Raw genomic sequence first — 57,017 nt, 5'->3', positions numbered from 1 at the left:
TTGCGAAACATCGCGAATTTGCCAAAGGCCCGACACTCGACGAATTGTCGAAGGCGCTTTTTTACGATCGCAGCTTTCACACGGCCCTTGTTTCGGCCGCGCGCATTCCGGTCATCTCCGGTTCGCATGAGCGCATTCTCGACCAGACCCACACGGTTTTCGTGTCGATTCTGGGCGATTACGCCCGCTCGGTTGAGGAACACCAGAATATTGCCGATGCCATTGCCGCCGGCAGCAAGGCACAGATCGTGGATGCGCTCTGGCGGCATCTCGAGCGCAGCCGGCAGAATACGCTGCGTCAGGTGCGGCTGTTCAAAGAGGCCCGGGCCTGATCTATTCAGACTATAATGGGAGGGGATGACATGATGGGCGAAAACCCGGACGCCGCAATTCCAGTGGCGTGTGCCACGGATTTTTCTTTTCGGACAGGAAAGTCGCATCGATGACAGACCGGCTTTCCGCTGCCACCCTGCCTCGCCTGCCGCAATCCGTCGCAACGTCTGCCTATGACCGCCAGAAGGTCACGCCGGGCATCGTGCATCTTGGCGTCGGCGCCTTTCACCGCGCGCATCAGGCGGTTTTTATCGACGATTGCCTCAACCGCGGCGAGACGCAATGGGGCATTGTCGCCGCATCGCTCAGAAGCCCGGACACCCGCGACGCCATAGAGCCGCAGGACAATCTCTACACCTTCTGCCTGCGCGATGGAGAAAGCGAGCGCCTGCGCGTCATCGGCTCCATCCTCGAAACCATCGTCGCACCTGAGGACCCCGAACGGCTGGTGGAACGGCTCTCCGATCCGCGTGTCCTTGTCGTGACGCTGACGGTGACGGAGAAGGGTTATCTGACCAATCTCGCATCCCGAAGCCTGCTGCGCGATCATCCCGATATTCTCCATGATCTCGACCATCCGGACCGGCCGCGTTCCATCTTCGGTTTCATTCTTGCCGCCACACGGCGCAGGCGCGCTGAAGGCTCCCTCCCGCTGACGCTTCTGTCCTGCGACAACCTGCCGGCCAACGGGCATGTGCTGCGAAAGCTGCTGCTGGAATTTGCGAGCCTTGCGGACAAGGAACTGGCAGCATTCATCGAGACCAATATTGCTTTCCCCTGCTCGATGGTGGACCGGATCGTTCCCGCGACGACGGATGAGGATCGGCATTCGATATCCGCAGCACTTGGTGCGCGCGATGCCTGGCCAGTGGTGGCCGAACCCTATTTCCGCTTCGTCATCGAGGACAATTTTCCGCATGGAAGGCCGGCGCTCGAAAAATCGGGCGTGGAATTCGTCGGCAATGTCGAGCCATATGAACATATGAAGCTCAGAATGCTGAACGGTTCCCATAGCGCCATCGCCGCCATCGGCCAGATCGCCGGCCTTGCGACGGTGGCCGATGCCTGGGGCGAAAAGCCCGTGCGCGATTTCATCGATGCCTATTGGCGCGAGATCAACCGAACACTCGACCCCGCCGTCGACGGCGCGGAATTCGCGGACGGCCTGCGGGAGCGTTTCGCCAATCCTTCGCTGCAACACAAGACCATGCAGATTGCCTCCGATGCCTCGCAGAAGGTGCCGTTGCGCATTCTCGCCCCCTTGCGCGAATTGCTGGAAGAGAAGGCCGAAAGCAGGACCGTCATTTTCGCGGTCGCCCTGTGGATCAGGTCCTGCGCGGACAGGGATGAAAAGGGTCAACTGATCACCATTCTCGATCCTGCTTTCAAGGAATGGGATGCCCCGGACCAACTGACAATGTCGCCCGATGCCGTCGTCGACCGTTTTCTCACCTTCGGGCGCACATTTGGCGAGGACCTTCCTGAAAACGAGACCTTCGTCTCAACCCTGAAGGCCGCTTATCGCAATATTCGGGAAAATGGCGCGCTCGGCGCCATCGCTGATTTTTGAAGTCCTGAAAAAAGAACAGGCCGGAAATCCGGCCTGCTCAACTTTACTCACCGGTAAAAATCACTCAAGCCGTCGCAGCCTGCCGTGCCGCCTTGCGGCGTTCCACGCGGGCGCGGATGGCGTCGACATCCGTGATCGGCGTGGCTGCAAAAAGCTGGCGCGTATAGGCGTGTTTGGGATCGGCAAACAGTTCCTCGCGCGTTCCCTGCTCCACGGCCTCGCCCTTCGAGATGACCATCACGTCATCGGCGATATAACGGACCACGGAAAGATCGTGGCTGACGAAGACGTAGGTGAGTTCGAACTCTTCCTGCAGATCCCTGAGCAGGTTCAGCACCTGCGCCTGTACCGACAGATCGAGCGCCGAGACCGGTTCGTCCAGCACCAGAAGTGCCGGATTGAGCATCAACGCCCGTGCAATGGCGATGCGCTGGCGCTGGCCGCCCGAGAACATATGCGGATAGCGGTTGAAGTGTTCCGGCCCAAGGCCCACCTTCACCAGCATGGCTTCAGCCCGCTCGCGACGCTCGGAAGCCGGCATCTTTGTATTGATGACAAGCGGTTCCATCAGCACGTCGCCCACCTTCTGGCGCGGATTGAGGCTGCCATAGGGGTTCTGGAACACCATCTGCACCTTGGAGCGCATGTCGGTGCCGGGACGACGCTTGGCGATATCGACCGGCTGGCCGTCGATCTTCAGCTCGCCGCCGGATGCCGGATCGATCAGCGCGATGATGCGCGCAAGCGTTGACTTGCCCGAACCGGATTCCCCGACGATGGCGAGCGTCTTGCCGCGCTCGACAGCGAAATCGATGCCCTTCAGCGCCTGAACCGTCTTGGCGCCGCCGAACAGGCCGCCCGGAACGTGATAATGGCGGGTAACGCCCTTGCCTTCGACAACGATGCTCATTGAACGCCCTCCTTGCCGAAGAAATCGGAAACCGTGGGCAGGCGGTCACCGGTCGCATTTTCCGGCAGGGCCGAAAGCAATGCCTTGGTATAGGGATGCTGCGGGGCTTCGAAGAGGCTTAAGACATCCGCCTCCTCCATCTTGCGGCCCTTATATTGCACCACGACGCGGTCTGCGGTTTCCGCCACAACACCCATGTCATGGGTGATGAGGATGAGCGCCATGCCGTATTCTTCCTGCAGGGTCATCAACAGATCGAGGATCTGCTTCTGGATCGTCACGTCGAGCGCGGTCGTCGGCTCGTCGGCGATCAGCAGACGCGGTTTGGAGGCGATTGCGATCGCGATCATAACACGCTGGCATTGACCGCCGGACATCTGGTGCGGATAGGCGTTAAGCTTGGTCTCCGGATCGGGAATACCGACGGCCCGGAACAGTTCGAGCGCCCGCGCACGCGCGGCGGACCGGCCCATGCCGAGATTGAGGCGCAGCACCTCCTCGATCTGGAAACCGACCGTAAACGACGGGTTGAGCGACGCGACCGGCTCTTGAAAGATCATGGTGATCTCGCGGCCGATCAGCTTGCGACGCTCCTGCGGCGTCATCGCCAGCAGGTTCGTGCCGTCGAAGGTCATCTCGTCGGCGGTGATTGTCGCCGTATCGGGCAGAAGCCCCATCACGGCGAGCATGGATACCGACTTGCCCGAACCGGACTCCCCGACGATGGCCAGCACTTCGTGCTTGTCCACGGAGACATCGATGCCGTTAACGGCGGTGAAGGCCCCGGTGGCGGTGGCGAACTTGACGGTGAGGTTCTTGATTTTCAGCAGGCTCATCGGTCAGCTCCGCTTCAGTTTGGGATCGAGCGCATCACGCAGCCCGTCGCCCATCAGGTTGATGGCGAGCACGGATACGAGGATCGTGAGACCCGGAAGGGTAACGACCCACCAGGCGCGCAGGATGAACTCGCGGGCCTCGGCCAGCATCGTGCCCCATTCGGAGGCGGGCGGCTGCGCGCCCATGCCGAGGAAGCCGAGAGCCGCCGCATCAAGAACGGCGGACGAGAAGGAAAGCGTCGCCTGCACGATCAAGGGCGCAAGGCAGTTCGGCAGGATGGTCTTGAACATCAGCCGGAAATTGCCGGCACCCGCCACACGGGCGGCCGTGACATATTCACGGCGCAACTCGCTCATGACAGCCGCACGCGTCAGACGCGCGAAATGCGGCTGGTAGACGATGGCGATTGCTATCATGGCATTCGTGAGCCCAGGCCCCAGGATTGCAACCAGCACAAGCGCCAGAAGCAGCGAGGGAAACGCCAGGATGACGTCCATCACGCGCATGATGACGGTATCGACCCAGCCGCCGAAGAAGCCGGCGACGAGACCGATGACGATACCGCCGACAAGCGCGATGGAGACGACCACGACACCGATGAACAGCGAATATTGGGCGCCATAGATCAGGCGGGACAGCATGTCGCGGCCGACCGCATCGGTGCCGAAGAAGAAGCCGGCACGGCCCCCGTCCTGCCACACCGGCGGAACGAGCAGCGCATCGCGATATTGCTGGGTCGGATCATGCGGCGCGATCAGGGGCGCAAAAACCGCGATGAGGACCAGGAGAATGAAGACGGCAAGGCCGATGACGGCGCCACGGTTCTGGCGGAAATAGAACCAGAAATCGGCGATCATCCGGCGGCGGATGGCGGCGTCAGAAAGCCTGACGACGGGAGCTGTGGTCACATCGCTCATTTGTGACGGATCCTCGGATTGATGAGGCCATAGGTCAGATCGACAAGCAGGTTGACGACCATTACCAGACCCGCGATCAGAAGCAGGCCGCTCTGCACGACCGGATAGTCGCGGCGAGAGATGGAATCGATCATCCACTTGCCGATGCCCGGCCAGGAAAAGATGGTTTCGGTCAGGATTGCGCCCGCCATCAGCACGCCGATCTGCAGGCCGATGGTGGTGATGACCGGGATCATGGCGTTGCGAAGCGCATGGATGCCGACGACGCGGGAGGGCGACATGCCCTTGGCGCGCGCTGTGCGCACATAATCTTCACTCAGGACCTCCAGCATTGCCGAGCGCGTCTGGCGCGCGATGACGGCAAGGGGAATGGTGGCAAGCACCACCGAAGGCAGAATGAGATGGGACAAAGCCGAGGCGAAGGCCCCCTTCTGCCCGGAGATCAGGCTGTCAATCAGCATGAAACCGGTGACGGACGGGAAGAAATACATCAGCGAGATGCGGCCCGACACCGGCGTCCACTGCAGGATGCCGGAGAACATGATGATGAGCAGCAGGCCCCACCAGAAGATCGGCATGGAGAAGCCCACCAGCGCGGTCGTCATGGAAATCTGGTCGAACCACGAGCCGCGACGGATGGCGGCAATGACGCCCACCGGCACACCGATCACGGTGGCGATGATGATGGCGACGAGGCCAAGCTCGACCGTCGCGGGGAAGAGCGACAGGAACTCAGTCAGAACGGGTTTCTTGGTGACCAGCGAATTGCCGAGATCACCCTGAAGCAGCCGCCCAAGAAAATGGAGATATTGCTGCCAGATAGGCTGGCTGAAGCCGAGCTGTTCGGCAAGCTGCGCATGCCGTTCGGGTGAAATGCCGCGCTCACCCGCCATCAACAGCACGGGATCTCCCGGCAGGACGCGAACGAAGGCAAAGGCGACAATGGTAATCCCGAGAAATGTCGGAACGAGATAGAGAAGTTTGCCGAAAATGAACCGGATCATGGTTTTTTCCTGAAAAGACGCGCGGAAGAACCGGGTTCTTCCGCGCGTCCTGTTACTTGGGATTACTCCGCGATATCGACGGATTCGAAGGTGAAGTCGCCAAGCGGGCTCATGGTGAAGCCGGAAACCTTGGCAGACATCGGAACGAACTGCGTGGAATGCGCAAGCGTCGCCCACGGAGCCTGTTCCTTGAAGATCACCTGCGCCTGCTCATAAAGCTTGGTGCGCTCAGCGACGTCGGTGGTCTGCTTCGCCTTGGAAAGCAGTTCGGAGAACTCCTTGTTGCACCATTGCGCACGGTTTGCACCGCCTTCGCCGGTTGCGGCGCAGGAGAGCAGAACGCCCATGAAGTTATCCGGGTCACCGTTGTCGCCGGTCCAGCCGAGGATGACGGAGCCGTCGCGGTTCACTTCGGTCGACTTCTTGAGGTATTCACCCCATTCGAAGGAGACGATCTCGGCCTTGACGCCGACCTTCGCGAAATCCGACTGGATCAGCTCGGCCGTGCGGCGGGCGTTCGGCATGTAGGGACGCTGAACCGGCATCGCCCAGATCTTCATCGTCAGATCCTTGACGCCAGCGGCTTCGAGAGCCTTCTTGGCGGCTTCCGGATCGTACGGATCGTCCTTGATGCTGTCGTTGTAGGACCACATCGTCGGCGGGATCGGGTTCTTGGCAACAGTGCCGGCACCCTGGAAGACGGCGTCGATGATCGCCTGCTTGTTCATCGCCATGTTCAGCGCCTTGCGCACTTCCGGCTTGTCGAAAGGTGCAACGGTGGTGTTGTAGGCGAAGTAGGCAACGTTCAGACCGGGCTGCTCGTCAAGCTTGAGGTTCTTGTCGGCGCGGATGGTGGCCAGGTCAGCCGGAGCCGGATAAGGCATCAGGTGGCATTCGCCGGCCTTCAGCTTCTGCAGACGAACGGCGGCGTCAGGCGTGATCGCGAAGATCAGATCGTCGATCTTCGGCGCGTCACCCCAGTAGTCGGCATTCTTCTGGTAGCGGATGACCGCGTCCTTTTGATAGGCGACGAACTTGAACGGACCGGTGCCGATCGGCAGGTTGTTGAAGTCTTCCTTGGTGCCGGCCTTGTCGAGCGTATCGGCATATTCCTTCGATACGATCGAAGCGAAAGGCATGGCGATGTTGGCGAGGAACGGCGCTTCCGGGCGCGTCAGAACGAACTTGACGGTGTAATCGTCAACCTTGACGATTTCCTTTATCAGCGACGGCATTTCCATGGAGTTGTAATATTCGTAGGTGATGCCTGCGATATACTGGTTCCACGGGTTCTTTGCGTCGCCCTGGCGGTTGTAGCTGAAGATCACGTCATCGGCGTTGAAATCGCGGCTCGGCGTGAACTTGTCGTTGGAGTGGAACTTGACACCCTTGCGCAGGTGGAAGGTGTATTCCAGACCGTCGCTCGAAACATCCCATTTTTCGGCGAGACCAGGCTCGACTTCGGTCGTGCCCTTCTTGAACTCGGTCAGACGGTTGTAGACCGGATGCGCGGAGGCATCGAAGGTGCCGCCGGCGGTGTAAGGCGACGGATCGAAGCCTTCCGGCGATGCCTCGGAGCAATAAACGAAGGTCTTCGCCATGGCAGGCACGGCGGAAGTGATCGCAATCGCAGAGGCGATAAGCAAACTGCGGGTCAGCGTTTTCATCTGGTGGTCCTTTCCCTCTTTTTCTGAGTTCCTGCGGCCCCGTCCGGGGGCCTACCTCTTCTGGTCAGCAGCGACGCGGGGAGCCCCGTGCCGCTGTTCGGTCCTTTGCCTCCCGACCAATTACCCGGCGACCGGCTGGAACAGCCGGTCGAGGTTCTTTTCCGGAGGGCAGAACCAGCGCGGTCCCGCCTCCGTCATATATACAATGTCCTCGAGACGGACGCCGCATTCCCCATAAACGCACAGCATCGGCTCGATGGAAAAGCACATGCCCGGCTCAAGCGCCGTGGCATTTCCTGCAACGATATAGGGTTCTTCGTGAATATCCAGCCCAAGCCCGTGGCCGGTGCGGTGCGGCAGGCCGGGAAGCTGATAATCCGGTCCGAAACCAGCCGCTTTCAGGCTGTCGCGCGCAGCCTTGTCCACGTCCGAGCAGGCAGCGCCGACCTTAGCCGCGTCAAAGGCCGCAGCCTGAGCGTCGCGTTCGGCATTCCAGAGAAAACGCTGCCGTTCCGTCGGCTGACCGAAAACATAGGTGCGGGTGATATCCGAACGATAGCCGTGAAGAATGGCGCCGAGATCGACCAGCACCATATCGCCATCGTTCAGCGTCTGCGCATAGGGCACGCCATGCGGATAGGCCGTCGCCTCGCCGAACTGCACGGCCACAAAAAGCGGCTTCATGCCAAGCGCGATATGCGCGGCGTTGACGAAATCAGCCACTTCTGTTGTGGAAACGCCCGGACGAAGCCCCTCGAACACAGCCTTCTGCACGCCGTAGCTCGCATCCATCGCTGTCTGGATGATGGCGATCTCGGCTGCGGATTTGACCTGCCGCTGGGCAACGATCATCGGCTGGGCGGAAATGATCCGGCCTTCCAGACGCTGCATCAGGGCCGAGGCAAAGACAAAGGGAGTGGCGGGATCGATGGCGACAAGATGGCCGGGGCACGCCAGAGCATCGATGCGCTTCACCATCAGGTCGAATGGATTTTCATCCTCTTCCCAGACGGCAACCTCACCCGGAATGCGGATCAGGGTCTGAAGCTTCGGCTCCTCGAAAGTCGGGCTGACATAGACCGGATTACCCTCGGCGGGCACGAGGGCACCATGAATGCGCTCCGAAAGCCCAAGCGAAAGGCCGGTATAATAAGTCAGCGACGATGATGCATCGAGCCAGACCGCCTTCACATTTTGCTGGATCATTCGCGCTTGCAGGCCGCGCAACCGCGCCCTCAGTTCGTCTTCAGCGATCGATGAAACCGCGATCGGCTGAAACCGCTTCAGCGCCTCTTTAAAGTCTGCCATTCTCTCCCCGCCGCTTTCGGGCGCACAGACACAAGCGTGTCGGCAACCTCCCAAGCGTTCTTTTGCCCATGCTTAACCACAGGCCGATGGCTAAGCAATGGGCCTGCACCATGCGCCGCCACAAAACTGTGCATATTCATCTAGACATAACGAAATTGTGATCAACGCGCGTCCGATTCCGGCAAGCATCGCCTTGACGGCGAAACCGGAAACACCCCCGCGAATTCAGGGGGAACATCATCATCGCCGCAGCAAGAGCGCCAGGCGACAAAGATCAAAAGAAAGCCCAAAAAAGGAAAAAGCCTGCCGCGGGAGGAGGTGCGGCAGGCTTCAAACTTGATCGGCGACTGGGAGGAGGAGTGCCACCGATCCACATCTAGCGACGCTGGGAGGAGGAGTGCGTCGCTTCGATGATTTGAATATAGCGACTTCCGCGCTTTTTAACAGAGCAAGTCTCGCAATGCAGCATTGCATTTCTGCATAGCTCTGAAAATCCTGCTTGGTTTTTCAGCACTCCCGCAAAAACCCTGAGAAATCAGCTTTCCCGGTATACCTGGAAACCGGCAAAGGACTGGTTGACCGGCATGAGTTCGAGGCTGTTGATGTTGATATGCTTGGGCTGCGAGGCCACCCAATAGATCGTGTTGGCGATATCGTCCGCCGTGATCGGATTAACGCCCTTGTAGAGATTATCCGATGCATCCTGGTTGCCACCGGTGCGCACGAGCGTGAATTCCGTCTCGCACATACCGGGTTCGATGGAGGTGACACGCACGCCCTTTCCATGCAGGTCGGAGCGAAGACCGAGCGAGAATTGCCGCAGGAAGGCTTTGGTGCCGGCATAGACGTTGCCGCCGGCATAGGGCCAGTGCGCAGCCACCGACGAGAGGTTGACGACAATGCCCTTGCGGTCGATCAGGGTCGGCAAGAGCTGGTGGGTGATGTTCAGGAGACCGGTGATATTGGTGTTCACCATGGTCTGCCAGTCCTTCAGCGGCACCTGCGGCGCAGGCGCTGTGCCAAGTGCCAGGCCGGCATTGTTGACGAGGATGTCAATGTCCCGGAAACCCTCCGGCAGAACCGCAAGCGCCTTTTGCGTCGCATCTTCGTCGGTGATGTCGAAGGCGACGCCGTGAAAGGCGGTGCCGAGTTCCTGCGCCAGCGCCTCCAACCGTTCCGCCCGCCGGCCGGTGCCGATGACCTTCCAGCCCTCCTGGATGAAGCGCCGTGCCGTTGCCTGTCCGAAACCGGATGTGGCGCCGGTGATGAGGATGGTACCGCTCATGATGATGTCTCCGCTAGATTTTTTCTGTCAGGGTCAGGCTGTATCAATAATTTTTCAGCGGCCGCCGCCAGGCAGCGCTTGTATGCGTCCAGATCCGTATAAAGCGCCTCTTCGGATGCGTTGCCGACAATGATGACGCCGCCGCGACGCACGATCCCGCCATGCAGCATGAGATTGTCGACCATGTCGAAATTCTCGATCGACAACCCGTCCGGGCCGCGATACCGGCCAGTGTCGTCAATCGCGGCAACGCCGCCGTAATGCGCCTTGATGCGGGTGAAGTGATTGGCCGCGACGTTGGTATAGGCGAAAACCGGCTTGCCCAGCGCGCACATGAAACCCAACTCGTAACTCGTTCCCGTATCGGCGGCGACACCGCGGAACGGCGTGAGATTGGCGATCACCGCATCGGCTTCCAGCATCATCTGCTCGTCGATGGCATTGATGTTGCAACCGTGGCCGATCTTCGTATCCGCCGGAGGGATTTGCAGATCACCCGGCGATAGCGGCACAAAGCCTGCTTCCCGCGCAAGGGCAGCCTTGAGGTCGAGCATTTCACGGGCGTTCGGAAGGAAAACCTCCGGTCCGGCGAGATAGATTTTCTTTGTCATCGGGAATGTCATGCGATCTGTAAGATAGAGGATATTCCTGAAACTAACCCGGGGGCTTTCGCAAAGGCAAGTGCCAAGGGCGCTTGGGATGACGCGCCGGAACGGCCCATAAAACGGTATCGTCCAGCCTTTCTTTCCGTTATAGCCGGAGCGACAAACTGGAAATTTCTGGAGCAAGACATGGCAGCACCCATCCGTTACCACGAAGGCGATATTTCCGCCGAAGATGCCGCGCGTTATACCGGCGCCATCGCAATCGATACGGAAACACTGGGACTGGTGCCGCGCCGCGACCGTCTCTGCGTTGTCCAGCTTTCGCCCGGCGACGGCACGGCGGACGTCATCCGCATTGCAGCCGGCCAGAAGGAGGCTCCTAACCTCGTCCGGATGCTTGCCGATCCCGCCCGCCAGAAGATTTTTCATTATGGCCGTTTCGACATTGCCGTTCTGTTCCACACCTTCGGCGTGACGACCACGCCGGTTTTCTGCACCAAGATCGCCTCGCGCCTGACCCGCACCTATACGGACCGGCATGGGCTGAAGGACAATCTGAAGGAAATGCTGGAAATCGATATTTCCAAGGCGCAGCAATCATCGGACTGGGCAGCGGAAACCCTGTCGCCCGCGCAGCTCGAATATGCCGCCTCCGACGTGCTTCACCTGCATGCGTTGCGCGACAAGCTGACCGCCCGCCTCATACGCGATGGCCGCCTCGACCACGCCGATGCCTGTTTCGCGTTTTTGCCGACCCGTGCGAAGCTCGATCTTCTCGGTTGGGAAGAAACGGATATTTTCGCCCATAGCTGAGCGTTTCTCCGCTTCGTTTAAGCACTGATTTACCAGAACTGCCTATTCTCGGCCGCAACTTTGGGCGGCCGGGGACTTTCCAGATGATTACTCCGCTACAGCAGACGGCGGGCATTGCAGTCAGCGATCTCATGCGGTCGATGGTCGAAACCATCGAGGAGCGCCAGCGCGAAGAGCAGGAAAAGGCAAACGGCACCAAAAAGGACGAGGCGGTCAAGACACAGCCGCAGCCGGACGAAAGCCAGCGTGTCGCCAATGAAAAGATAAGCGCCTATCTGTTTGGCTTCATGAAACCGGACGCGGATCCCTTCGCCTCGCTTGTCTCCCGTTTCTCCTCTGCCCTCGGCATCACCCAGGAAGCCGACGAATCGAGCTTCTCTTTCGCACAGCGGCTCCAGGACGCATTGACCCTGACCGCAAATTTCGAAAAAGCCGATCCGCTGGGAAAAGCCACGAAGATTTCCCTGACGTCCTTCGGCGTTTCGGAAGGACAGGTTGTGGACGTGCTGAACAACGGCGTCAACGCCAAGACGGACCCCATGGCGGCACTCGCCGCCCGCATCGCCAAAAGCGCCGGCCTGACAGGCAAGGAAGAGGATTTCGGCGAGCAGATGTCGAAGGCCATCATGGCGGCGCGCGCCAACTTGCCCAAGAGCGTCGATGATCTGGAAAAATCCACGGGCCTCAAGGAACTCGGCGTTTCGGCGCAGCAGATGATCGCTGCCATCTCCAACCCGTATGGAGATGCAGCGCGTGCTGTCAAGGATGCACTGAACGAGCAGGCGAAAGGCACCCGCTTCATGACGCAGGAGACCCTGAAGGTCATCCAGCGTCTGGAAGATGTCGCCGATCCGAAAACCAAGGAAGAACTGCAGGCGGAGCGCGGTGAAAACCGCATTGGCGAAGTCAATGATGCCGAAGTTGCGGCCGAGCGGGAAAAGGACATCCAGACACGCGATGCGCAGGGCAAGCTCGAAGATGTGCAGAAACTTCAGGACGTCGTGAAAGAGCACCTGGATGCTTCCGCCAATGAAAAAACGGAAGGCGCCGAGGGACAGGGCCCGGTCGACATTTCATCGGAAATCGCCCTGATCTCCGTGCTTGCGGCAACGCCTGCGACGGAAACGGCCCTGGCGGAAGACGATGACGAAACTGCAAAGACAGATGCGGCCGCCACGCAGGCGGATGCGAAAGACGACGCCGAAAAACTGCTTGATGCACAGGCGGTTGTCGAGAATGCCCGAAACACCATTCTGCCGATCTCGATCGACGACAATGGCCTTTATGAACTGCTGAAGAAAAAGGCGGCATGATTGCCGTTTCCAGCAGTCACTTGAGCGAAACATGATGTGAGTTCAGACATGTCCGATATATCAGGCGTATTCGGTAGCGCCAGTCACGATACCGAACCGAACGCGGCCCAGGCGCTGCTCTCCATGTCAGCCCCGCCGCTCGTCCCGGATGACGCCGATTTTATTATGCCGGCCGAAGAAGAACCTGCCATCGCTCCTGAAGAAACCCGCCCGGAAAGAAGCTTCCCCAAGGCGAGCTGGCTTGACGCGATGCCGCCGGAAGCCGTCGAGATGACGACCAGTGAACCCGACCACATTTCATCGGTCAATTCAGATGATAACGGGCTTTACCGCATGTTCATCGGCATCTCCCCCTGACGAACCCGCCGGGGCGCAATGCTCATGGTTAGCCAAATCTTAATATCTGCAGGTCAAGCTTCGGCTTGATGATTCTGTGTGCTCCGACAAGAGCTGGCATTCGGGCCAGCGGCGCGCACGGCGCTCCCGCATGAGCGGGCGAGATGACACCTGTACATCACCGGCGCGGCAATCTTTCAACATACGGGCCAAATGCGGATCAGAGAGCCAGGGATTGGCCCTTTCGCAGCCAGCGGCGGTCATCGATAGGAACGGAGCGCAGCATGTTACCGCCTGTACCGAAAATTCCGGCAGCCGATGCCGCCTATGGAGCCGCAGCCACGCCGACACCGCGCGGGCAGCTGAAAGAGGTCGTGCAGCCACAGCCGAGCAATCCTGCTCCCGACAATGGCGGCGATGTTTTTGCCAGAGCCGCAATTGCCACCCTCACCAGCGAATTTCAGCTTTCCCGCAGTACCGCAGTTCTGGCGGAAACGCTCGGCAAGCTGATGAACCTGCCGAGGCGTGACGGCGAAGCCATTCAAAACTATGTGGTGCGCCTGACCGATGCCCTTCGCGCCCTGCCCGCGCCGCAGCGTCTGGCGCTGGAACAACAGGTTGCCAAGGTGCTGCAGGGGTTGAGCCTTTCAATGCTTGCCGAAATCCTGAAACAGCCGACGGGCCCCGATGCCGCCCGCCTTGCGCTTCTGATCGAGCTTTCCCGCTACAAGGGAATGGATCTTGCCGCAAAGGCAGTCGTCTCTTCCTATCAGCAAAATAATTCGGCCAATCCGACGCCCGCACAGCGGCCCCAGCCGGGGTCGCAAAACGTCCAAAACCAGAGTGCGGAAAGCCGCCCGAATGCGACAGCGACAGCGCAGCCGGTAAATGCAGCAACCGGCCGGCTCCTGTCTCAATTCATTGGCCCGCTTGCCCTCAACAGCGCAGCCGTCAAAGCCATTGTGGCTGCGCAGACGGCACCGCCGGACCTCCGCGTCAATCTTCCCATCCCGCCCGCCAATGCGCCCGATGCTTCGCCCGAAACCGTAAAGCCGGATGGAAAGTCCGAAAACACGATGCGTCCGCTTCAATTGCAAACGAGTGGCGCGACAAAGGAAGGGCAGGTGCCGGCAGATGCGCGTGCCGCAAACCCGGCACGGGTGGAAAACGCCGAAATACGTCCTGCCCTGCCCCATCGGGACATTGCTAAGGCGGAGCAGAAAGAAGCACGGACGGCATTACCCCAGTCGTCCGGCCAGCCTGCAGGCGATGTCAAAAATATTGAAAACCTGTTGCTTGCAGCTCTCGCCGGCAAGCTTCCTGCCAAAACAACAGCTGCAGCGCAGCCTGCCGCCACGCAGCCGGGCGTCCCACCGCGACAGCTGGAAGAACAGCCTGCCGAAAAAGCCGTTTCGGCAACACCCGCCGCCCGCCCATCCGGCGAGGAAACGGAGACAGCAGCACATCGGCCTGAAGCCCAGCCACTGCCCCGCGCCGCATTTGATCCTGAAGCCAGAATGGCGATGCTCGAACAATCGGCGTCACAATCGCTGATCGCTGCGGCTCTCGCAAAAGAAGGCACGCCGCTACCGCTCATCGCCTATCCCCCGGCGGAAGATGACCACGAATCGGAAAGCCCGCATCGCGGACGCGGCCCGTTTTCCGAGGAGGAGGCAGAAGGCGACCCAGAGGGTGAAAATTCCGGCAGTCAGGATGAAGCCGAAGAACGGGTGGCGGCCAATGACGAGACCGGCGAACCGGGAGCGCCTCAGGAGGGGGCTTCCGACGATAGCGCGGAAAATTATTACCTCAGGATGAGCGGCATGCTCTGAGCCCCGCGCCACTCATTCGGCCATAACGCGGACATTCCACCCAATAAAAAACCCGCCGGAAATTCCGGCGGGTTCTTCATTTCAAAGGATCGAAGCGATTATTCGCCGCGGTTCTTCAGAGCCGCGCCGAGAATGTCGCCGAGCGAAGCGCCCGAGTCGGACGAACCGAACTGTGCGACTGCTTCCTTCTCTTCAGCGATTTCCAGCGCCTTGATCGAAAGCATGACCTTGCGGTCCTTCTTGGAGAAGTTGACGACGCGGGCGTCGAAAACCTGACCGACCGAGAAACGCTCCGGACGCTGATCGTCACGATCGCGTGCGAGGTCGTTGCGGCGGATGAAGGAGGTGATGTCCTCGTGGTTGACGAGCTTCACTTCCACGCCACCGTCGTTAACGGCGATGACTTCGCACGAAACGACTGCGTTCTTGCGCAGGTCGCCGGACGTTGCGGCTTCACCGACAGCATCCTTGCCGAGCTGCTTGATGCCGAGCGAGATGCGTTCCTTCTCGACGTCAACATCGAGAACGACGGCCTTGACCACGTCACCCTTGTTGAACTCTTCGATGACCTGCTCGCCCGGACGGTTCCAGTCGAGATCCGACAGGTGAACCATGCCGTCAACATCGCCTTCAAGGCCAATGAACAGGCCGAATTCGGTCTTGTTCTTGACTTCGCCTTCAACTTCAGTGCCGGCCGGATGGCTGAAGGCAAATGCCTGCCACGGGTTTTCCAGCGTCTGCTTGAGGCCGAGCGAGATACGGCGCTTGGACGGATCGACTTCGAGAACGACAACGTCGACTTCCTGGCTCGTGGACAGGATCTTGCCGGGATGTACGTTCTTCTTGGTCCAGGACATTTCGGAAATGTGGATCAGGCCTTCGATGCCCGGCTCCAGCTCGACGAATGCACCGTAGTCGGTGATGTTCGTGACCGTGCCGGAGATCTTCTTGCCAACCGGGTACTTGGCGGAGATGCCATCCCACGGATCCGACTCAAGCTGCTTCATGCCGAGCGAGATACGGTGGGTTTCCTGGTTGATGCGGATGATCTGAACCTTGACCTGCTGGCCAATGTTGAGGATTTCCGAAGGATGGTTGACGCGACGCCATGCCATGTCGGTAACGTGCAGCAGGCCGTCGATGCCGCCGAGGTCAACGAACGCACCGTAATCGGTGATGTTCTTGACGACGCCGTCAACAACCTGGCCTTCTTCGAGGTTCTGAACGATTTCAGAACGCTGCTCGGCACGGGACTCTTCGAGAACCGTGCGGCGCGAAACAACGATGTTGCCACGGCGCTTGTCCATCTTGAGGATTTCGAAGGGCTGCGGGTTGTGCATCAGCGGGGTAACGTCGCGGATCGGACGGATGTCGACCTGCGAACGCGGAAGGAAGGCAACAGCGCCGTCCAGATCGACGGTGAAACCACCCTTGACCTGGTTGAAGATAACGCCTTCGACGCGCTCGCCGGCTTCGAACTTGGCTTCGAGCTTGACCCAGCTTTCTTCGCGGCGAGCCTTCTCGCGCGACAGAACGGCTTCGCCGAGTGCGTTTTCGATGCGCTCGACGTAAACTTCGACTTCGTCGCCGACCTTCAGCGTGCCGTCCTTGGACTTCGCGCCGAATTCCTTCAACGGTACGCGGCCTTCAACCTTGAGGCCGACGTCGACGATGGCAACGTCCTTCTCGATTGCCGTTACGATACCCTTGGCAACATAGCCTTCGGCAAGATCGTTAGAGGCAAAGGATTCTTCGAGAAGCGCTGCGAAATCTTCGCGCGTGGGGGTAGATACTGACATGAAATCTCCTGATTGCATCCGCTTGAAAGCGAATACAAAAGCGCCGGTGGGCTAGCGTTGTTGATACCCGAACCCATGCCCGCCTTTTAAAAGGCTTTCCGGCGCAAGGACATGTCTTCGGGCAATTCCGGACTAAACGCGGGCCGAAATCAGCGGTTCCGCGAAAAACCTATTTCTCCAGAGCGGCGTCGATAATCGCCCGCGCGGCCTGAAACGCCGCCTCTATACTCATTTCCGACGTATCTAGCAAGTGCGCGTCTTCAGCCGGTTTCAACGGGCTGTCGGCGCGGCCCATGTCGCGCTCGTCGCGTTTCCTCACTTCAGCGAAAATGGCATCGTAATCCGCCACCCCGCCATTGGCGAGGATTTCGTCATGACGCCGCCGCGCCCGCACGTCCGGCGACGCCGTGACATAAAGCTTCACCGGCGCATCCGGGCACACCACCGTGCCGATGTCGCGGCCGTCCAGAACCGTGCCCGGCTCCTTTGCGGCAAAACGCTGCTGCGCTTTCACGAGCGCGCGCCGCACCGGCGTCATCACGGCAATCCTGGACGCAGCCTCGCCAATATCGTGCCGGGAAAGGACCGAACGGTCGAGGCCGGCAAGGTCGAGTTCCATCGCCACTTTTTCAGCGACACTTTCATCATCGAGCGGCAGGCCGGCATCAAGAAGGGCCTTGGCCGTCGCTCTGTAGGTCAGCCCGGTATCGAGATGATGGAAACCATAGGTCTCCGCAATCTTTCGTGACAAGGTGCCTTTGCCAGCGGCAGCCGGCCCGTCTATGGCGATCGTGAAGGTCATGAAGCTTTCTGCCTGTGCGTCCGTCATTAATACAATAGAATGCAGGATGTCTCCCGATCTTTATGAGCATCCCCGCATACAGGTTGCGCCAAGGGAGGGCGACATCCGAAGTTTGTCTTTGACACGAAAGACCGCAACGATTAAGGGGACCGGCTAGAAATTTTACCGTCTATGCCGGTTTTACGGCGTACACACCGAAACTCATTCGACAATTTGAGGCTTAGACAGTGGCAAAAGCGGAACTTGGTACCAAGCGCACCGACCCCGATACCGGCAAGAAGTTCTACGATCTGAACCGCGACCCGGTCGTTTCTCCCTATACCGGCAAGTCATGGCCGCTCTCCTTCTTCGAGGAAAGCACGGCTCAGGCAAAGCTCGAGCAGGCTGAAGAAGAAGAAGTCGCGGAAGTCGATGCCGAAAACACGGAAGTCGAACTCGTATCGCTGGAAGACGCCGATGGCGACAACAGCGGCGACGAAATCCCGGATATGGGCGACGACGACGACGTGGAAATCGACGACGATGACGATACCTTCCTCGAAGCCGACGAAGACGACGACGATGACGATATGTCCGGCATCATCGGCGTAACGGGCGACGACGAAGAAGCTTGATCTTATTGAATAAACCAGCCCGGCGACAAAAAAATGAAGCCGGGCTGTTTTTTGTGCTTGCACTCTTCGATTAGCCGAAGTAGTAAGCCGCCACCGAACGGAACAACAGCCGCTTCGGTTCCCGGAACCGGAAGAAATGCCGGAACCCTTATGGGGCTATAGCTCAGCTGGGAGAGCGCTTGCATGGCATGCAAGAGGTCAGCGGTTCGATCCCGCTTAGCTCCACCAAATCCTCCCAAACAAGATACGAGACCTTCAGGCGAAGATTTTCACCCGTCTCGCCGTCTGTCCAACACGTTGGCTATTGCAACAGCGCCCGCACATCCTGCCCGTTGATCCGGCATTCGACTGAACGGCTAACCCCGCCCTCTTCCACCACCCGGCATTCCAGATATTTACCGCGCAGCCGGTTCTCCAGTGCCTTGAAAGCGTTCAGACCACAGGCATAACGGCGGCCTTCAGAATCCGCGCAGACCCGGTTGCGCTCGACATCCTCCACACCAGCGAGGCTAAATTCCTGGCCTTTGAAGGTGAAGCGGCTGCTGGAAAGGACACGCAGTCGCTGATCCGCATGCATTTTCAAGGGGTAAAGATCGGGTGGCGTCGGGATGCGTTCGTAGTTCTGGCGGCTGGGATCGACCCGCACCGGCGATGTCGTCCACAACATTTCCGTATTGGCGGCAAGGCCTGCCGTCGCAGAGCCGGCCTCACCGTTCACCAGCGAGGCGATGCGGATGCCGGCAACACCGAGGCCCACGGCCAGCGCGATCTGAAACAGCAAAGTTGCGACCTGACGGACCATGCCACCGAAACATCAAAAACAATAAAATATGAGTCCGTCCCACCGAGAGCGGCACTACATCAGCAAGGCTTTGCGGGCGACAACCTCACGCACCGTGCCCATTGCCATCATTGGAACGCCGTCACAGTCGTGGATCACCCTGCCTGTCGTCCGCAACCAGCGAAAGCCGCCGGACTTCAGACCAATCCGGTATTCCTGATCATAAAACTCACCACGCGTCAGTGAATTATGGACCGCTCTTGCCACCCTCGCCCGGGCGTTAATCTCTACCTGGGCAATGAACGCCTCCACCGGAAGGCCGCGAGACGCCTCATCGAAGGAAAAATCGCGGACACGAGCAGCCACAGCATCCAGATAAACCAGATTCTGCCCAATATTCCACGTATAATAGCCAATAAGCGTCTCTTCTAGAGATATATCTTCCAACATCGGCTTTCTACATTATATGGATGCTTATAACGTTTTTATAACATAACGAAATATACGCGACTAACCACAAGAAATCATCCTTTCGTCTGACAGACCTTTATTTTAGGATTTACGCGAATACCGGCGGTACTTTTGGCCCGCTTGTTGGCGAACCGCACTTCCTGTGTCAAAGAAGGTTGAAATCACAACCTGTTACAGGAGCCGCCGTGACCATCGGGCTTGCCCATGCCGAACTCATTGCCGTCGTCACCGCCATTACCGGAGATGAACCGCGGGTCATGACCGTTCGGGCGGGCCTTGCCCTTCCTTCAGGCCCATTCGAATTCGGGCACAGAACGCTTCAGAGCGGATTGCGGGAATGGATCCACGAACAGACACACCACCCCGTCGGTTATCTCGAGCAGCTTTATACCTTCGCCGACCGCGACCGTAACAACGACATTCCGGGCGGCAGAACCATTTCGATTGGTTATCTCGGGCTGGTTCGCGAGCAGGAATCATCCGGCAACGGGCGCCCCCTTTGGCATGGCTGGTACGAATATTTCCCCTGGGAAGACCATCGTCAGGGCCGCCCGCTGGTTCTGGACACCATTATCGACAGGCTGCGCGCATGGGCGGACTCCAATCCCGCCTGCAAAAGCCGGCGCCATTTGCGGGCCGATTTCACCTTCGGTCTCGACGGTGGGGGCTGGAACGAGGAACTAACCCTGCAGCGCTATGAGTTGCTGTATGAGGCAGGCTTGGTCGAGGAAGCGCAGAGCGAGCCCCGGATCAACTTCGGCAGGCCGATGTTTGCCGATCACCGCCGCATCCTTGCCACCGGCATTGCCCGGCTGCGAGCCAAAATCAAATACCGGCCGGTGGTTTTCGAGCTGATGGCTGATGCCTTCACGCTGTTGCAATTGCAGCGGGCGATCGAAGCGCTCGCAGGGCTGACCCTGCACAAGCAGAATTTCCGCCGGCTGATCGAACAGCAACAACTGGTGGAAGAGACCGGCGACATGGCGACCGAAACCGGCGGACGCCCGGCAAAGCTTTTCCGCTTTCGCCAGACCGTTCTTGATGAACGCGCCCTCTCAGGAACCAAACTGCCCCTCTCCCGCAATTGACATATGCTCACAATGAGAATATCTCTTTGCCATATATATACTCAAATAGAGTATAAATGGGAGAATGCCGTGAACGAACAGATTTCTGCCGCAAGCCTTTACGACCGCGTCAGCCGCGTCATCCCCAAGGCCGAATGGATGGGTTTTCAGGACGATGTGGAGGCTATCCTCGAGCTGAAGCGCAAGCGCAACGCCGTCATCCTCGCCCATAACTACCAGACGCCGGAAATCTTCCACGGCGTTGCCGATATCGTCGGCGACAGCCTCGCCCTTGCCCGCAAGGCGATGGAAGTGGAGGCGGATGTGATCGTTCTCGCCGGCGTGCATTTCATGGCCGAGACGGCAAAGCTGCTCAATCCGGAAAAAACCGTGCTCATTCCGGATATGGCCGCCGGCTGTTCGCTCGCCGATTCCATCACGCCCGAGGACATCGCACTTCTGCGCAAGGCCTATCCGGGCGTTCCGGTCGTCACTTATGTGAACACTTCGGCGGCGGTGAAAGCGGCTTCCGACATATGCTGCACGTCCGGCAATGCCCGCCAGGTGGTGGAATCGCTCGGCGTGCCGCGTGTGCTGATGCTGCCGGACGAATATCTGGCGAAGAACGTGGCGCGGGAGACCAATGTCGAACTGATTGCCTGGCGCGGACATTGCGAGGTGCACGAGCTTTTCACCGCCGATGACATCAGGGAATTGCGGGAAAGCCATCCCGGCGTCACCGTTCTCGCGCATCCGGAATGTCCGCCCGATGTTGTGGAAGCTGCGGATTTTTCCGGCTCCACCGCCGTCATGTCGGATTATGTCAGCCGCGAGCGCCCGGCCCGGGTTGTGCTTTTGACGGAATGCTCGATGAGCGACAATGTCGCCGTGCATCATCCGGATGTCGAATTTATCCGCCCCTGCAATCTCTGCCCGCACATGAAGCGCATCACGCTCGGCAATATCCGCGCAGCGCTTGAGGAAAACCGCCACGAGGTGACGGTCGATCCGGCGATCGCAGTCGCCGCCCGCCGTGCGGTGGAAAGGATGCTGGCGGTATGAGCGAAGCGCTGTCGCAATATGCGGGCAGGACGGTCATCGTCGGCAGCGGCATTGCGGGCCTGATGGCGGCGCTGACGCTTGCACCACAGCCTGTGCTGCTTCTGACGCGGAGCGCCCTCGGCGGAGAGACATCCAGCGCCTGGGCGCAGGGCGGCATCGCCGCGAGCCTCGGCCCCAACGACAGTGCAGCGTTTCATCTTGCCGATACGCTTGCCGCCGGCGACGGCCTCTGCGACGCGGATATGGCAGCGGACATCGTCTCGTCCGCCCCTGCCACTATCGAGGCCCTGGAGCGGGCCGGAGTGCGTTTCGACCGCGATGCTGAGGGAAGGCTCGTCTTCGGACTGGAAGCGGCCCATAGCCGCCGGCGGATATTGCATGCCGAGGGTGACGGTTCGGGCGCGGCCATTGTGAGGGCTCTCGCAGCAGCCGTTCTAAACACGCCGTCCATCGCAGTTCTGGAAGGCACGGAAGTACGCCGGCTGCTGACCGAAAACGGGGCCATAACGGGCCTTGCCTGCGCCGGGAGAAAGGGCAGCTTTGCTCTGCCGGCCACGAACATTATTCTTGCGACGGGCGGGCTCGGCGGGCTTTACGAGGCGACGACCAATCCCTCCGGCAATTACGGGCAGGGCATCATGCTTGCCGCACGCGCCGGCGCAGTCCTTGCCGATATGGAGTTCGTCCAGTTTCACCCGACGGCGCTTTCCTCTCCCCGTCGGCCGCTGGCGCTGGTCAGCGAGGCGGTGCGTGGTGAAGGCGCCCTTCTTCTCAATGAAAATGGCGAGCGTTTCATGGCGGCCGTGCCCGGTGCGGAACTCGCCTCCCGCGATATTGTCGCCCGCGCCATCGAGCGGGAAATCCTGCGTGGCGGCAAGGTCTTTCTCGACGCACGCCAGGCGCTCGGCAGCAGTTTTTCGGCGCGTTTCCCTTCGATAGACCTGCTCTGCCGGGAGGCCGGGATAGACCCCGCCCGCGAGCTTGTTCCCGTCCGCCCCGCCGTGCATTACCACATGGGCGGCGTTGCCACGGATGGAAGCGGCCGCAGTTCCGTGCCAGGCCTCTGGGTCGCGGGCGAAACCGCCTGCACGGGTCTTCACGGGGCCAACCGACTTGCCAGCAACTCCCTGTTGGAAGCGGCGGCGATGGGCATGCGCGCCGCGAAAGATATTGCCGACCGGCCGGCATCAAAACTCGGGACGGCTGTGACGCCATTCGGGACACCTGTTCTTTCGGCAGCGGACCCCGCCATCGTTCGACCCATTGTCTCCCGCCATCTCGGCATCGCCAGACATGAGATCGGCTTGACCGGCGCGATCCGTGATCTGCTGCCTCTCGCCGAACAGAACGGCCCGGCATCCGATTCCGCCATTGTCGGGCTCGCCATCGCCGTCTTCGCAGCCCTGCGCACGGAATCGCGCGGCGGCCATTTCCGTAACGATTTCCCGGAAAAGGACGTGACCCCCACAAGGCGCAGGCTGCGCCTGTCCGAGGTCATTTCCATTGCCCATGACCTTTCCTCCAGCAACCTTTCCTCACCCAGCATTGCGCGGAGCGCCTGACATGATCCTCTCCCCCTTGCCACGCCTCATCGTTGAACCGCTCGTTCGCAACGCCCTTCTGGAAGATCTCGGGCTTGCGGGCGACATAACCTCCGCCTCAGTCATTCCCGCCGATCATCGCTCGGTCGTCGTCATGGCCGCACGGGAACCGGGCGTCATCGCCGGTCTCGATGCCGCAGAGCTCGCTTTCCAGCTCATCGATCCGGCAATCCTGATGAGGCGGCATGTTGAGGACGGGGCAATTGTGGCTCCCGGCGATATTATCGCGACGATCGAAGGTCCCTCACGCGGTCTTTTGACAGGGGAGCGCACTGCTCTCAATTTCCTTGGCCATCTGTCGGGCATAGCCTCCGTTACCGCGAAAATCGCTGCCGCCATTTCAGGGACCAGGGCCTCGGTTGCCTGCACCCGCAAGACGACGCCCGGCCTCAGGGCGCTGGAAAAATATGCCGTGCGCGCCGGTGGCGGCATGAACCACCGTTTCGCGCTTTATGACGCAGTCCTCATCAAGGATAATCACATCGCCGTGGCCGGCGGCGTGCGCGAGGCCATCCGCCGCGCCCGGCAAGGTGTAGGGCACCTCGTCAAGGTCGAGGTGGAGGTCGATACGCTGGCGCAATTGCGCGAGGCGATGGGCGAAGGTATCGACGCGGTTCTCCTGGACAATATGACGCCGGACCAGCTGCGCGAGGCCGTGGAGATCGTCGCCGGCCGCGCCATTACCGAGGCTTCCGGCCGCATCAACCCTGAAACCGCCGCCGCCATTGCCGCAACCGGCGTTGATCTCATCTCCGTTGGCTGGCTGACCCATAGCGCGCCGGTTCTGGATATCGGGCTGGATTTTAAGAGCCAAAGCTGAATGAAAGCGACGCGACGGGCTCGCCCACGCGGAACAAAGTGTCAGCACCTTCGTTATTACCCCGCCTGGGGTCTATTCAAGGCGGGGGGATCAGTGCGCGCAAAAGCCTGTCCATATGCCTGCGGACCTCTCTCACAAAGGAAAGGCCTGTTATGGAAGACGCACAAATCGGCTGGATTGCAGCAATCATCATCGGCGGCGTGGCCGGTTGGCTCGCCGAACAGTTCATGAAAAGCAATATGGGTGTTTTCATGAACATCATCCTCGGCATTGTCGGCGCCATCGTCGCCAATTTTCTTCTGGGGCTCGTGGGCATCTCGCTCGGAGGCTGGATTGGATACCTCATCACCGGTTTCATCGGTGCATGCATTCTCATCGCCATCGGGCGCGCATTTCGCCGATAAAGGGAGGACACAATGAGCTTTTTCGACAAGATCAAGAATGCGATTTTCGGCAAGGCCGAAGCCGCACCGCAGACTTCCGCTCCAGCTGGAGCGCCGACAACCGCTGCAAGCCCGGCCGCACCGGCTCAGCCTGCAGCACCTGCCCCGACAGCAGCGGCACCGGCATCAACCGGCAGTGTCGACGTGGCTTCCATTCTGGATGCTGCGGTCAAGCAGAACGGCCAGAAACTCGACTGGAAACACTCGATCGTCGATCTTCTGAAGGCGCTTGATCTGGACAGCAGCCTCAGTGCCCGCAAGGAACTGGCTGGCGAACTCGGCTATACCGGTGACACGTCGGACTCAGCCACCATGAACATCTGGCTGCACAAGGCTGTCATCAAGAAGCTGTCTGAAAACGGCGGCAAGGTTCCCGCAGAACTTCTGCATTAACCAGTGACCGGGAGAACCGCGATGGACGACTATTCAAGCTTGCGAGAGCAGATCGGTCAGGACCTCGACACCCTGCACAGGACCGAGAACCCGAAATCGATCTTCGAGATTGCCGACGACTATCTTCTGGGAAATCCTAATCTCAAGAGAGTGCTGGTCGAAGACATCATCAAGGAAGAGGCGGACAAGCGCGGCATCGCGATCCACTGAAGCCGTTCGTATCAAACACGGCTGTTTTACCAGAAGGGCGGCATCCCAACCGGAGGCCGCCCTTCTATATTTTGCAAAGTAGCATCCGCACTCCGTCACCCCGGATCAAGTCCGGCATGACGGAAGAGAGCTTTCCACCAAAGCTCTATCTATCCTGTTTCGCTTCCGCCTTTCTGGCGTTTTCTTCCATCAGCTCATACCACATGGCGTTCATGACGGCGAAGATGGCGGCGAGAGGCAGGCCGAGCAGCCAGGCGAAATACCACATGTTCGATCTCCTTCTGTTTGTTTGATATTAATAGGCGTGGCCGCTGTCGTCGCGGATCGCCTTTTCATCCACCTTGCCCCACAGCACGCGATAGACCCAGGAGGTGTAAGCGACGATGATGGGGATGAAGATGAGGGCGACGACCAGCATGATGAACAGCGTCATATGGCTCGAGGATGCGTCCCAGACCGTCAGGCTCGATTTCGGATCGATTGAGGACGGCAGGATGAAGGGAAACATCGCCAGCCCGACCGTCGAGATGATGCCGAAAATGGCAACCGAACTGGAAAGCAGCGCCAGCACCTCACGCCCGACCCTGAACAACAGGAAGGCGACGAGCGGGAAAGCAAGACCGAGTACCGGCGCCAGCATCATCCACGGATGGGCCGCATAATTCGCAAACCAGACGCCGCTTGCGACCTCGACCGTCTTCGATAGCGGATTGGACGGACCGTCGGTCACGACTTCCGAGGTGAAGCGATACCCGTCGACACCAAGCCACAACAGGACGCCGCCAAGAGCAAAAAGAACGGTGGTGGCAAGTGCGGCAATGCTGCCGAAACTGCGGGCGCGGGCCGCAACCGGACCTTCAGTCTTCAGCACCAGCCAGGCCGCGCCATGCATCACCAGCATGGCAACGGAAACGAGGCCGCAGAGGATGGCGTAAGGGTTAAGAAGTTCGAACAGCGTCGTGCCGTCATAGAAAATCCTCAAGTCATCGTTGAAGCGGAAGGGTACGCCCTGCAGCACATTGCCAATCGCCACACCGAAGATCAGCGCGGGAACGAAGCCGCCGATAAACAGCGCCCAATCCCAGGTGCTGCGCCATGTCGTGCTCTCGCGCTTGGAGCGGTATTTAAAACCGACCGGCCGCAGGATCAGCGCAAACAGGGTGGCGAACATCGCCAGGTAAAAACCTGAAAACGACACCGCATAGAGCGGCGGCCAGGCGGCGAAGATGGCGCCGCCGCCAAGGATGAGCCAGACCTGATTGCCTTCCCAGACCGGGCCGATGGAATTGATGACGACACGCCGCTCGAGATCCGTTTTCGCGACGAAAGGCAGCAGCGCGCCCGTACCCAGATCGAAACCGCCGGTGACGGCAAAACCAATCAGCACCACGCCAAGCAGCAGCCACCAGATGACGCGGAGGACTTCGTAGTCGATGAGTTGATGCAATATCATGATCGTTTACTCCGCAGCGACGAGTTTTTCGGGAACGAGCGGCGCTTCCGGCTCGTGATCCGGATCGGGCCCCTTGCGGATCGCCTTCAGCATCAGCCCCATTTCGACGATGAAAAGCACCGTGTAGATGGCGATGAAACACAGAAGCGTAATCAGAACCGTCGAGGCGCTGAGGCTGGAGACGGCGGCGGCAGTCGGCAACACGCCCTCGATGATCCATGGCTGGCGACCGAATTCCGCGACCACCCAGCCCATTTCAGCCGCGATCCACGGCAGCGGAATGGCGAAGACGGCCACCTTCAGCAAGAACGGATAGTGATCCAGCCGGCGCCGGGCCGAGAGATAAAAGAAGGTCGCCGTCAGCACGATGAAGAACATGCCGAGACCGACCATGATGCGGAACGCCCAGAACAGCGTCGGCACATGCGGGACCGTATCGGCGGCCGCCTTGGCGATCTGCTCCTCGGTCGCCTGACGCGGATCATCGACATAACGTTTCAGCAGCAGGGCGTAACCAAGCTCGTGGCCGAGTTCCGCAAAGGTGCCGCGCACCTCTTCCGGCAGTTCCGCGCCCTTGCCGGTGGCGCGTATCTGCATCAGCGCATCATAGGCCTTGATGCCATCGCGGATGCGGGTCTTTGCCAGTTCCACCAGATCGTTGATGCCGGGGATTTCCGTGTCGAGCGAGCGGGTGCCGATAAGGCCCATCACCCACGGGATTTTCACGGCAAAATGCGTCTCGCGCGCCTCCTGATCGGGGAAACCTATTGCCGTAAAGGGGGCCGGAGCCGGTTCCGTTTCCCACATGGCCTCGATCGAGGCGAGCTTCATTTTCTGGTGTTCGGTCGAAAGATAACCGCTTTCATCACCAAGCACGACGACCGACAGCGCCGAGGCCAGACCGAAGGAGGCGGCAACTGTCATCGACCGCTTGGCGAGGTCGAGATGGCGTCCCTTGAGGACATACCATGCCGAAACGCCAAGTACGAAAATGGAAGCGGTGACATAACCCGCTGAAACCGTGTGGACGAATTTCGCCTGTGCGACGGGGTTGAACAGGACCTCGAAGAAGTCGGTCACTTCCATGCGCATGGTCTGCGGGTTGAAAGCCGATCCCGCCGGGTTCTGCATCCACCCATTGGCGATCAATATCCAAAGGGCCGAAAAGTTCGAGCCGATCGCCACACACCATGTTGCGATGAGATGGCCGAGTTTCGACAGCTTGTCCCAGCCGAAAAAGAACAACCCGACAAAGGTGGCTTCCAGAAAGAAGGCCATCATTCCTTCGATCGCCAGCGGCGCACCGAAGATATCGCCGACATAGTGGCTGTAATAACTCCAGTTCATGCCGAACTGGAATTCCATGACGATGCCGGTGGAAACGCCCAGCACGAAATTGATGCCGAACAATGTGCCCCAGAATTTCGTCATCTGCCGCCAGACCACGCGGCCGGTCATGACATAGACCGTTTCCATGATGGCGATCACAACCGATAGTCCGATCGTCAGGGGAACGAATAGAAAGTGATATAAAGCGGTAACCGCGAATTGCAGGCGCGATAGCGCCACGATGTCGAGTTCCATGTTTTTACCCCACCTTTCAGGAAAGGCCGGCCTTCTGTTACGAGACGGCGCCGGCCCTGAAAAAATCACTCAGTCCGGACGCAATGTTTGCAGCATTACGTCGTATTCCGGGGTGCCGCTTTGACATTGATCAAGTTGGCGCCCCTCTTTCAGCACGATGATGCGATCGGCAAATTCCGCCTCGCGGCGATTATGGGTGATCATCACGACAGTCTTTCCTTTTGCCCTGGCAAACAGCCGGCCCAGCACGTCGCGGGCGGTCTCGCCGTCCAGCCCTTCCGTCACCTCGTCGAGAAGCCAGAGCGGTTTGTCGCGCAGCAGGAAACGGGCAAGTGCAAGCCGCCGCGACTGGCCGCCGGAGAGGCCCTGCCCAGCCTCGCCGAGCCGCGTATCCAGCCCTGCCGCCAAGGTTTTGACGTGCTCGCCAAGGCCTGCCGATTGCAGGGCATCCCAAAGCTCACGCTCGGTCGCGGCCGGTTTCGCCAGCCTCAGATTGTCGGCGATGCTGTCTCGGAAAAGCTGGCTTCTCTGCGTCATGAGTGAACATGGCAAAGCGCTGACCATACCCGCCGCCGGCTGCAATTCGCCCGCCAGAAGCTGGATGAGGCTGGTCTTGCCCGCACCGCTCGGCCCGATAATCGCCACCGTCTCTCCGGCGGCGATTGCAAGGTTGATATTCGTCAGAACCGGATTTTCGTTCCCGTCGCGCTCCAGCCGCACGCCATGAAGCTCGGCCGCCATGCCCTCTGCAGGCAAGCACGGACAGTTGGCGACTGCCTCGGCGGAAAGACGCGGCGCGATGCGTCTTGCCGAAAAGAGCGTGCGCCCGAGTTCCATTGCACCGCGGCGCAGCGCCGTGAAAGGCTCCAGCGCAGCGAAGCAGACGAGCAGGCCGAGGGCCGCAGCCGGCGCAGTCACCGTTCCCTGTTCCGCAAGCCAGGCCATGCCGAGGAGAGCCGCACTCAAAAGAACCGCCGCTGACATGCCGAAGGAAAAACCGGCATTCGTTTCGATCCGGTTCAGGCGGTCATCGCAGGCGAGCAGATAGTCGTCGGCGCGCTCCACTGCCGCAACCTGCGCCGAAAGCCGGGACGTCGTCAGCAACTCCGCCTGTCCATTGACGAGATCCGCCGTGCGGGCGCGAAGCGCTTCAAGCCCGATTGCCCGGCGGCGCGAGAATTTTTCCGCCCGCAAGGCCGAGCGCACTGCAATGCCGAGCCCCGCCGCAATGAGGAAGAGGGCCGCCAGAACGCCCGCAAGCGGATTGAGGAAGGCGAGCCCGATGCCTGTTGCGATTGCGGCAAGGACTGCGACGGCAGCGGGAACCAGCACGCGCAGATAAAGCGAATCCAGCGCATCGATATCCGCCGTCAGCCGGTTCAGCAGGCGGGCAGGCCGCGCCTCCAGATGTTTCGCCGCCTGCGGTGCGGCAAAGCCGCGAAACAGCTTTTCGCGAAGCGCTGCCAGCACGGAGAGCGTTGCCTCATGGGTGGTCATGCGTTCGCCATATCGGGCGGCGGTGCGCGACAGCGCCAAGAGGCGGATGGCCGCGGACGGGGCAAAGACATCAAATGCATAGGCAGCTGCCGGAACCAGACCGGCAATCGCCGTTGCGGTGATGAACCAGCCGGAGACACCGAGAAGGCCGATGCCCGCCAATACCGTGGTCGCCGCCAGAACCGCACCGGCCAGCAGCATGCCGCGACGCGCCGACCAGAAGAGGGCAATGACAGGTTTCAATATGGCAAAACGCGCGATCATGACTGCCCCCTCGAATGGATCGCCGTCATATCCACGATCCTGTCCATGCGTGCGGCGAGTACGGGATCATGCGTCGCGACGATCAATGTCCTGCCTTTTGCGAGTTGCAGCAGGTTTTCGGTGACAAGCGCAGCCGTCTCCCGGTCGAGATGCGCCGTCGGCTCGTCGACCAGAACAAGCTGTGTTGCCGGATCGGCGAAGGCGCGCGCAATGGCGAGCCGCACCGCCTCCCCGCCCGAAACGCCATAACCGCCGTCTCCTATCGGCAGGTGTCGGCGTGCTTCTGATAATGCATCCAGCCCGGTGCGACGCAGCGTCTCTTCCACCATGCCCTCGCTGACACCGGCACGACCAAAGCGAATATTCGCCTTCAGTGAACCGGCAAAAAAGAACGGCTTCTGGCTGACCCAGCCGATTGTGTTGCGTAGTCCATCGGCAGTCGTGTGATCGAGCGTCACACCGCCGATCCTTATTGTGCCGCTGCCAGCCTCGGCCAACCCGGCAATCAAGGAGAGTACAGTGGATTTACCACAACCGGAAGACCCGAGAATCGCAACTCTCTCGCCCTGCTGAACCGTAAGGTTGAGATTTCGAATGACAGGCGGAGAATTCGGATAGGCGAAGGAGAGATCGTCCAGCTCCACCAAGCCGGGCAGCGGGCATGGGGCGGATGCGACGTCCTTGCCCTCACCCACGATGGTTGTGTCACGCTGCATCAATGTGCCAAGCGCGCCAAGTGCCGCCTCTCCGGCTGCACGGTCGTGCCAGACGGCGGACAATTCCCGCAGCGGCTCGAAAAAGGCCGGGGCCAGAAGCAGGATGAACAGTCCTTCGGCAAGCGTCAGCTTCTCGCCCCACGCGCCGAAATTCAGAAAACCGAGCAGATGGAAACCGATATAGACGGCGGTCATGGCAACGCCGAGGGCGGCGAAGAGCTCCAGCACGGCCGAGGAGAGAAAGGCGATCCGCAGCACCGCCATCGTCCGCTTCTTGAGGTTTTCCGCATCTGTGCGCAGGCGTCCAGCGGTCAGATCGACGGCTTCCAGTGCGCGGATCGTTTCGAGGCCGCGCAGGCGATCGAGCAGGAAAGCATTCATGTTGCCGGTCTCGGCCAGCTGCTTTTCACTGGCAGCCTTCGCCTGCCAGCCGATCAGCGCCACGAAAAGCGGGATGGTCGGCATGGAGAGCAGCAGCACCAGCGCCGCAATCCAGGTGAATGGCAGGATTGCCAGCACGAAAACCAGGGGAACGATGGTGGCTTTCATCCGCGCCGGCTGGAAACGGGAAAGATAAGGCACCAGCGCTTCTGCCGTCTCGGCGACAACACCTGCCGCCTCCCCGGATGCCGTGCGCGACAGATCGAGTGGCGACACCTGCGCTACGGCATGAAGTGCTTCCAGCCGCTGCCGAGAAAGGGCGGCACGCGCGGCGCGAAACGAAAGTCTCGCCGCAAGTCTTTCCAGAAATGCCTTGATCAGACCGAGAATGAGAACAGCGACAGCCGCCGGCAGGATCGCCGTCATCGGTGCGCCTTCGGCGATTTTTCCGACCGAAAAGGCAAGCAAACCCGCCTGCGGCAACCAGAGCAGGGCCGGCACCACATGCAGCAGGGCGATGGATCTTCCCACCGCCGGCGCTTTTGCCTTTTTCACCGCTCCGCCGTCAGAGGATTTCCCGGCGGCAGCACCGAAGAAGCGCCGGCGCACCACATCGGGCGAAACGGTTTCAGGCGCAGGACAGTCAACGCCGTCACCACTTGCCGATTGTCGCGTTTGTACGGACATCTCCAAGGCCGATCTCCTCACTTGCCCTTTGTGCCACGGGGTCTTGCAAGAGAGACGATCTTGTCTTTGGCCTCCAACAGTTTCGTGACTTTCGAGCCGAGCGCCAATAACGAAGCCAGTCGCTCCGTTTCCAGCCGCTTCACATCGTCATACCAGCCGGTGAGCTGCTCGATCAGCGTTTTCATCTCATCGATGCGCTTTTGCGCGTGCCGCTCGTCTTCATTCTCGGGCGTCTCCATCAGAATTTCACGGAGCATGCTGAGCGTCGGATCGATCTCACGTTTCTTGCGCTCCTCGGCGAGGGTGCGCAGAATTTGCCAGACATCCTCCGGTGTCGTGAAGAAATCGCGCCGGTCGCCGGGGAAATGCTTGAGAATTGCAAGGTTCCACGCCTGAAGCTCTTTCAGGCTCATCGACACATTGGAGCGGGAAATGCCGAGCGCCTCGACAATGTCGTCCGCGCAGAGCGGCTGCGGCGAAATGTAAAGCAAAGCATAGACTTGCCCGACTGTGCGGTTGATGCCCCAGCGGCTGCCCATCTCGCCGAAATGCAGCACGAAGGACTGAACAAGCGGAGAAAGATTAGCCGGCATTTCCTCACTTCCTGTATTTTCAGTAATTTCTGAAATTTCGATAACGCAAAAAATACCGGACGGCAAATCACCTTTTTGACCTGCGTCAAAATGTGCAAACCGGCGGAGATGGCGTCAGCGAGGGAAGATCGAGCGACCCGTCTGGTCCTTGAACTGGGTGATGATACCGATAACATCGCCGACAGGTTGTCGTGGTCAAGAAGCCCGCATAAAAAACCGGCGGCGGAATAATCCGCCACCGATCAGAACGTCGGAACGCTTGCGTGCGAGACAGCGCTTATGAAAAGGCAATCTGGACCTTCATGGCACGGCTGCGGTCGGAGGCAAATTCAAAGGCCGAGATGGCGTCATCGAGATCCACCGTCTGGGTGATGAACGGCTTGACGTCGATCAGGCCCTTGCGCATCAGTTCCACGCCGGTCGCGAATTCCTCATGGAAACGGAAGGAACCGCGCAGATCGAGTTCCTTGGCAGTAATCGCCATCATCGGCAGGTTCATATCGCCACCAAGACCTAGCTGGACGATGATGCCGCGAGGCCGGAGCGCCGCAATGCCGCCCGCAAGCGCAACAGCGGCACCCGAGCATTCATAAAGAACGTCGAAGGTGCCCTTGTTCGCGCCATAAGCGGCGAGCGCATCCGGCTCATCCTTGCTGTTGATGACGCGGTCCGCGCCCGCTTCCCGCGCCTTGGCGAGCGTGAAATCCGAAAGATCGGTCGCAACGATTTCAGCCGCACCCGCGCGGCGCGCGGCCAGAATCGACAGAATGCCGATGGGACCGCAGCCGGTCACCAGCACACGTTTCCCAAGCAGATCCCCGGCGCGGCGCGTGGCGTGCAGCGTTACCGCCAGCGGTTCGGCCATGGCCGCCTCACCCGCGCTCAGCCCGTCGGCCGGAACGCATTGCAGGGCATCCGCGACGAGAACCTCCCGAAAAGCGCCCTGAATATGCGGGAACGGCATGGCGCTGCCATAAAAACGCATGTTGAGGCACTGGTTGTGCAGGCCTTCCTGGCAAAAACGGCAGGTCCTGCACGGGCGTGATGGCGAAACCGCGACCAGACCGCCGACCTTCAGGCCTTCGACACCTTCACCCAACTCCTCGACGATGGCGGAGACCTCGTGCCCCAGCACCATGGGCTCGCGAAGCCGCACCGCGCCGAAACCGCCATGATTGTAGTAGTGAAGATCGCTGCCGCAAATTCCGCCCCGGACCAGACGAAGCCGCACTTCTCCCGCTCCCGGCGCCTCCTCCGGCCGCTGCTCGATGCGTACATCCTTTGCCCCATGGGCGACGATCGCTCTCATAAATATCTCCTTTTCGACATCGCGCCTTGAGCGGCGTGACAAAATAGTCCGCATCCCGATCCTGCCGCCAGCCGCAGTTTTATGCGCCGCGCGACCTGTCCGCCCGCCCGATCCGTACCGAAACCGGGCGTTTAAGCCTTGACATCCACGTCTTAAAGGGATGAATGTTATCGATAACATAAACCTGCATGAATGCAATGTCGAGAGACTGGAGGAAACAGTGGGCCTTAATTTGTTCGATCTTTCCGGCCGCCGCGCCCTGATCACGGGTTCGTCCCAGGGCATCGGTTTCGCGCTGGCGCAAGGGCTGGCGGAAGCAGGGGCTGAAGTGGTTCTGAACGGCCGCGACGAGGCGAAGCTGAAAGCGGCTGCAGCAGGCATCAAGGGCGCCAGGACGCTCGCCTTCGACGCCACCGATCATGAAGCGGTGCGCAAGGCCATCGACGGTTTCGAGGCGGATGTCGGCCCCATCGATATTCTCGTCAACAATGCCGGCATGCAACACCGCACACCGCTTGAGGATTTTCCGGCGGATGCCTTCGAGCGCCTGTTGCAGACCAACATCGCCTCGGTTTTCCATGCCGGTCAGGCTGCCGCACGTCATATGATCAGCCGCGGCCGCGGCAAGATCATCAACATCGCCAGCGTCCAGACCGCTCTTGCCCGCCCCGGCATCGCGCCCTACACCGCCACCAAGGGCGCTGTCGGCAATCTGACGAAGGGCATGGCGACCGACTGGGCCAAATACGGCCTGCAATGCAACGCCATTGCGCCGGGTTACTTCGACACGCCGCTCAACGCAGCCCTCGTCGCCGACGAAACCTTTTCGGCATGGCTTGAGAAGCGCACGCCGGCCGGCCGCTGGGGCAAGGTCGAAGAGCTTGTCGGCGCCTGCATTTTCCTGTCGTCCGATGCCTCGTCCTTCGTGAACGGACATATTCTCTACGTCGATGGCGGCATCACCGCCTCGCTTTAAAACCTCCTGTCCGGCTGGCGCACTGAAACCGCCAGCCGGATCGGGCCGACAATACCACGACGCTTTGGGAGGAGACCGTGAGCACCATGACCGACAAGAACAAAGTCGCCCTCATCGGCGCCGGCGCCATGGGCGGGGCGATCGGCACGCGGTTGATCGAGACCGGCCATCACCTGACGGTTTTCGATCTGGATGCGGAGAAGGTGGCGGCGCTGACCAGCCTCGGCGCACACAGCGCCGGAACGGCGGCGCAGGCGGCTTCGGTTTCCGATGTCGTGATCCTCAGCCTCAACTCGCCGAAAATCGTCCGCGCCGCCGTGTTCGGCAAGGATGGCGTGGCGGCCGGAGCAAGGCCCGGCACACTGATCATCGACATGTCCTCCATCGATCCGGAGGCGACGAAGGAACTGGCGACCGATGCTGCTGAAAAGGGCCTGCGCTGGGTGGACAGCCCACTTTCGGGTGGCGCGCCCAAGGCGCTTGTTGGCCAATTGACGCTGATGGCAGGCGGCACTGAGGCGGATGTGGCAGACGCCCACCGCGTGCTGCAACATGTCGCCAGCAACTATACCCATATGGGCCCCAGCGGCGCCGGGCAGACGACGAAACTCATCAATCAGGTTCTCTGCGGGCTGAACTTCCTGGCCGTAGCGGAAGCGACGCAGCTTGCGCTGGATGCGGGGGTCGATGCCGCCAAAATTCCGCAGGCGCTGAAAGGCGGCAGGGCGGATAGCGCGATCCTCCAGGAATACATGCCGCGTTACGTCGCGAAGGATTACCGCCGCACCGGCCGCATCGACAACATGGTCAAAGACCTGAACGGTGCGCAGGATCTCGCCAGGCGCACCAACACGGCCATGCCCCTGACGGCGGTTTGCGCCGAGGTGCACCGCATGCTCACGGCGGCGGGACTGGGCGGTGAGGACCAGGCCGCGCTGATGGAATTTTTCAGCGGCGCGAAACGCACCTTCACGGACTGACTTCCGCGACGGGAACTGTCGAACTGCGTGCGGAGGTCATGTATCTGCGCGGTCCGGCCATTGCGAAATGTCTCCGCAGCGAAGATGATCGGGCGAATCGGCGGGGCAACAGCCCCGGTGGCCGCAGAAAGCATGCATGCAAAGGACAATTTCCCGATGACCACCTCCGAGACAGGCACGGGGATTGCCGGTGTTACCATTTCCGGAAATGGCTTCACCGCCGAGATCGCTTACGAGGGTGCAACTCTTCTGAGCTGGCAGCCGCGGCTTGCCGATGGCAGCGAATCTGAAAACCTTATCGACGGCTATTTGACACCTGCGGAGTTGCAATCGCAAAGTGGCGTGAGAAACGGCATTCTCGCCCCTTTCACCAATCGTATTCCGGACGGCAAGTTCAGTTTCGGTGGAGAGATGCACCGTATAGAGCCGGTGCTTGCCCACGAAAACCTTGTCTTCCACGGTTTCGCCAGAGCCCTGCCCTTCATCCTCAACCGATCTTTCGAGGAGAACGGCACGCATGTGCTGGTGTTCCGCGCGGAAATATCGCCCGGCGATTTCAAGGGTTATCCCTATCATCTCGCCCTCGAGGTGGAATACCGGTTTGCCGGCCATGACGTCACCGTCGACATACGCGGCATCAATGGCGACGACCGGCCGCTGCCCTTCGCCGCCGGCTGGCACCCTTATTTCCGTCTGCCCGGCACAGCGTCCATCGACGATCTCGAACTGACACTCCCCTCGCAGACCGCAATCGAAACCGACGAACATTTGATACCGCTGCTGGACCAGCAAAGCGGGCTTCTCAAGCGCGACGATGCGACGTTTCTTTCCCCCGCACCGCTTGCGGGCTACGTGCTCGATGCCTGCTTTACCGATCTCATCGCATCCGAAAACGGGCTTTATGAAACGCGGCTGGGGAATCGGCAGGACGGATCGAGCCTGACAATCTGGCAGGAGCGTGGCCACATGCATGTCTTCACCGGCGATACGCTTGCCCGCGACCGACGAAGATCGATCGCCCTGGAACCCGTTGAAACACCGACCAACGCCTTCAACCAGCCTGGACTTGCCGCTGCGCTCACCCTTCAGCCGGGTGAGACGCGGAATTTCCGCTTCGGTTTCCGCTTCGAGGCGGCGCGCTGAAACGCTAACGCCCCATCAGATATGTGTCGTCGGCAGGGAAGACGACAGCTTCACCGTTTCCATGGAGATATAGGCGGACATGTCGTAAAGCTCGACGCGGCGCAGGATCTGTTTGTAGATCGTGTCGTAATATTCGACATTCGGCAGCACGAGCTTCAGAATATAATCGAAATTCCCGGTCAACCGGTGAACTTCGACGATCTCCGGTATGGTGCTGACGGCGGCATGGAACCGGTCCAGCCAATCCTCCGCATGCAGCCCGGTTCTCACGAGCAGGAAAACCGTCGTCGGCAGATTGATTTTCCGCCTGTCGAGCAATGCCATCGTGCCCGTCACATATCCTTCCGCACGTAGCCGCGTGATGCGGCGCGAGCAGGCGGAAAGCGACAGCGACACCTCGTCGGCTATATCGGCGAGCGGCGTTTCTGCATTTTCCTGAAGAATCGCAAGGATTCGGCGGTCACGATCATCAATCATCCGTCAAGGATGCACACATTCCCAACATGACGCAAGTTTTTTGCGATTAATTGGAATATGGCGCGCTTTGTTTGCGTTTCCATCTCGAATTCCGTGCAAAAACGCATGCCATTTTCGCGACAGAGGTGGCATTCTTGTTTCCAATCAACTTGATAAGGGAACTCTGATGAAACGGATCGGCCTGATCGGCGGCATGAGCTGGGAATCCACCGCAACCTATTACCGCATGATCAACGAAGCCGTGCGCGACAGCCGCGGTGGACTGGTTTCGGCCGATATCGTCATGCATTCGCTCGATTTCTCCGAGGTTGTCGCCCTTCAAAAAGCTGATCGCTGGGATGAAGCCGGTGCGCTTCTGGGTGCCGCCGGCGCGCGCCTTGCCAATGCCGGCGCTGATTGTGTTCTGATCTGCACCAACACCATGCATCTTGTTGCAGAAACCGTCGCGAAGATGTCGGGCGTCGCGCTGATCGACATCATCGACGAAACCGCAGCCGCACTGAAGGCCGATGGACGCCGCAAACCGCTTCTGCTCGCCACCCGCTACACCATGGAACACGGCTTCTACACCGACCGCATGCGCCGCCATGGCGTCGACGTGGTCGTGCCCGATGTGGAAGACAGAGCCGCCATCCACGACATCATTTTCGGCGAACTGTGCCAGGGCGAGATCAAGTCCTGCTCGCGCGAGCGCTATCTGTCGGTCATCGAGAAAGCCCGTGCGCTCGGCGTCGATTCCGTCATTCTCGGCTGCACCGAAATTTCCCTGCTGATCGATCCGGACGCGCTGCCTTTGCCGGGTTACGATTCGACCGCCATTCACGCGAAGGCCGCTGTCGGCTTCGCGCTCGGAAACAAGGCCCTGAACAGGGCCGCATGAATGTGCCGCCTCTTTGCCTATTCCGGTAAACCTGTCTGGCTCGACAGTCTTCTGATCGAGCCGGAAGCATCGCTGGTCAGCCAGTCCATGGCCGCGCGGGAAGCAAAGACCGTCGTCAATGGCGATGGTTGCGGCCTTGGATGGTATGGCGAGCGCGGAATCCCTGGTGTTTTTCGCGACACCAGACCCGCTTGGTCCGACGCCAATCTGGCCGCGCTCTGCCACCAGCTTCGCTCGGGCATGTTCATGGCCCATGTTCGCTCAGCCACCTCAGGCGAAGTATCCCGCGCCAATTGCCATCCCTTCTCACATGGGCGGTATCTGTTCATGCACAACGGCCAGATCGGCGGTTATGAGCAGATAAGGCGGGACGTCGATTCCCTCATTCCCGATGATATCTATGCATCCCGGCGCGGCACCGGTGACAGCGAAGCCATCTTCCTCATCGCCGCCGGCCACGGCCTCGATGTGGACCCGGTCCGCGCCATTTCCACCGCTCTGCGCCTCTGCCATGAAAAGATGATAATGGCGGGCGTTTCCTCGGCGCTGAGATTCAGCGCCGTGCTGATGGATGGCGATTGCCTGCACGCCTTCCGCTGGTCCAGCGATGACAAGCCGCCGACGCTTTATTGGCGCGGGCTCGATGAAGGCATTGCGCTGAGTTCGGAGCCCTTTTCCTTCGATTGCACCCCCTGGTGCGCCGTTCCGCCAAATACCAGGGTGACGATCCGCGCAAGCGAGATGACGACGGAACCATTTTTTCCGGCGTAAAAATCGCATTTCACGGCGATGAAGGCCGGTTTTTACACCGCAACCGCCCTTTGCTGGCGCTGCGGTGGCGCCACCCCGTTTATTTTCATTGAATTTTCTCAGCCGCGAAGGCTAGTGTGTGATCCGATAGACCGAAACAGATTTCAGGACCGGTGAACCATTTCGATAGTGTTGCAGCTTCTCTCCCTTTCTTGAACGATGCCCGGCATCGCAACGACCACGCAAACCCGTTCATGAACGGCGCAAAAAGAGCGCGCAATGCCTTCGGCGACCTTTTGGGCGCTGAGGGAAAAGTCTTAATTTTCATTACATTAAGCTGTTCAACTTTCCGGAAAAATTGCTGTTGCCACGCCTCCATATCGATGCATAAACTGGCATCAGCAAAGGCAAACCGGATCGACCTCATCAGACCCTCTCCTCCCACCAAGGTGCTGACCGACCAATGATCAATAATCTCAACGCCGCCGATCTTCCCCGCCCCGCCCCGCGCAGTTCCAATCCGGAAATCATGGCGGCGGAAATCATCGAGCGACTGACCTACCGTATCGGCAAGGACGTCAAGGTCGCCAAGCCGCATGACTGGCTGACCGCAACCATTCTCGTCGTCCGCGACCGCATCATCGACAAATGGATGGAATCCACCCGCAAGGCCTATCAGAACAATTCCAAGCGCGTTTATTACCTGTCGCTCGAATTCCTGATCGGCCGTCTCATGCGCGACGCCATCTCCAATATCGGGCTGATGCACGAAATCCGGGATGCGCTTTCCTCGCTCGGCGTCGATCTGGATGTCATTGCCGGGCTGGAGCCGGATGCCGCACTCGGAAATGGCGGTCTTGGCCGTCTCGCGGCCTGCTTCATGGAATCGATGGCGACCGTCGATATTCCCGCCTATGGCTATGGTATCCGTTACGTGCACGGCCTTTTCCGCCAGCAGATGGCGGATGGATGGCAGGTGGAACTGCCCGAGACCTGGCTGGCGCACGGCAATCCCTGGGAGTTCGAACGCCGGGAAAGCTCCTATGAAATCGGCTTCGGCGGATCGGTGGAGACCATCGGCGGCTATGAAGATCCGCAGCGTTTCGTCTGGAAACCGGCCGAGCGCGTGATCGCCATGGCATATGACACGCCGGTCGTCGGCTGGCGCGGCACGCGTGTCAACACATTGCGCCTGTGGTCGGCCCAGCCAATCGACCCCATTCTGCTTGCCGCCTTCAACGCCGGCGACCATATCGGCGCATTGCGTGAGAGCAACAAGGCGGAAAGTCTGACGCGGGTTCTCTATCCCGCCGATGCGACGCCGGCAGGCCAGGAACTGCGCCTGCGGCAGGAGTTTTTCTTCTCATCCGCGTCATTGCAGGACATTCTGCGCCGCCACCTGCAGCAATATCCTGATTTCACATCGCTGCCCGAGAAGGTTTCGATCCAGCTCAATGATACGCACCCGGCCATTTCCATTGCCGAAATGATGCGTCTTCTGTGCGATGTGCATGGTCTGGAATTCGACGAGGCCTGGACGATCACCCGGGGGACCTTCTCCTATACCAACCACACGCTTCTGCCGGAGGCTCTGGAAAGCTGGCCGGTGCCTCTGCTGGAACGGCTGCTGCCGCGGCACATGCAGATCGTCTATGCGATCAACGCCAACACCCTGGTCTATGCCCGCAAGGAAAAGAAGATGCCGGATCAGCAGATCCGCTCCATCTCGCTGATCGACGAGGGTGGTGAGCGCCGCGTGCGCATGGGCAATCTCGCCTTCATCGGTTCGCATTCCATCAACGGTGTTTCAGCGCTTCATACCGAGCTGATGAAGGAAACGGTCTTCGCCGACCTGCACAGCCTCTATCCCGACCGCATCAACAACAAGACCAACGGCATCACGCCACGCCGCTGGCTGATGCAGTGCAATCCCGGCCTGACGGGGTTGATCAGGGAAGCGATCGGCGACGATTTCCTCGATGATGCAGAAAAGCTGACAGCGCTCGACCGTTTCGCCGACGATGCCGGTTTCCGTGCGAAATTCGCCGAAGTGAAGCGTCTGAACAAGGTGCGGCTTGCCAATACGGTGGCGCAGCGCATGGGCATTCGTGTCGATCCTTCGGCCATGTTCGACATCCAGATCAAGCGTATTCACGAATATAAACGCCAGCTTCTGAACCTTGTGGAAACGGTGGCCCTTTACGACCAGATCCGTTCCCACCCGGAACTGGATTGGGTGCCGCGCGTTAAGTTCTTCGCAGGCAAGGCGGCGCCGAGTTATCACAACGCGAAGCTGATCATTAAGCTTGCCAACGATATTGCCCGGGTCATCAACAATGATCCGGCCGTGCGCGGGCTCCTGAAAGTGGTGTTTATTCCGAACTATAACGTCTCGCTTGCGGAAATCATGGTTCCGGCGGCCGATCTTTCCGAACAGATCTCGACGGCGGGCATGGAAGCCTCGGGCACCGGCAACATGAAGTTCGCCCTGAACGGCGCTCTCACCATCGGCACGCTCGATGGCGCCAATGTTGAAATGCTCGAACATGTGGGTGACGATAATATCGTCATCTTCGGCATGACGGCGGAAGAAGTGGCCAAGGCACGCGCCGAAGGCCACAATCCCCGCGCGATCATCGAACAATCGGCGGAACTGTCGCAGGCGCTGTCATCCATCGCGTCCGGCGTGTTCTCTCCCGATGACCGCTCGCGCTTTTCCGCTCTGATCGACGGTATTTACAATAGCGACTGGTTCATGGTCGCCGGCGACTTCGACGCCTATGCCAATGCACAGCGCGAGGTGGATGCCATCTGGAGCAATCCGGATAGCTGGTATGCCAAAACAGTCCGCAACACGGCACGCATGGGCTGGTTCTCGTCCGACAGGACGATCCGGCAATATGCCGCCGACATCTGGAGAGCCTGATGAAAAAACCGCTCAATTCGGCCGAAGAGAAAAAGACTGGCGCTGTCACAAAGGCTGAAATCGAGGCGATCAAGAGCGGTTTGCATTCCAATCCCTTTGCCCTTCTCGGCGTTCACGAAACGCCGGAAGGGTTTTCCGCGCGCTGTTTCATCCCCGGCGCCGAAGAAGTGTCCGTCCTCACGCTCGACGGCAATTTCATCGGCGAGCTGAAGCAACTCGATCCGGAAGGCTTTTTCGAAGGCCCTGTCGATCTCACGTCACGCCAGCCGGTGCGTTATCGGGCCGGCCGTGACGATGCGGAATGGGCGGTGACGGACCCTTACAGCTTCGGTCCGGTTCTCGGGCCGATGGATGATTATTTCGTCCGCGAGGGTTCGCATCTGAGGCTCTTCGACAAGATGGGCGCGCATCCCCTCAAGCTCGAGGGCGTGGAAGGTTTCCACTTCGCCGTCTGGGCGCCCAATGCCCGGCGCGTTTCCGTCGTCGGCGACTTCAACAATTGGGATGGGCGCCGGCATGTGATGCGCTTCCGCAAGGATACCGGCATCTGGGAAATCTTCGCGCCCGACGTCTATGCCGGCTGTGCCTATAAGTTTGAAATCCTTGGCGCGAATGGCGAGCTTCTACCGCTGAAGGCCGACCCCTATGCGCGGCGTGGCGAATTGCGGCCGAAAAACGCCTCCGTCACCGCGCCGGAACTGACGCAGAAATGGGAAGACCAGGCTCACCGCGAACATTGGGCGCAGGTGGACCAGCGTCGCCAGCCGATCAGCATCTACGAGGTTCATGCCGGCTCCTGGCAGCGCCGCGAGGATGGCACCTTCCTCAGCTGGGACGAGCTGGCCGCGCAGCTCATCCCCTATTGCACCGATATGGGCTTCACCCATATCGAGTTTCTGCCGATCACCGAGCATCCCTACGACCCCTCTTGGGGATACCAGACGACCGGCCTTTATGCCCCGACCGCCCGCTTCGGCGATCCGGAAGGTTTCGCGCGTTTCGTCAACGGCGCGCACAAGGTCGGTATCGGCGTGATTCTCGACTGGGTTCCGGCACATTTTCCGACCGACGAGCATGGCCTGCGCTGGTTCGACGGCACGGCGCTTTACGAGCACGCCGATCCGCGCCAGGGTTTTCATCCGGACTGGAACACGGCCATCTATAATTTCGGCCGCGTCGAGGTCATGTCCTACCTCATCAACAATGCGCTTTATTGGGCCGAGAAATTCCATCTCGACGGCCTGCGCGTCGATGCGGTCGCCTCGATGCTCTATCTCGATTATTCCCGCAAGGAAGGCGAGTGGATCCCCAACGAATATGGCGGTCGCGAGAACCTGGAATCCGTCCGTTTCCTGCAAAAAATGAATTCGCTCGTTTATGGCACCCATCCAGGCGTCATGACGATCGCCGAGGAATCCACCTCCTGGCCGAAAGTGTCCCAGCCCGTCCACGAGGGCGGTCTTGGTTTCGGCTTCAAGTGGAACATGGGCTTCATGCACGACACGCTGAGTTATTTCTCACGCGAGCCGGTGCATCGCAAGTTCCACCATCAGGAACTGACCTTCGGCCTGCTTTACGCTTTCACAGAAAATTTCGTGCTGCCGCTTTCCCATGACGAGGTGGTGCACGGCAAGGGATCGCTGATCGCCAAGATGTCCGGCGACGACTGGCAGAAATTCGCCAATCTGCGATCCTATTACGCTTTCATGTGGGGTTATCCCGGCAAGAAGCTGCTGTTCATGGGGCAGGAATTCGCGCAATGGAGCGAGTGGAGCGAAAAGGGATCGCTCGACTGGAACCTGCGCCAATATCCGATGCATGAGGGCATGCGCCGCCTCGTGCGCGATCTCAACCTCACCTACCGTTCGAAAGCCGCCCTGCACGCCCGCGACTGCGAGCCGGAAGGTTTCCGCTGGCTGGTGGTCGATGACCACGACAATTCCGTCTTCGCCTGGCTGCGCATGGCGCCGGGCGAAAAGCCGGTGGCGGTCATCTGCAATCTCACGCCGGTTTACCGGGAAAACTATTATGTGCCGCTGCCCCAGGCCGGGCGGTGGCGGGAGATTCTCAACACCGATGCCGAAATCTATGGCGGCAGCGGCAAGGGAAATGGCGGACGCGTTCAGGCGGTCGATGCCGGCGGAGATATCGGGGCGATGCTGGTCCTGCCGCCTTTGGCGACGATCATGCTCGAGCCGGAAAACTGACAGACAGAGAGGGAGGACACCATGTCGGAAAAAAGAGTTCAGCCACTGGCGCGTGATGCAATGGCCTATGTCCTCGCGGGCGGCAGAGGAAGCCGCCTGAAGGAATTGACGGACCGCCGGGCCAAACCCGCCGTCTATTTCGGCGGCAAGGCGCGTATCATCGATTTTGCGCTCTCCAATGCCCTCAATTCCGGCATTCGCCGCATCGGCGTCGCCACGCAATACAAGGCGCACTCGCTTATCCGCCACCTGCAGCGCGGCTGGGACTTCTTCCGTCCCGAGCGTAACGAAAGCTTCGATATTCTGCCGGCCTCCCAGCGCGTTTCCGAAACGCAATGGTATGAAGGCACGGCCGACGCCGTCTACCAGAACATCGACATCATCGAGCCCTATGCGCCGGAATATATGGTCATCCTCGCCGGCGACCATATCTACAAAATGGACTACGAATACATGCTGCAGCAGCATGTGGATTCCGGCGCTGACGTGACAATCGGCTGCCTGGAAGTGCCGCGCATGGAAGCGACCGGTTTCGGCGTGATGCATGTGAACGAAAAAGACGAGATCATCGATTTCATCGAGAAGCCGGCCGATCCGCCGGGCATTCCCGGCAATGAGGGCTTCGCGCTCGCCTCGATGGGCATCTACGTCTTCCACACCAAATTCCTGATGGAAGCTCTGCGCCGCGACGCCGCCGACCCGACCTCCAGCCGCGATTTCGGCAAGGACATCATTCCCTATATCGTCAAGCACGGCAAAGCAGTCGCCCACCGCTTCGCGGATTCCTGCGTGCGTTCGGATTTCGAACACGGACCCTACTGGCGCGATGTCGGCACCATCGATGCCTATTGGCAGGCCAATATCGACCTGACCGATGTGGTGCCGGACCTAGACATCTACGACAAGTCCTGGCCGATCTGGACCTATGCGGAAATCACCCCGCCGGCGAAATTCGTGCATGACGATGAGAACCGACGCGGTTCGGCCGTGTCTTCGGTCGTCTCCGGCGACTGCATCATTTCCGGTGCCGCTCTCAACCGCAGCCTTCTGTTCACGGGCGTGCGCGCCAATTCATACTCCCGCCTTGAGAATGCCGTAGTACTGCCGAGTGTGAAGATCGGACGTCATGCCCAGCTGAGCAATGTCGTCATCGATCATGGCGTGGTCATTCCGGAAGGACTGATTGTAGGAGAAGACCCAGAACTGGATGCCAAACGTTTCCGCCGCACTGAAAACGGCATTTGCCTTATCACCCAATCGATGATCGACAAGCTGGACCTGTAGAGCCCATGAATGTCCTTTCGGTTTCATCCGAAATTTATCCCCTGATCAAGACCGGAGGGCTCGCCGACGTTGCCGGCGCGCTCCCCATTGCGCTCGAAGCCTATGGCGTCAAAACGCGAACCTTGATACCCGGCTATCCGGCGGTGAAAGCCGCCGTGACCGACCCCGTCAAATGTCTGGAATTTTCCGATCTGCTCGGCGAAAAGGCCGACGTGCTCGAAGTGCGGCATGAGGGGCTCGACCTCCTCATTCTCGATGCGCCCGCCTATTACGAGCGTTCCGGCGGCCCCTATCTCGGCCAGACGGGCAAGGACTATCCTGATAACTGGAAGCGTTTTGCGGCGTTGTCGCTGGCGGCGGCGCGCATCGGCGCCGGAGCCCTTCCCGGCTGGCGGCCGGATATGGTGCATGCCCATGACTGGCAGGCGGCGATGACACCGGTCTATATGCGTTATGCCGAGACACCGGAAATTCCAAGCCTCCTTACCATTCACAATATCGCCTTTCAGGGTCAGTTCGGCGCCAATATCTTCAGCAAGCTCGAATTGCCCGCCCATGCTTTCGGCATGGAAGGTATCGAATATTACAACGATGTGAGTTTCCTCAAAGGCGGCCTGCAGACGGCGACGGCGCTCAGCACCGTCAGCCCCTCTTATGCGGAGGAAATTCTGACCCCGGAATTCGGCATGGGGCTGGAAGGGGTGATCGGCAGTCGTTCCCATGTGCTGCACGGCATCGTCAACGGCATCGATGCCGATGTCTGGAACCCGGCCACCGACCATCTGATCCATGACAATTATTCCGCCGCCAACCTGAAGAACCGCGCATTGAACAAGAAGGCGGTCGCCGAGCATTTCCGTATCGATGAGGATGACAGCCCGCTTTTCTGTGTCATTTCCCGCCTGACCTGGCAAAAAGGCATCGACCTCATGGCGGAAGCCGTGGACGAGATCGTTTCCCTCGGTGGGCGTCTCGTGGTTCTGGGAGCTGGCGATGTGGCGCTGGAGGGCGCGCTTCTGGCGGCGGCATCCCGCCACCATGGCCGTGTCGGCGTGGCTGTGGGTTATAACGAACCCCTGTCGCATCTCATGCAGGCGGGCTGCGATGCGATCATCATTCCCTCGCGCTTCGAGCCCTGCGGGCTTACCCAGCTTTACGCGCTGCGTTACGGCTGCATTCCGGTCGTCGCCCGCACCGGTGGCCTCAACGACACCGTAATCGACGCCAACCATGCCGCGGTCGCCAGCAAGGCGGCGACCGGCGTGCAGTTTTCCCCTGTCACGCTGGACGGTCTCAAACAGGCGATCCGTCGGACCGTCCGTTATTACCACGACCCGAAACTATGGACACAAATGCAGAAGCTCGGAATGAAATCCGATGTTTCCTGGGAAAAAAGCGCCGGTCTCTACGCCGCGCTTTACAGCCAGCTTATTTCGAGAGGCCATTGAAACAATGATCAAGACTGTTCAGACGAAGCCCTATCAGGACCAGAAGCCGGGCACATCCGGCCTGCGCAAGAAGGTGCCAGTCTTCGCCCAGGAAAATTACGCCGAGAACTTCATCCAGTCGATCTTCGACGCGCTTGAAGGCTTCGAAGGCCAGACGCTGGTGATCGGCGGCGACGGCCGTTATTACAACCGCGAAGTGATCCAGAAGGCGATCAAGATGGCCGCCGCTGCCGGTTTCGGCAAGGTGCTCGTCGGTCAGGGCGGCATTCTCTCCACGCCTGCCGCCTCCAACATCATCCGCAAATACAAGGCTTTCGGCGGCATCGTGCTTTCGGCAAGCCACAATCCCGGCGGCCCGAACGAAGATTTCGGCATCAAATACAATATCGGCAATGGCGGTCCCGCGCCGGAAAAGATCACCGATGCGATCTATGCCCGCTCGAAGGTCATCGACAGCTACAAGATTTCCGACGCCGCCGATGTCGATCTCGACAAGGTGGGCAGCTTCAAGGTTGATGAGCTGACGGTCGATGTGATCGACCCGGTCGCCGACTACGCCGCCTTGATGGAAGAACTGTTCGATTTTGCCGCCATTCGCGCCCTGATCGCCGGTGGCTTCAAGGTCGTGATCGATTCCATGAGTGCCGTCACCGGCCCCTATGCCGTGGAAATCATCGAAAAGCGTCTCGGCGCGCCGAAGGGCTCGGTTCGCAACGCCACGCCCCTGCCCGATTTCGGCGGCCACCATCCCGACCCGAACCTTGTGCACGCCAAGGAGCTCTATGACGACGTCATGAGCCCTGAAGGTCCTGATTTCGGCGCAGCGTCGGATGGCGACGGCGACCGCAACATGGTCGTCGGCAAGGGCATGTTCGTCACCCCCTCCGACAGTCTGGCGATCATTGCCGCCAACGCAAAACTCGCACCCGGTTATGCCGCCGGCATTTCCGGCATCGCCCGCTCCATGCCCACAAGTGCGGCAGCGGACCGCGTTGCCGAAAAGCTGGGGCTTGGCATGTTCGAGACGCCGACCGGCTGGAAATTCTTCGGCAACCTCATGGATGCCGGCAAGGTGACGATCTGCGGCGAGGAAAGCTTCGGCACAGGCTCCAACCATGTGCGTGAAAAGGATGGCCTGTGGGCCGTGCTGTTCTGGCTGAACATCGTCGCCGCCCGCAAGGAAAGCGTGAAGGACATCGTCACCAGGCACTGGGCCGAATATGGCCGCAACTATTATTCCCGCCACGACTATGAGGAAGTGGATTCCGACGCCGCCAACACGCTGGTGGCCACCCTGCGCGAAAAACTCGCCACGCTTCCCGGCACCAGCTACGGCAATCTGAAGGTCGCGGCGGCGGATGATTTCGCCTATCTCGATCCGGTCGATCAGTCCGTCAGCAAGAACCAGGGCATCCGCATCCTGTTCGAGGGCGGTTCACGCATCGTGCTGCGCCTTTCCGGCACCGGCACGGCGGGCGCAACGCTCAGGCTTTACGTCGAGCGTTATGAGGCTGATGCGGGCCGTCACGGCATCGAGACGCAGGAGGCACTCGCCGACCTGATTTCCGTTGCCGATACGATCGCCGGTATCAAAGCCCATACCGGCCGGAATGCGCCGAGCGTCATTACCTAAAGGCTTGGCGCCGCGCACCTGACCGCTGGATACGGCACAGGATACAAAAAGCGAGGGGTGGCCGCGAGGCCACCTGATGGGGTAGAGAACCTCTCACCACACTCAACGTCATCCTCGGGCTTGACCCGAGGATCCACGATTTCAGCGGGTTATGGATCCTCGGGTCAAGCCCGAGGATGACGGAAGAGAGGTTTTAACACCTCTAAAACTCTGAGATGGCCGGAAGGCCATCTCGTGATACCCGCGGACCGCCTTCTTCCTTTGCGGAGGAGAAAAACCATCCCCCGGAGAGACAGACCATGCAGACACCATCCGTTTTCCCCAAAGGCGCAACCCAGACGGAAAACGGCACGGAATTCACGGTCTATTCCCGGCACGCCTCCGCAATCGATCTCTGCCTTTTCGATACGACGGGCGAAAAAGAGATCGCCCGCTTGCCAATGTCGCGCGGTGAGGATGATGTTCACCGGCTGATGGTCACAGAGGCTGGCCCCGGCACACGATACGGATACCGCGCCCACGGGATTTACGCTCCCGAACATGGTCTGTGGTTCGATCCCTCAAAACTGCTGCTCGACCCCTATGCGACACAGATAGACCGGCCGTTCCAGCATGATCCGGCGCTCTATGCCTTTGGCGAGGACACGGGCGCTGTCATGCCGAAGGCGATCCTTTCGGAGTACGAGCCGCTCAAGCGCCAGCCGCCGCTTTTTGCCGAAGGCGGGCTGATTTACGAACTTTCGGTCAAATCCTTCACCAGATTACATCCGCAAGTGCCGGAAGAGTTGCGCGGCACCGTGGCGGCGCTCGCCCATCCCGCCATTCTCGCGCACCTGAAAAAAATCGGCGTCGATGCGGTGGAGCTGATGCCGATTACCGCATGGATCGACGAACGCCACCTGCCGCCGCTCGGCCTTTCCAATGCATGGGGCTACAATCCGGTCGGCTTCATGGCGCTTGATCCGCGCCTCTGCCCCGGTGGGGTGCGGGAGTTGCGCGACACGGTTGCCGCGCTGCATGCGCAGGGCATCGGCGTCATTCTTGATCTGGTGTTCAACCATACCGGAGAAAGCGACATTGACGGCTCCATCCTGTCGCTACGCGGGCTGGATAATCTGACCGCCTTCCGTCACCCACCGGGAGAGCCGGGTGTGCTGATCAACGACACCGGCACTGGGAACACAGTCGCCTGCGATCATCCCTATGTGCGCCAGCTCATCATCGATTCGCTCAAGCATTTCGTTCTGAATGCCGGTATCGATGGCTTCCGCTTCGATCTCGCGCCGGTGCTCGGAAGAACGGCCGATGGCTTCGACATGGCGAGCGCGACGCTCGAGGCCATGCATTCAGACCCCGTGCTTCATGACCGCGTGCTGATCGCCGAGCCGTGGGACATCGGTCCCGGCGGTTATCAGCTCGGCAATTTTCCCGAGAGCTTTCTGGAGTGGAACGACCGCACCCGTGACGACATGCGCCGGTTCTGGCGCGGCGATGCGGGAACGACCGGCGCGCTGGCCAATGCGCTCTCCGGCTCCTCGCCGATCTTTTCCCGCCATGGCCGCTTAAACAGCCGCAGCGTCAATTTCCTTGCCGCCCATGATGGTTTCACGCTGTTCGATCTCGTCAGCCACGAACACAAGCACAATGAAAAAAACGGCGAGAACAATCGCGACGGCCATAATGAAAATCATTCCTGGAACAATGGCTTCGAGGGCCTGACCGATGATCCCGCCATTGTTGCTGCCCGTATCGCGGATGTGAAAGCAATGCTGTCCACGCTCTTCGTCAGCCGCGGCGCATTGATGCTGACCGCCGGCGACGAGGGCGGCCGCAGCCAGCAAGGCAACAACAATGCCTATTGCCAGGACAATGACATTACCTGGGTCGACTGGTCATCGCTCCTGCCCGAACTGATCGATCACACCGCGTTTCTTGCAGCACTTCGCAAACGCTTCGGCGTCTTTTCTCAAACCAGCTTTTTCTCCGGCAATGGCGACGTGACCTGGCTTGCCCCCGGCGGCAAACCGGTGACCGTGGAAGAATGGGAAAGGCCGGACGGGACGGCCTTCGCCATGGTGCTTGCCACCCCGGATCATGAGACCGGAAACGATGCCGAGCTCGCCGTGCTCATCAACCGCAGCCGTGAGATCGTGCCATTCACCCTGCCGGGCGACGACTGGCGCGCGATCGGCACGAATTTCGGCAATCCCACCTTCCTGCCAGCCCGCTCTGTGGTGTTTTATCTGCGCGGTTGATCGCTTGGCCCCGGCACCTTTATAAGTGCCGCGAGGCAACCCAGAAGAGGTAACATGGCAAAGGACATAGCGCTGGCGGAAATGAAAAATTTCGTCGGCACGGAACTGGGCGTTTCCGACTGGATCACGGTCGATCAGTCGATGATAAACGCCTTCGCAAAAGCGACGCTGGACGATCAGTTCATCCACACAGACCCGGAGCGCGCCAAGGCGGAAAGCCCCTTTGGCGGCACCATCGCGCATGGGTTCCTCACACTCTCGCTGCTTTCGGCTCTGAATTACGATGCCCTGCCCCGCATTCGCGAAACGACCATGGGCATCAATTACGGCTTTGACGCCGTTCGCTTCGTCACGCCGGTCAAAAGCGGAGCACGGGTGCGTGGTCGTTTCATCTTGGCCGAGGCGCGTTTTCGCGGTGCCGCCATGCTGGTGACGACCTATGATGTGACGGTGGAGATCGAAAACGAGAAGAAACCGGCGCTCACCGCCCGCTGGACGACCATCACCCAGTTCAACCCCGAGGACAGACCGCAGGACGCCTGATGGCGAAGTAAATCCCAATTTGAGATCGGAGTGTCTGTGAGATTCGCATATTTGATAGAACCTCCGTTCAACTACAGGAACGAGACCGGTGATGTTACCGGGTGCGATGTGGAGTTGGCGCGGGTTATTCTGGCCATGATCGGCATCCGCGACATTGAATTCATCGAAGCCGAATTCTCGCAATTGTTGCCCGGCCTGAACGAGAACCTTTGGGACATGACCACGGGCCTCTTCGATACGGCTGAACGCAGAAAGATCGTTGCATTCAGCTGTCCCATCTGGGCGTTGCCGGACGGACTTCTTGTGAGGAAGGGTAACCCGGGAAATCTGGCCGGATACGCCTCGGCAGCGAAAAATCACGAGACTACGCTGGTCGCGATCCGGGATCAGATCCAACATCGTATGATTATGGAAGCGGGCGTCGCCGATGACCACATTCTCATCTGCGAGACCTACGACGAAGCCGCTCAAGCTGTCCTCGACGGCCGCGCCGACGCCTATGCCAGCGTGGCCATGGCGCATCTCGGTTTTCTGCAGCAAAATCCAGAGCTGGATCTGGAGATTGTCACCGTTTCACCGAAAGAACGACCAGCGGCCCCGGGCGCATTTGCTTTCCGCCAGTCAGATCGGGAACTCCAGAGCGCTGTCGATGCGGCGCTCCTTCATTATCTTGGATCAGACGAACACCGTGCGCTGATGCGAAATTTTGGTTTTGATGATCAAGCCCTCGTCAATGGCGAGGCCGGCCCGGCAAATTAACGCCGGACTGCGCAAAGGAGACGGCCAAATGCATGACGAAGCCGTAAGGAATGCGTTTCTCGCTCAGGCAAGAGCCTGCGACAGCCTCGGCTCGCCCTTTACCGCGCGGCTATGCCGCGCGGTGGCGACGCGGCTGGACCGACAGACGGAGGTTGGCGAGAGGATTTTGTCCTGGCCCGGCGATGTCGGCCCGTCCGGTGATTCCGTACCCCTGCGGCTCGCCGGTGCGCTACATGCGCTTGTCATCGAGGACAAGATCGCGCCGCTGGTCGATATCGCGCCAGAAAACGAAGATGCACTTTGGCAGGCCTGCACGGATGCCCTTCGTTTCCATGCAGCCTTCATCCTTGAAAGGCTGAAATCACCGCCTCAGACCAATGAAGTCCGCCGTTCCGCCGTGCTGTTGCCGGGCTTTCTCACACTGGCAGAGCTTACCGGCAAACCACTGGTTCTTTCCGAGGTCGGTGCGAGCGCCGGCCTCAACCTGCAATTTGACCGTTACCAATATCGCCTTGGCGATCTTGCCTGGGGCGAACAATCCGAGGTCTTCATGTCGCCGGAATGGCGCGGAAACGCGCCGCCCAATACGCCAATTGAGATCATCGAGCGCGCCGGCTGCGATCTCAACCCGCTCGATCCGTCCTCAACCGAGGACCGTCTGCGGCTAATCTCCTATGTATGGGCCGATCAGACCGACAGGCTGGAGCGGACGGCGGCTTCCCTGCGGATTGCGGTGGAAAAGGGTTTGCATGTCGAAAAGGCCGACGCAATCGACTGGCTGAAGCGCCGCCTTGCCACGCAACATCCGGGTGCTGCCCATGTCGTCTATCATTCCATCGCCTGGCAATATCTGCCGGACGCCTTGAAACAGACAGGCGAGACACTGATTGCCGAAGCAGGCGCCCATGCCACGCCGGACGCCCCGCTTGCCCGGCTGCAGATGGAAGCGGATGCGACACCGGGAGGCGCCGCCATTACCCTGCAAATCTGGCCGACCGGCGAAAAGCAGGAAATCGGCCGTGCCGATTTCCATGGGCGATGGGTGGAATGGCGGGGATGGAAGAACAGGGCCTAGGCAAGCTGGGCGGTGGCTTAAACCGCCACGTCCTGCGCCGCCTCCTGTAGCAGGCCGCCGACATATTCGGCGAAGGAGCGCCAGCACTCCACCCGGAACGTATCGTCAGCCACGCGCAGCAGCACGACTTCCGCCTTGCCGAAAACCGTGCGCGAGCAGGCTCCCACCGGGAATTTTTCGAGCGATAGTTCCTGCGGGCAACCGGCATTGAGCGCCGCCTCAGCGCCGGGACCGGAGACGATGACGGCCGTGTTGCGGTGGGAGATGTCGGTTGCCGAAAACAGGCCGGAAACGCCGGCGAAGGCCGCCACCAGGTCGCTTTCGCCCTGATCGATCACCAGCCATTCATCCGGACCGAGCCAGAGAGCGGAACGCAGGCCTGATGTTACCGAGGCTTTCGGGCCGGTGGGCAAGGCAAGACCGAGCGCCTCTGACAGGGCCGGCACGGCGCTTTCCCGTGCCCGGAGTGATAGCCGCGAGGCGGAAGCGGCCGGTTTCAGCGAGACGAAGGGCGAGCCGCCGTGGAAATCCTCAAGGACGGATTTGCGTTTTGCGTGAAGCGTGTCAGCCATTGAGACGGGCTCCTTCCTTGTCGAGGAAGACCATGTCGGTCACTTCGACGGCAATGGTTTTATCGGCGAGCGGTATATAGAGCGTTTCCCCCATGCGCGCCCTGCCATCAGCCACCAGTGCAAATGCGATGGAGTGGCCGAGATTTTCCGACCAGTAGGCGGATGTGACATGGCCGAGCATGGTCATGGGTTTCGGCTGGTTCGGATCGACAACGATCTGGCCGCCTTCTTCGGGAACGGTCAGCCGGTCCTTTGTCTTCAGGCCCACAAGCTGCTTGCGGCCGGAGCGCATCAGATCCGGGCGCTTCAGACCGCGGATACCGACGAAATCCGTCTTCTTTTTCGAAACCGCCCAAGCGAGCCCGGCATCATCAGGCGTCACCGTGCCATCGGTATCCTGCCCGACGATGATGTAGCCCTTTTCCGCACGCAATATGTGCATGGTCTCGGTGCCATAAAGGCAACCGCCCACGGCTTCGGCCCTTTCGCGGATCGCGGTCCAGACGGCCGCGCCGTAATCGGCCGGAACGTTGATTTCGAAGCCGAGTTCGCCCGTGAAAGATACGCGGAAGAGGCGCGTCGGCACGCCGCAGAAGGTGCCTTCGGCGACCGCCATATGCGGGAAGGCCTCCGGAGAAAGATCGATGCCCTCAACGAAAGGAGCGATCACTTCCCGCGCTTTTGGGCCCTGCACGGCAATCACCGCCCATTGTTCGGTGGCCGATGTCAGCCAGACGTTCAGATCGGGGAATTCGGTCTGGAGATAATCCTCCATATGCTGCAACACGCGCGGCGCGCCGCCCGTCGTCGTCGTCACATGGAAACGATCCTCGGCGAGACGCCCGACAACGCCGTCGTCATAAACGAAACCATCCTCGCGGGTCATGATGCCATAACGGCAGCGGCCAGGTTTCAGCGTATCCCAGGCATTGGTGTAGATGAGGTTCAGGAACTTCGCCGCATCCGGCCCAACGACCTCGATCTTGCCGAGTGTCGAAGCATCAAACACGCCGACGCTTTCACGCACCGTTTTGCATTCGCGGTTGATGGCCTCATGCATGTCCTCACCCGGGCGCGGGAAGAACCATGCACGCTTCCAGTTGCCGACATCCTCGAAGACCGCACCAGCCGCCAGCTCTTCCTCATGCATTGGCGTCTTGCGGGCCGGATCGAACAGCGCGCCGCGTGAATGGTTGATGAGCGTGCCAAAGGTAACAGGCGTATAGGGCTGGCGGAAGGTGGTGAGACCGACCTTTGGCAGATCCCGTCCAAGCGCTTCAGAAGCGATGGCAAGACCGTGCATGTTGGACATCTTGCCCTGATCGGACGCCATGCCATTGGTCGTGAACCGCTTGATGTGTTCCACGGAGTGCATGCCCTCGCGCACGGCAAGGCGAATATCCTTGGCGCAGACATCGTGCTGGAAATCGATGAAGGCCTTGACGCCGGTGCCCTCGCCCGCCCCTTCGGCAGCACCGATCATACCACCGGTCCAGGCCCGCGCATTCTCTCCGGAAAATTCTGCAGCACCGCCACCCGCGGCAGCAGCCTCGGCGATCAGCGCGGCAAGATCGTCCGTGCCGTTGCAGGCGCCCACGGACACGCAGTTCTGCACATGGATATCTGGCAGGAAACGCTGGTTAGCCGCGTCAAACTTCAGCTTGCCGCGCGATTGCGAAAAGAGATGCACCGAAGGCGTCCAGCCGGCCGAAACGACGAGCGCATCGATGGCGATCTTGCGCTTGTTCGAGCCGCCATTGCGGCCAACGGTCATGGAAGAAACGCGCAAACGTCCCGCCGTGTCGTAAACGCTGTGGCCCGCCAGCACCTCAATGCCCAGCGCCCGCGCCTCGTCCAGCAGCCGTGCATCAGGGTTCTCGCGGCAATCGACGATGGCAGCGATCTTTACGCCTGCTTTTTTCAGATCGAATGCCGTTTCATAAGCGGAATCATGGGCGGTATAGACGCCGACATTATTGCCGACGCTCACGCCATAGTGGTTGAGATAGATACGGGCGGCAGAGGCCAGCATGATGCCGGGACGGTCATTATTGGCAAAGACCATATGACGCTCGATCGCACCTGCCGCCAGGACGACCTTCCCTGCCCGAACCTGCCACAGTCTCTCGCGCGGCTGGTGTTTGGCCGGCGTGGCGAGGTGATCGGTCACGCGCTCCGCGAGCGCCACGAAATTATGATTGTAATAACCGAAGGCCGTCGTGCGGGTCAGAACACGCACATTGGGCAGGGATTTCAGCTCGGCCAGAACCTTCTGCGCCCACTCATAGCCGGGCAGGCCGTCTATGACCGTGCCGGTATCGAAACGCAGCGCACCGCCAACTTCGGCATTCTCATCAACCAGAATGACGCTAGCGCCAGTTTTCGCAGCAGTGAAAGCCGCCGTCAGGCCGGCAACGCCGCCGCCGGCCACCAGCACGTCGCAATGGGCGTATCGGCCGGAATAGTGGTCCGCATCCGGCTCGGACGGCGCCTTGCCGAGACCGGCGGCACGGCGGATGATCGGTTCATAGATTTTATGCCAGGCGGCCTTCGGCCACATGAAGGTCTTGTAGTAGAAACCGGCCGCAAACATCGGCGACAGGAAATCGTTGATTGCGCTGATATCGAAGGACAGCGACGGAAAGCGGTTCTGTGAGGCGATGATCGCGCCGTCGAACACATCCTGCACCGTGGCGCGGACATTCGGTTGCTTGCGCATGCTGTCACGCGAAACGTCGATCAGCGCATTCGGCTCTTCCGGACCTGCGGAGAGGAAGCCGCGCGGCCGGTGATATTTGAACGAACGACCGATCAGATGCACACCGTTTGCCAGAAGCGCGGATGCGACCGTGTCGCCTTCCAGCGCCTGATAGATCTTGCCGTCGAAGGTGAAACGCGCGGTTCTGGCGGGTGTCAGGCGGCCAGCGCCCTTGATGCGATAAGCGCCGCTCATTGCGCCTCTCCCTTCTCTCCGGAAAGAACCGTCTCGGCATCCGGCTTCGGTTCGCCTGCCTTGTAGGTCAATAGAAATTTATCGCTGACCGAATCGCGGGCCGCGTTGAAGAACCGGCCGCAGCCGTGAATGTGACGCCAGCGCTCGAAAACGAGACCCTTGTCGTTGTCGCGAATGAAGAAATATTCGGCGAAGGCCTCGTCGGAAATATCGGCGATGTTTTCCGGTCTCGCGATATGGGCTTCACCCGCCCAGCGGAATTCGAGTTCGGAACGGTCTTCCCGGCAATAGGGGCAATGGATCAGAAGCATCGTCGCTCCACCTTCAAAGAGAATTTTCCGGAAGGACGCTTCCGGCGGGTTGGTCACACAGCCGCTTTCCCATCGCAACAAAGGGGGAAAGCCGCTTCAAGAGCTGCTCGAAATTATCGAATGGTTTCAGCGCCGAGGCCCGACCCATATTGATGATGGCAACCGCCATCATGTCGGTGTCGATCGCGAAGGGTTCGTCCTGTTCGCCATTCTCCTTCTCGCCGACGAAATAGACGAGCTTCTCCATCAGGCTTGGCGCGCAGAGAAGCAGGCCTTTTTCCGCCACGAAGGGCCAGTCGCGTTCACCCTGCATCCTGCGGATTTGCTGGCTGCGAAAATCGTCCGCCTCGGGAACGAAGCTGCCTGCGGGCACGACGGCCGCCGCACCCGACATGTTGGCCGCGAGCAACGCCGCCGCCAGCATCAATGCGCCACCGCGGCAGCGGCGGCCTCATCGATCAGACGTCCGGTGCGGAAGCGGTCGAGTGTCAGACCAGCCGCCAGACGATGCGGCTCGCCACGGGCGATCAGATGCGCAAACAGGTTGGCGGAGCCCGGCGTCGCCTTG

General features: G+C 60.1%; 54 protein-coding genes and 1 tRNA gene (2 of these 55 running past the window's edge). 29 read left to right on the top strand and 26 right to left on the bottom strand.

The features are described from left to right. Together JZY08_RS22250 and JZY08_RS22245 are read left to right on the top strand one after the other, a co-directional pair. Positions 1-332, top strand: the 3' portion of a protein-coding gene (locus tag JZY08_RS22250; protein ID WP_216331732.1) for a GntR family transcriptional regulator. Its footprint begins 343 nt before the window's first position; 332 of the gene's 675 nt are visible here — the last part of the coding sequence; its start codon lies off the left edge, out of view; it ends in the stop codon at positions 330-332. A 110-nt stretch (positions 333-442) separates the two neighbouring features. Next, positions 443-1,903 (top strand): mannitol dehydrogenase family protein, encoded by a 1,461-nt coding sequence (locus tag JZY08_RS22245; protein ID WP_216331731.1) that lies wholly within the window; start codon positions 443-445, stop codon positions 1,901-1,903. Positions 1,904-1,967: 64 nt separating this feature from the next. On the opposite strand, the gene JZY08_RS22240 is transcribed toward JZY08_RS22245, so the two are convergent. The 8 genes from JZY08_RS22240 to JZY08_RS22205 form a co-directional block, all read right to left on the bottom strand. Further along, complete coding sequence (locus tag JZY08_RS22240) at positions 1,968-2,813, bottom strand: ATP-binding cassette domain-containing protein (protein ID WP_216331730.1); 846 nt, start codon at positions 2,811-2,813, stop codon at positions 1,968-1,970. Then, positions 2,810-3,649, bottom strand: coding sequence for an ABC transporter ATP-binding protein (locus JZY08_RS22235; RefSeq protein ID WP_082185084.1), 840 nt, complete (start codon positions 3,647-3,649; stop codon positions 2,810-2,812). Before JZY08_RS22235 ends, JZY08_RS22240 begins: the two co-directional genes overlap by 4 nt. Positions 3,650-3,652: 3 nt before the next feature. Further along, entirely contained in the window at positions 3,653-4,567 is a 915-nt protein-coding gene (locus JZY08_RS22230; RefSeq protein WP_003498443.1) for an ABC transporter permease subunit, read from the bottom strand. Next, positions 4,564-5,571, bottom strand: coding sequence for an ABC transporter permease subunit (locus JZY08_RS22225; protein WP_003498442.1), 1,008 nt, complete (start codon positions 5,569-5,571; stop codon positions 4,564-4,566). Before JZY08_RS22225 ends, JZY08_RS22230 begins: the two co-directional genes overlap by 4 nt. Before the next feature lie 62 nt (positions 5,572-5,633). After that, positions 5,634-7,238, bottom strand: coding sequence for an ABC transporter substrate-binding protein (locus JZY08_RS22220; RefSeq protein ID WP_003498441.1), 1,605 nt, complete (start codon positions 7,236-7,238; stop codon positions 5,634-5,636). A 120-nt stretch (positions 7,239-7,358) separates the two neighbouring features. Then, complete coding sequence (locus JZY08_RS22215) at positions 7,359-8,546, bottom strand: Xaa-Pro peptidase family protein (protein ID WP_216331729.1); 1,188 nt, start codon at positions 8,544-8,546, stop codon at positions 7,359-7,361. Positions 8,547-9,081: 535 nt separating this feature from the next. Further along, on the bottom strand, positions 9,082-9,831 hold the full coding sequence (locus JZY08_RS22210) for an SDR family oxidoreductase (RefSeq protein WP_216331728.1): 750 nt from the start codon (positions 9,829-9,831) through the stop codon (positions 9,082-9,084). Further along, a complete protein-coding gene (locus tag JZY08_RS22205; protein WP_216331727.1) occupies positions 9,828-10,442 on the bottom strand; it encodes a nucleoside 2-deoxyribosyltransferase in 615 nt (204 codons plus the stop codon). Before JZY08_RS22205 ends, JZY08_RS22210 begins: the two co-directional genes overlap by 4 nt. Positions 10,443-10,622: 180 nt before the next feature. Here JZY08_RS22205 and JZY08_RS22200 point away from each other — a divergent pair, with 180 nt between their 5' ends. The 4 genes from JZY08_RS22200 (at position 10,623) to JZY08_RS22185 (ending at position 14,730) form a co-directional block, all read left to right on the top strand. Then, positions 10,623-11,249 carry a ribonuclease D gene (locus JZY08_RS22200; RefSeq protein ID WP_082185088.1) on the top strand — a complete coding sequence of 209 codons (627 nt, stop codon included), beginning with the start codon at positions 10,623-10,625 and terminating at the stop codon, positions 11,247-11,249. A gap of 83 nt (positions 11,250-11,332) precedes the next feature. Continuing rightward, positions 11,333-12,562 carry a hypothetical protein gene (locus JZY08_RS22195; protein ID WP_216331726.1) on the top strand — a complete coding sequence of 410 codons (1,230 nt, stop codon included), beginning with the start codon at positions 11,333-11,335 and terminating at the stop codon, positions 12,560-12,562. A gap of 48 nt (positions 12,563-12,610) precedes the next feature. Further along, complete coding sequence (locus tag JZY08_RS22190; protein WP_216331725.1) at positions 12,611-12,919, top strand: hypothetical protein; 309 nt, start codon at positions 12,611-12,613, stop codon at positions 12,917-12,919. 263 nt (positions 12,920-13,182) lie between these two features. After that, a complete protein-coding gene (locus JZY08_RS22185; protein ID WP_216331724.1) occupies positions 13,183-14,730 on the top strand; it encodes a hypothetical protein in 1,548 nt (515 codons plus the stop codon). A gap of 98 nt (positions 14,731-14,828) precedes the next feature. Here the strand turns inward: JZY08_RS22185 and rpsA are convergent, their stop codons facing one another. Continuing rightward, positions 14,829-16,529 carry a 30S ribosomal protein S1 gene (rpsA, locus tag JZY08_RS22180; protein WP_035243010.1) on the bottom strand — a complete coding sequence of 567 codons (1,701 nt, stop codon included), beginning with the start codon at positions 16,527-16,529 and terminating at the stop codon, positions 14,829-14,831. A 169-nt stretch (positions 16,530-16,698) separates the two neighbouring features. Continuing rightward, the gene (gene cmk / locus JZY08_RS22175) at positions 16,699-17,358 is read right to left on the bottom strand and encodes a (d)CMP kinase (RefSeq protein WP_216331723.1); all 660 of its coding nucleotides are present in this window, start codon (positions 17,356-17,358) and stop codon (positions 16,699-16,701) included. A 200-nt stretch (positions 17,359-17,558) separates the two neighbouring features. On the opposite strand from cmk, the gene JZY08_RS22170 reads away from it, so the two are divergent. Together JZY08_RS22170 and JZY08_RS22165 are read left to right on the top strand one after the other, a co-directional pair. Continuing rightward, complete coding sequence (locus JZY08_RS22170; RefSeq protein ID WP_003498422.1) at positions 17,559-17,945, top strand: TIGR02300 family protein; 387 nt, start codon at positions 17,559-17,561, stop codon at positions 17,943-17,945. A 152-nt stretch (positions 17,946-18,097) separates the two neighbouring features. After that, positions 18,098-18,173: transfer RNA gene (locus tag JZY08_RS22165), tRNA-Ala, on the top strand. A 73-nt stretch (positions 18,174-18,246) separates the two neighbouring features. Here the strand turns inward: JZY08_RS22165 and JZY08_RS22160 are convergent. Both JZY08_RS22160 and JZY08_RS22155 read right to left on the bottom strand, forming a co-directional pair. After that, positions 18,247-18,747, bottom strand: coding sequence for a thermonuclease family protein (locus JZY08_RS22160; RefSeq protein ID WP_216331722.1), 501 nt, complete (start codon positions 18,745-18,747; stop codon positions 18,247-18,249). 54 nt (positions 18,748-18,801) lie between these two features. After that, on the bottom strand, positions 18,802-19,176 hold the full coding sequence (locus JZY08_RS22155) for a PAS domain-containing protein (protein ID WP_035243008.1): 375 nt from the start codon (positions 19,174-19,176) through the stop codon (positions 18,802-18,804). Between the two features lie 206 nt (positions 19,177-19,382). On the opposite strand from JZY08_RS22155, the gene JZY08_RS22150 reads away from it, so the two are divergent. From JZY08_RS22150 to JZY08_RS22120, 7 genes are all read left to right on the top strand, one after another. Next, positions 19,383-20,285, top strand: coding sequence for a hypothetical protein (locus JZY08_RS22150; protein ID WP_216331721.1), 903 nt, complete (start codon positions 19,383-19,385; stop codon positions 20,283-20,285). Positions 20,286-20,354: 69 nt separating this feature from the next. Further along, a complete protein-coding gene (nadA, locus tag JZY08_RS22145; RefSeq protein WP_216331720.1) occupies positions 20,355-21,326 on the top strand; it encodes a quinolinate synthase NadA in 972 nt (323 codons plus the stop codon). Next, positions 21,323-22,888 carry an L-aspartate oxidase gene (locus tag JZY08_RS22140; protein WP_216331719.1) on the top strand — a complete coding sequence of 522 codons (1,566 nt, stop codon included), beginning with the start codon at positions 21,323-21,325 and terminating at the stop codon, positions 22,886-22,888. The genes nadA and JZY08_RS22140 overlap by 4 nt, the downstream gene beginning before the upstream one ends. A gap of 1 nt (position 22,889) precedes the next feature. Next, positions 22,890-23,747: a carboxylating nicotinate-nucleotide diphosphorylase gene (gene nadC, locus JZY08_RS22135; protein WP_216331718.1), complete on the top strand. Its 858-nt coding sequence runs from the start codon at positions 22,890-22,892 to the stop codon at positions 23,745-23,747. A gap of 152 nt (positions 23,748-23,899) precedes the next feature. Beyond that, positions 23,900-24,151 carry a GlsB/YeaQ/YmgE family stress response membrane protein gene (locus tag JZY08_RS22130; protein ID WP_003498410.1) on the top strand — a complete coding sequence of 84 codons (252 nt, stop codon included), beginning with the start codon at positions 23,900-23,902 and terminating at the stop codon, positions 24,149-24,151. A 12-nt stretch (positions 24,152-24,163) separates the two neighbouring features. After that, positions 24,164-24,583, top strand: a complete 420-nt coding sequence (locus tag JZY08_RS22125; protein WP_003498408.1) for a DUF3597 domain-containing protein — start codon at positions 24,164-24,166, stop codon at positions 24,581-24,583. Positions 24,584-24,604: 21 nt separating this feature from the next. Then, the gene (locus JZY08_RS22120) at positions 24,605-24,793 is read left to right on the top strand and encodes a hypothetical protein (protein ID WP_216331717.1); all 189 of its coding nucleotides are present in this window, start codon (positions 24,605-24,607) and stop codon (positions 24,791-24,793) included. Between the two features lie 145 nt (positions 24,794-24,938). On the opposite strand, the gene cydX is transcribed toward JZY08_RS22120, so the two are convergent. From cydX to JZY08_RS22085, 7 genes are all read right to left on the bottom strand, one after another. Next, entirely contained in the window at positions 24,939-25,061 is a 123-nt protein-coding gene (cydX, locus tag JZY08_RS22115) for a cytochrome bd-I oxidase subunit CydX (protein ID WP_082185099.1), read from the bottom strand. A 27-nt stretch (positions 25,062-25,088) separates the two neighbouring features. After that, entirely contained in the window at positions 25,089-26,246 is a 1,158-nt protein-coding gene (gene cydB, locus JZY08_RS22110; protein WP_216331716.1) for a cytochrome d ubiquinol oxidase subunit II, read from the bottom strand. Between the two features lie 6 nt (positions 26,247-26,252). After that, on the bottom strand, positions 26,253-27,830 hold the full coding sequence (locus tag JZY08_RS22105; RefSeq protein WP_082185101.1) for a cytochrome ubiquinol oxidase subunit I: 1,578 nt from the start codon (positions 27,828-27,830) through the stop codon (positions 26,253-26,255). A gap of 69 nt (positions 27,831-27,899) precedes the next feature. Further along, the gene (gene cydC, locus JZY08_RS22100; RefSeq protein ID WP_216331715.1) at positions 27,900-29,591 is read right to left on the bottom strand and encodes a thiol reductant ABC exporter subunit CydC; all 1,692 of its coding nucleotides are present in this window, start codon (positions 29,589-29,591) and stop codon (positions 27,900-27,902) included. Then, the gene (gene cydD / locus JZY08_RS22095; protein ID WP_216331714.1) at positions 29,588-31,375 is read right to left on the bottom strand and encodes a thiol reductant ABC exporter subunit CydD; all 1,788 of its coding nucleotides are present in this window, start codon (positions 31,373-31,375) and stop codon (positions 29,588-29,590) included. Before cydD ends, cydC begins: the two co-directional genes overlap by 4 nt. Before the next feature lie 17 nt (positions 31,376-31,392). Then, complete coding sequence (locus JZY08_RS22090) at positions 31,393-31,968, bottom strand: GbsR/MarR family transcriptional regulator (RefSeq protein WP_216331713.1); 576 nt, start codon at positions 31,966-31,968, stop codon at positions 31,393-31,395. 277 nt (positions 31,969-32,245) lie between these two features. After that, positions 32,246-33,277, bottom strand: coding sequence for an L-idonate 5-dehydrogenase (locus JZY08_RS22085; RefSeq protein WP_216331712.1), 1,032 nt, complete (start codon positions 33,275-33,277; stop codon positions 32,246-32,248). A gap of 220 nt (positions 33,278-33,497) precedes the next feature. Here JZY08_RS22085 and JZY08_RS22080 point away from each other — a divergent pair, with 220 nt between their 5' ends. From JZY08_RS22080 to JZY08_RS22070, 3 genes are all read left to right on the top strand, one after another. After that, positions 33,498-34,253: an SDR family oxidoreductase gene (locus JZY08_RS22080; RefSeq protein ID WP_082186004.1), complete on the top strand. Its 756-nt coding sequence runs from the start codon at positions 33,498-33,500 to the stop codon at positions 34,251-34,253. An 86-nt stretch (positions 34,254-34,339) separates the two neighbouring features. Beyond that, positions 34,340-35,233 carry an NAD(P)-dependent oxidoreductase gene (locus tag JZY08_RS22075; protein WP_216333495.1) on the top strand — a complete coding sequence of 298 codons (894 nt, stop codon included), beginning with the start codon at positions 34,340-34,342 and terminating at the stop codon, positions 35,231-35,233. A 156-nt stretch (positions 35,234-35,389) separates the two neighbouring features. Then, complete coding sequence (locus JZY08_RS22070) at positions 35,390-36,376, top strand: aldose 1-epimerase (protein WP_137039414.1); 987 nt, start codon at positions 35,390-35,392, stop codon at positions 36,374-36,376. 15 nt (positions 36,377-36,391) lie between these two features. Here JZY08_RS22070 and JZY08_RS22065 read toward each other — a convergent pair whose 3' ends face one another. Then, entirely contained in the window at positions 36,392-36,853 is a 462-nt protein-coding gene (locus JZY08_RS22065) for an Lrp/AsnC family transcriptional regulator (RefSeq protein ID WP_003498392.1), read from the bottom strand. Positions 36,854-37,019: 166 nt separating this feature from the next. Between JZY08_RS22065 and JZY08_RS22060 the strand changes: the two genes are divergently transcribed. Further along, complete coding sequence (locus tag JZY08_RS22060; protein ID WP_003498387.1) at positions 37,020-37,733, top strand: aspartate/glutamate racemase family protein; 714 nt, start codon at positions 37,020-37,022, stop codon at positions 37,731-37,733. Further along, entirely contained in the window at positions 37,734-38,504 is a 771-nt protein-coding gene (locus JZY08_RS22055; RefSeq protein ID WP_003498386.1) for a class II glutamine amidotransferase, read from the top strand. Between the two features lie 85 nt (positions 38,505-38,589). On the opposite strand, the gene JZY08_RS22050 is transcribed toward JZY08_RS22055, so the two are convergent. Continuing rightward, on the bottom strand, positions 38,590-38,910 hold the full coding sequence (locus JZY08_RS22050; RefSeq protein WP_216331711.1) for a hypothetical protein: 321 nt from the start codon (positions 38,908-38,910) through the stop codon (positions 38,590-38,592). Between the two features lie 36 nt (positions 38,911-38,946). Here JZY08_RS22050 and JZY08_RS22045 point away from each other — a divergent pair, with 36 nt between their 5' ends. The 9 genes from JZY08_RS22045 to JZY08_RS22005 all read left to right on the top strand — a co-directional run bounded on the left by JZY08_RS22045 (position 38,947) and on the right by JZY08_RS22005 (position 52,613). Next, a complete protein-coding gene (locus JZY08_RS22045) occupies positions 38,947-41,409 on the top strand; it encodes a glycogen/starch/alpha-glucan phosphorylase (protein ID WP_035223687.1) in 2,463 nt (820 codons plus the stop codon). Next, entirely contained in the window at positions 41,409-43,616 is a 2,208-nt protein-coding gene (gene glgB / locus JZY08_RS22040; protein ID WP_216331710.1) for a 1,4-alpha-glucan branching protein GlgB, read from the top strand. The genes JZY08_RS22045 and glgB overlap by 1 nt, the downstream gene beginning before the upstream one ends. A gap of 21 nt (positions 43,617-43,637) precedes the next feature. Further along, positions 43,638-44,900 carry a glucose-1-phosphate adenylyltransferase gene (gene glgC, locus JZY08_RS22035; protein ID WP_035223690.1) on the top strand — a complete coding sequence of 421 codons (1,263 nt, stop codon included), beginning with the start codon at positions 43,638-43,640 and terminating at the stop codon, positions 44,898-44,900. Between the two features lie 5 nt (positions 44,901-44,905). Continuing rightward, entirely contained in the window at positions 44,906-46,348 is a 1,443-nt protein-coding gene (gene glgA / locus JZY08_RS22030) for a glycogen synthase GlgA (protein ID WP_216331709.1), read from the top strand. A gap of 4 nt (positions 46,349-46,352) precedes the next feature. After that, positions 46,353-47,981: an alpha-D-glucose phosphate-specific phosphoglucomutase gene (locus JZY08_RS22025; RefSeq protein ID WP_216331708.1), complete on the top strand. Its 1,629-nt coding sequence runs from the start codon at positions 46,353-46,355 to the stop codon at positions 47,979-47,981. 299 nt (positions 47,982-48,280) lie between these two features. Further along, complete coding sequence (gene glgX, locus JZY08_RS22020; RefSeq protein ID WP_216331707.1) at positions 48,281-50,236, top strand: glycogen debranching protein GlgX; 1,956 nt, start codon at positions 48,281-48,283, stop codon at positions 50,234-50,236. A 54-nt stretch (positions 50,237-50,290) separates the two neighbouring features. Further along, on the top strand, positions 50,291-50,779 hold the full coding sequence (locus tag JZY08_RS22015) for a MaoC family dehydratase (protein WP_003498368.1): 489 nt from the start codon (positions 50,291-50,293) through the stop codon (positions 50,777-50,779). A gap of 30 nt (positions 50,780-50,809) precedes the next feature. Continuing rightward, the gene (locus JZY08_RS22010; protein WP_367303910.1) at positions 50,810-51,538 is read left to right on the top strand and encodes a transporter substrate-binding domain-containing protein; all 729 of its coding nucleotides are present in this window, start codon (positions 50,810-50,812) and stop codon (positions 51,536-51,538) included. Positions 51,539-51,566: 28 nt separating this feature from the next. Next, positions 51,567-52,613, top strand: coding sequence for a DUF2332 domain-containing protein (locus JZY08_RS22005; RefSeq protein ID WP_216331705.1), 1,047 nt, complete (start codon positions 51,567-51,569; stop codon positions 52,611-52,613). Between the two features lie 17 nt (positions 52,614-52,630). Here the strand turns inward: JZY08_RS22005 and JZY08_RS22000 are convergent, their stop codons facing one another. The 5 genes in view from JZY08_RS22000 to JZY08_RS21980 are tightly spaced (at most 13 nt apart) and all read right to left on the bottom strand, a layout consistent with a single transcriptional unit that may run on beyond the window. Next, positions 52,631-53,185, bottom strand: a complete 555-nt coding sequence (locus JZY08_RS22000; RefSeq protein ID WP_216331704.1) for a sarcosine oxidase subunit gamma — start codon at positions 53,183-53,185, stop codon at positions 52,631-52,633. Then, positions 53,178-56,138 carry a sarcosine oxidase subunit alpha gene (locus JZY08_RS21995; RefSeq protein ID WP_216331703.1) on the bottom strand — a complete coding sequence of 987 codons (2,961 nt, stop codon included), beginning with the start codon at positions 56,136-56,138 and terminating at the stop codon, positions 53,178-53,180. The genes JZY08_RS22000 and JZY08_RS21995 overlap by 8 nt, the downstream gene beginning before the upstream one ends. Continuing rightward, positions 56,135-56,449, bottom strand: a complete 315-nt coding sequence (locus tag JZY08_RS21990) for a sarcosine oxidase subunit delta (RefSeq protein ID WP_003498363.1) — start codon at positions 56,447-56,449, stop codon at positions 56,135-56,137. Before JZY08_RS21990 ends, JZY08_RS21995 begins: the two co-directional genes overlap by 4 nt. Before the next feature lie 13 nt (positions 56,450-56,462). Next, positions 56,463-56,873 (bottom strand): hypothetical protein, encoded by a 411-nt coding sequence (locus JZY08_RS21985; RefSeq protein WP_003498361.1) that lies wholly within the window; start codon positions 56,871-56,873, stop codon positions 56,463-56,465. Beyond that, positions 56,873-57,017, bottom strand: the 3' portion of a protein-coding gene (locus JZY08_RS21980) for a sarcosine oxidase subunit beta family protein (RefSeq protein ID WP_035223720.1). Its footprint extends 1,109 nt past the window's final position; 145 of the gene's 1,254 nt are visible here — the last part of the coding sequence; its start codon lies beyond the right edge, outside the window; it ends in the stop codon at positions 56,873-56,875. Before JZY08_RS21980 ends, JZY08_RS21985 begins: the two co-directional genes overlap by 1 nt.

The sequence above is a fragment of the Rhizobium sp. X9 genome, assembly GCF_018873185.1.
GTDB classification, from domain to species: Bacteria; Pseudomonadota; Alphaproteobacteria; order Rhizobiales; family Rhizobiaceae; genus Agrobacterium; species Agrobacterium oryzihabitans.
This window is presented reverse-complemented; position numbering and strand designations above follow the sequence as displayed.

Excerpts from the sequence above, each read along its gene's own strand:
- JZY08_RS22190 (WP_216331725.1), top strand. The coding sequence starts at position 12,611 with ATGTCCGATATATCAGGCGTATTCGGTAGCGCCAGTCACGATACCGAA.
- JZY08_RS22120 (WP_216331717.1), top strand. The coding sequence starts at position 24,605 with ATGGACGACTATTCAAGCTTGCGAGAGCAGATCGGTCAGGACCTCGAC.
- JZY08_RS22200 (WP_082185088.1), top strand. The coding sequence starts at position 10,623 with ATGGCAGCACCCATCCGTTACCACGAAGGCGATATTTCCGCCGAAGAT.
- JZY08_RS22245 (WP_216331731.1), top strand. The coding sequence starts at position 443 with ATGACAGACCGGCTTTCCGCTGCCACCCTGCCTCGCCTGCCGCAATCC.
- JZY08_RS22240 (WP_216331730.1), bottom strand. The coding sequence starts at position 2,813 with ATGAGCATCGTTGTCGAAGGCAAGGGCGTTACCCGCCATTATCACGTT.
- JZY08_RS22225 (WP_003498442.1), bottom strand. The coding sequence starts at position 5,571 with ATGATCCGGTTCATTTTCGGCAAACTTCTCTATCTCGTTCCGACATTT.
- JZY08_RS22000 (WP_216331704.1), bottom strand. The coding sequence starts at position 53,185 with ATGGCTGACACGCTTCACGCAAAACGCAAATCCGTCCTTGAGGATTTC.
- JZY08_RS22070 (WP_137039414.1), top strand. The coding sequence starts at position 35,390 with ATGACCACCTCCGAGACAGGCACGGGGATTGCCGGTGTTACCATTTCC.
- JZY08_RS21985 (WP_003498361.1), bottom strand. The coding sequence starts at position 56,873 with ATGCTGGCGGCGGCGTTGCTCGCGGCCAACATGTCGGGTGCGGCGGCC.
- JZY08_RS22130 (WP_003498410.1), top strand. The coding sequence starts at position 23,900 with ATGGAAGACGCACAAATCGGCTGGATTGCAGCAATCATCATCGGCGGC.
- cydX (WP_082185099.1), bottom strand. The coding sequence starts at position 25,061 with ATGTGGTATTTCGCCTGGCTGCTCGGCCTGCCTCTCGCCGCCATCTTC.
- cmk (WP_216331723.1), bottom strand. The coding sequence starts at position 17,358 with ATGACGGACGCACAGGCAGAAAGCTTCATGACCTTCACGATCGCCATA.
- JZY08_RS22005 (WP_216331705.1), top strand. The coding sequence starts at position 51,567 with ATGCATGACGAAGCCGTAAGGAATGCGTTTCTCGCTCAGGCAAGAGCC.
- JZY08_RS22060 (WP_003498387.1), top strand. The coding sequence starts at position 37,020 with ATGAAACGGATCGGCCTGATCGGCGGCATGAGCTGGGAATCCACCGCA.
- JZY08_RS22140 (WP_216331719.1), top strand. The coding sequence starts at position 21,323 with ATGAGCGAAGCGCTGTCGCAATATGCGGGCAGGACGGTCATCGTCGGC.
- JZY08_RS22185 (WP_216331724.1), top strand. The coding sequence starts at position 13,183 with ATGTTACCGCCTGTACCGAAAATTCCGGCAGCCGATGCCGCCTATGGA.
- nadC (WP_216331718.1), top strand. The coding sequence starts at position 22,890 with ATGATCCTCTCCCCCTTGCCACGCCTCATCGTTGAACCGCTCGTTCGC.
- JZY08_RS22205 (WP_216331727.1), bottom strand. The coding sequence starts at position 10,442 with ATGACAAAGAAAATCTATCTCGCCGGACCGGAGGTTTTCCTTCCGAAC.
- JZY08_RS22215 (WP_216331729.1), bottom strand. The coding sequence starts at position 8,546 with ATGGCAGACTTTAAAGAGGCGCTGAAGCGGTTTCAGCCGATCGCGGTT.
- JZY08_RS22160 (WP_216331722.1), bottom strand. The coding sequence starts at position 18,747 with ATGGTCCGTCAGGTCGCAACTTTGCTGTTTCAGATCGCGCTGGCCGTG.
- glgA (WP_216331709.1), top strand. The coding sequence starts at position 44,906 with ATGAATGTCCTTTCGGTTTCATCCGAAATTTATCCCCTGATCAAGACC.
- JZY08_RS21990 (WP_003498363.1), bottom strand. The coding sequence starts at position 56,449 with ATGCTTCTGATCCATTGCCCCTATTGCCGGGAAGACCGTTCCGAACTC.
- JZY08_RS22210 (WP_216331728.1), bottom strand. The coding sequence starts at position 9,831 with ATGAGCGGTACCATCCTCATCACCGGCGCCACATCCGGTTTCGGACAG.
- JZY08_RS22065 (WP_003498392.1), bottom strand. The coding sequence starts at position 36,853 with ATGATTGATGATCGTGACCGCCGAATCCTTGCGATTCTTCAGGAAAAT.
- JZY08_RS22045 (WP_035223687.1), top strand. The coding sequence starts at position 38,947 with ATGATCAATAATCTCAACGCCGCCGATCTTCCCCGCCCCGCCCCGCGC.
- glgB (WP_216331710.1), top strand. The coding sequence starts at position 41,409 with ATGAAAAAACCGCTCAATTCGGCCGAAGAGAAAAAGACTGGCGCTGTC.
- cydC (WP_216331715.1), bottom strand. The coding sequence starts at position 29,591 with ATGATCGCGCGTTTTGCCATATTGAAACCTGTCATTGCCCTCTTCTGG.
- JZY08_RS22230 (WP_003498443.1), bottom strand. The coding sequence starts at position 4,567 with ATGAGCGATGTGACCACAGCTCCCGTCGTCAGGCTTTCTGACGCCGCC.
- JZY08_RS21995 (WP_216331703.1), bottom strand. The coding sequence starts at position 56,138 with ATGAGCGGCGCTTATCGCATCAAGGGCGCTGGCCGCCTGACACCCGCC.
- JZY08_RS22025 (WP_216331708.1), top strand. The coding sequence starts at position 46,353 with ATGATCAAGACTGTTCAGACGAAGCCCTATCAGGACCAGAAGCCGGGC.
- JZY08_RS22090 (WP_216331713.1), bottom strand. The coding sequence starts at position 31,968 with ATGCCGGCTAATCTTTCTCCGCTTGTTCAGTCCTTCGTGCTGCATTTC.
- cydB (WP_216331716.1), bottom strand. The coding sequence starts at position 26,246 with ATGATATTGCATCAACTCATCGACTACGAAGTCCTCCGCGTCATCTGG.
- cydD (WP_216331714.1), bottom strand. The coding sequence starts at position 31,375 with ATGTCCGTACAAACGCGACAATCGGCAAGTGGTGACGGCGTTGACTGT.
- JZY08_RS22125 (WP_003498408.1), top strand. The coding sequence starts at position 24,164 with ATGAGCTTTTTCGACAAGATCAAGAATGCGATTTTCGGCAAGGCCGAA.
- JZY08_RS22195 (WP_216331726.1), top strand. The coding sequence starts at position 11,333 with ATGATTACTCCGCTACAGCAGACGGCGGGCATTGCAGTCAGCGATCTC.
- JZY08_RS22075 (WP_216333495.1), top strand. The coding sequence starts at position 34,340 with ATGACCGACAAGAACAAAGTCGCCCTCATCGGCGCCGGCGCCATGGGC.
- JZY08_RS22220 (WP_003498441.1), bottom strand. The coding sequence starts at position 7,238 with ATGAAAACGCTGACCCGCAGTTTGCTTATCGCCTCTGCGATTGCGATC.
- JZY08_RS22085 (WP_216331712.1), bottom strand. The coding sequence starts at position 33,277 with ATGAGAGCGATCGTCGCCCATGGGGCAAAGGATGTACGCATCGAGCAG.
- rpsA (WP_035243010.1), bottom strand. The coding sequence starts at position 16,529 with ATGTCAGTATCTACCCCCACGCGCGAAGATTTCGCAGCGCTTCTCGAA.
- JZY08_RS22050 (WP_216331711.1), bottom strand. The coding sequence starts at position 38,910 with ATGAGGTCGATCCGGTTTGCCTTTGCTGATGCCAGTTTATGCATCGAT.
- JZY08_RS22235 (WP_082185084.1), bottom strand. The coding sequence starts at position 3,649 with ATGAGCCTGCTGAAAATCAAGAACCTCACCGTCAAGTTCGCCACCGCC.
- JZY08_RS22055 (WP_003498386.1), top strand. The coding sequence starts at position 37,734 with ATGTGCCGCCTCTTTGCCTATTCCGGTAAACCTGTCTGGCTCGACAGT.
- JZY08_RS22155 (WP_035243008.1), bottom strand. The coding sequence starts at position 19,176 with ATGTTGGAAGATATATCTCTAGAAGAGACGCTTATTGGCTATTATACG.
- JZY08_RS22105 (WP_082185101.1), bottom strand. The coding sequence starts at position 27,830 with ATGGAACTCGACATCGTGGCGCTATCGCGCCTGCAATTCGCGGTTACC.
- JZY08_RS22015 (WP_003498368.1), top strand. The coding sequence starts at position 50,291 with ATGGCAAAGGACATAGCGCTGGCGGAAATGAAAAATTTCGTCGGCACG.
- glgX (WP_216331707.1), top strand. The coding sequence starts at position 48,281 with ATGCAGACACCATCCGTTTTCCCCAAAGGCGCAACCCAGACGGAAAAC.
- glgC (WP_035223690.1), top strand. The coding sequence starts at position 43,638 with ATGTCGGAAAAAAGAGTTCAGCCACTGGCGCGTGATGCAATGGCCTAT.